The following is a 56239-nucleotide window of genomic DNA, read 5'->3' on the forward strand; positions in this document are numbered from 1 at the left end:
CGGCGGCGGTACTCTCGGCCATCCGTGGGGCAACGCGGCGGGCGCCGCAGCCAACCGCGTTGCTCTGGAAGCTTGCGTCGAAGCCCGCAACCAGGGCCGTCAGCTCGAGAAAGAAGGCAAGGAGATTCTGACATCTGCGGCCAAGGACAGCCCCGAGCTCAAGGCTGCATTGGAAACCTGGAAGGAAATCAAGTTCGAGTTCGATACGGTTGACAAACTCGACGTGGCGCACAAGTAATCGCCCGGACAGTCCGACTGATTTGAAACGATACCGTTGACGAACCGAACGTCGCTAGAAGGCAGTCCTCTCCGAAACGGGAGGGGACTGCGCGAGCGATAAATGAACGAGGATTGGAACAACCATGAGCGAAATGCAAGATTACAAATCCAGCCTGGCCGATGTTTCGAGCCGCAAATTCGAAACCTTCTCCTATCTGCCGTCGATGGACGCCGCCCAGATTCGGAAACAAGTGGAATACATCGTCAGCAAGGGCTGGAATCCGGCCATCGAGCATACCGAACCGGAGAACGCCTTCGACCACTACTGGTATATGTGGAAGTTGCCGATGTTCGGCGAAACCGATGTGGACCGTATTCTGGCGGAAGCGGAGGCCTGTCATAAGGCGCATCCGAACAACCATGTGCGGTTGGTCGGCTACGACAACTTCAAGCAGTCGCAAGGCGCTGCCATGGTGATTTACCGGGGGCCGATCAAAGCCTAGGCGCAGCCAGGCTTAGGTTCGAAAGCCCCGTTCTGTCAATGCAGGCCGGGGCTTTTTTTCAGACGGCGATTCTCTTCTACTTGTTGAATTAAGGTATGAATTCAACCGAGCGGCTCACTCAAACCCTTACGCTCAAGGACGGGCGCAAGCTTGGCTTCGCCGAAGTCGGCGATTTCTCCGGAACCCCGGTCGTTTACTGCCACGGGTTTCCGGCGTCCCGGCTGGAGAGCGTGCTCATCGCGCAGGCGGCCGAACGTCAGCAGGCGCGCATTATCGCCCCGGATCGCCCCGGCTATGGGCTATCGGATTGGAAGTCCGAGCGGACTATCGCGGACTGGGCGGACGATGTCGCGCAATTGGCTGATCACCTCGGTATCGAACGATTCTCGGTGCTGGGTACGTCCGGCGGGGGGCCTTACGGACTCGCGCTGGCCGCGCAGTTGCCGGACCGGGTAAAGGCGGTCGGCATCGTCTGCGGTCTCGGACAGTTGCACGGCACGGAAGCGATGCAGGCGATGCGCTGGCCGGCGCGCTTCGGATTCGGTGCGGCCCGCAAAGCGCACTGGCTGCTGCATTTGATTTACGGGAATGTACTCGGACCCTTGATTTACCGAGAGCCGGAAACGGCACTGTCGCTTTTGACCGTAGGCAGTCCGGCTTCCGACCGGACGACCTTGAGACGCCCCGAAGTTCGATCGGCCTTGTGCGCTTCGGTCCGGGAAGCTTTGCGTCCGGGTACGAAGGGTGCCCTACAGGAGATGGTTTTGTATGCCCACGATTGGGGATTCGACCTTGCCCGGATCCGGATGCCGATTACGTTCTGGCATGGCGAAGCGGATGTGACCGTGCCCTTATCCCACACCCTAGCGCTCGCCGAATCATTCCCGCAGGCGAAAGTTCACACCTTTCCGGGCGAGGGCCATTTCTCGCTGCCGATAGACCGTGCGGACGAAATTATCGAAACGCTGATCGAGTCGATAAAACGTTGAAGTCCGTGAAGAGGATCAAGCGATGACTATTTCCGAACAGTATTTTATTGAAGAACAACCTTATTACCGGCCAGTCGCCAACGAGGTCGAGCTATTCGCGGCCGCCTATGCCGCGCGGATGCCGGTCATGCTGAAAGGCCCGACCGGTTGCGGCAAGACGCGTTTCGTCGAGTTCATGGCGTGGAAGTTGAAACGGCCGTTGATCACCGTCGCTTGCAACGAGGACATGACGGCCTCGGACCTGGTCGGACGTTTCCTGCTCGACGCCACCGGCACGCGGTGGCAGGACGGGCCATTGACCACGGCGGCCCGGATCGGCGCGATTTGTTACCTGGACGAAGTCGTCGAAGCGCGCCAGGACACGACGGTGGTCATCCACCCCTTGACCGATCATCGCCGCACGTTGCCGCTCGATAAAAAAGGCGAGCTGGTACATGCGCATTCCGATTTCCAGCTGGTCATTTCCTACAATCCGGGCTATCAAAACCTTTTGAAGGATTTGAAGCAGTCCACCAAACAACGCTTCGGCGCCCTGGATTTCAATTACCCGAAGACCGAAGTGGAAACCGAGGTGATATCCCACGAAACCGGCGTCGAGGCGAAGACCGCTGAGAAGCTGGTACAGATTGCCCATCGCGCCCGCAATCTCAAGGGGCATGGCTTGGACGAGGGCATTTCGACGCGTCTCCTGGTGTATGCAGGGCAGTTGATCGCCCGGGGCGTGGAACCGAGGGCGGCGTGTCAGATGACCTTGGTGCGTCCCTTGACCGACGATCCCGATATGCGGGATACCTTGGATGCGGCGGTCGCGACCTTTTTCTAAGAGGGTGCGTGAGAAGCTACTGCGCGCCCCGATAGCGGCGTTGCAAAGGTGTAGGACAAATCCGGCGGGAGGGGATTTGGGCGCGAAGCGTCGCAGAGCGGTGAAACACAGGACGTGTTTCATCACTCCTCATGTACTCCATGTACACTCCGGGTCCTGTGCGCCGGGCTCCCCTTCGACTAAGCTCAGGACAGGCTTGCTCTCGGGCCGCTCGCGACGCTTCGCACACACCCTCTAAACAAGGTCAAAGTGGGAGAACAAGACAAGACGAGGCGAGCCATGAGCATCAACCTGGAAGACTATCGCGAGTACTTGGAGCGGGTCGAGCCGCATATCAAGGACACGCTGGAGGCCAGCTTCCACGAAGCGGGCCGGGTCATGTCGCCGGGCGGCTTGCGCAATTATATCGAGGGCGCCCGCGCGCTTTCGGAACTCGGGCGCGGATCCGGGCTGGTTATGTCCTATATTCAGGAAATGCCCCTGGTTGCCAAGGCGGTGGGGGACGAAGTCATCCCCGATGTGGTGGCCTCGGTGATGAAGCTGGCCTCCATGGTCAGCGGAGGCGTGATCGCCGCGCTGTTCGACAGCTTGCCCACGGCGGCCAACCGGCTCGGCGATGCCGATTTGCTGCGGCAGTATCTGGCCTTGATTCATCAGCTTTCGGCGAAAGCGCCGCGCGGATTGCGTCCGATGCTTCAGCATCTGGATCAACTGTTCGATAGATTGACCTTGGGCGGGCTGCGCCGCTGGGCGCTCTGGGGCGCGCAGGCGCATGGGCGCGATTTCGAAAACCTGGCCAAATACTTCAGCCTACAAACCGCTGACAGTATGGCGGTTTTACAGAAAGAGCGGCGCGGCACGCTGTTCGTCGATACCCAGCGTAAGCTGAACTTTTACCTGCGCGCATTATGGGGCCGCGATTTTTATATGCGTCCGACGGCCGGAGACTACGAAAGCCGCCAAAGTCTCAAGCCATTCATCGATTTTCCGGTCATTTACCTGCCGGATGCCTTCGACGACTACGGCGGCATTTCGGGGAAAGAGTTATACCGCGCAGCCAGCGCCCACGCCGCCGCGCATTTAGCCTACACCGAGAAGGCGATTTCCGCGGAAGCGCTGAATCCGGTGCAGATGTTCATGATCGGGCTGATGGAAGACGCGCGTGTCGAGCATCTAGCCATTCAGCAGTTTCCTGGTCTTCAGCAACTTTGGCTTCCGCTGCACGAGGCAGCCGCCGAAGGTCGAGAAGGCCGCGATCCCGCTCTTTTGTTCTTGGAGCGATTGGCTCATGCGCTCCTCGATCGGCAGCTCAAGACCGATGATGTGCTGATCCGGGAGACCGTGGGCGCATTTTGGGAGGCATTCTCGGTTCATCCCTATGACAACCAAATCAGCTGGGACTTGGGCGTAACGCTCTACAATAAGATCAAGGACCGTATGGCCATCCCGCCGTTGCGGATCCTGGAGGGCATCGGCATCTCGTATCGAGACGACAACCGGTTCATTTGGACGTTCGCCGAGCAGCTCTGGGAACAGGCGGAATACGCACCGGCCAGCGAGCGCCAGGTCCGCAGGAAGGTTTCGGTCATGGAGATGGTCAACGAGGTGGACTGCGAACTGGCGGGGGACGATGCCCAGGAGGTCTGGACCCTGGAGACGCCGTTCCATTTGGATCAGGAAGGCTGCACCATCAATGAACTGGAAGGCAAGGAGCCGGTCAGCGATCCTTATCATTACCCCGAGTGGGACTACCAGGTACAGTTGCACCGCCCCAATTGGGCGACCGTTTTGGAAAAACGGCAGCCCAGGGGGGAGCAGGAACTGATCGAGCAGATCCTGGTGGAGTACAAGCCCGTCGCCAGCCGCCTCAAGCACATTATCGATGCCTTGCAGCCGCGGGGTTTGGTCCGCCAGCGGCGGCAGGAGGACGGCGACGAGATCGATCTCAACGCCGCCATTCGCGCCATGGTCGACATCCGCATGGGTGAGATGCCGGACCCGCGCATCAGTATCCGCTACATCCGGAAGACGCGGGATTTGGCGGTGCTGGTGCTTCTCGATCTATCGGCATCGACCAACGAGATCCTGCCCGGATCGGACCGGGCGGTCATCCAGCTTGCGCGTGAGGCGACCACCTTGCTGGCTTGGGCCATCGACGGCATCGGCGATCCTTTCGCCATTCATGGGTTCGCTTCGGACGGGCGGCACGATGTGCAGTACTACCGTTTCAAGGATTTCGATCAAGCCTTCGACGATCAGGCGAAAGCGCGGCTGGCGGGCATGCAGGGTGGGCTCTCGACGCGGATGGGGGCGGCGCTTCGTCATGCCGGAAAGTTTCTGCTCAGACAGCCGCAGCAGAAAAAATTGCTGCTCTTGGTGTCGGACGGCGAGCCGGCGGATATCGACGAGCGCGATCCGCAATATCTGCGGTTCGACACCAAGAAAGCGGTGGAGGAACTGGCGACCGCGGGTGTGACGAGCTATTGCCTCACTCTAGACCCCGAAGCGGACGAATATGTATCCAGAATCTTCGGCCCGAATCGCTACACTGTCGTCGATCATGTGCAGCGATTGCCGGAGCGCTTGCCGGCCTTGTTCGTGAGTTTGACCGGCTGATGTACACTATCCGAATAAGATCGACCGGAGCCGTGCCAGCCTGGATTCCGCCAGAGTCCCCGGTCTCCCGGGAGCCAGGAGACCGATCCTAATCCCACTGATCCAGGGGGCACAGATCAATTTCCCGACTGACCTCGAGGATCTGTTCCCTTAACCATTGATGAGCAGGATCTTTATCTCTCAATGGGTGCCAAGCCACGACGAAGTCATAGGCCGGCAGACCGAAGGGGACCTGGACGAGTTTCAATGGCGAGGACTTGATACAAGCTTCAGCGATTCGCCGGGGTAACGAAAGCAAAAGGTCCGTCGTTGCGACGGTAAAAGGAGCCGAGAGAAAATTCGGCACGACCACGGCGACTCGTCTCTCCAAACCCTGTTTCATTAGCCAGCGTTCGACAATCTGTGCATTCAGATCGCAAGAGGAGATCAGCAACTGATTCCTTTGTAGGTATTCCTCCAGAGTGATTTCATCTTCAACACCAGCATAGTCACGGCGGGCGATGCAAACTATAGTGTCATCGAAAAGCCGCACCCAATTCAAATGCGCCGGCAGCTTCAACATCGCCTGAAAGCCTAAAATCAAATCGATCTCCTGATTCTGCAACCGGGCCTCGAGCGAACCAGTGTCTGGCCGTTGCACATGAATCTCGATCCGAGGAGCGAGGTTGCACACCCGCTCGATCAGGCGGGGCAAGACAAGAAACTCGAAATAGTCCGATCCGGCCAGGATGAATCGTTCGTGGCTCGTAGCAGGATCGAATTGAGCCGGCGACTTGAGGATATGTTCCGCGTTTCGCAGGACCGAGCGGACGGGCTCGAGCAATGCCGAGGCGCGTTCCGTGGGCTTCATGCCCGTCGGTGTCCTCACTAGCAAAGGATCGTCGAACTGTTGCCGAAGCCGCTGCAGGATTTGGCTCATGGCCGACTGGGTAATAAACATCTTTTCGGCGGCCCGTGAAACGTTGAGTTCCTGCATCAACAGATCGAAGGCCAGCAGCATGGTGAAATCGAGGTGTCTCAGATTTAACATGTTTGAAAACTGCTAGTGTCGTTAAATACGACCGGCCGTTGGATACCTTAGCTTAAACCAGCTGTCCAGCCGGAATTGGACTTCAGTATTGTTCGGCAATCTTGCCGAAAGTTCCCTTGCCCTTGGATGTCTCCTTCGATCCCAGGCCCGTAGCACCGCCGCTCGGAGGCGCTTCGCCCCAGCTTTGCGGCGGACGCGGAACCTTACCATCCATGATGTCGTCAATTTGGAAACGATCAATCGTCTCGTACTTGATCAAAGCTTCCGCCATGAGATGCAACTTTTCCATGTTTTCCCGCAGCATACGCTCCGAACGCTCGTAATTGCGATCGATCACCGAGCGAATTTCTTCATCGATCAAATGAGCGGTTTCCTCGGACACCATCTTGTGCTTCGTGACGGAGCGTCCCAAAAACACTTCACCCTCTTCCTCGCTATATGCCAGCGGCCCTAAGCGCTCCGAGAGACCCCAGCGGGTAACCATGTTACGCGCCAGAGTGGTGGCGCGCTCGATATCGTTCTGAGCGCCGGTCGTCACTCGTTCCTTGCCGAAAATAATCTCTTCCGCAATACGTCCGCCGAACAAACTCGAAATCTGGCTTTCCAATTTCTGCTTACTCGCACTGTACTGGTCGCGCTCCGGCAAGAACATGGTGATTCCCAGGGCCCGGCCGCGCGGCATGATACTGACCTTGTATACGGGGTCATGCTCGGGGACTAGCCGTCCTACGATGGCATGGCCTGCCTCATGATAAGCAGTGAGTTGCTTCTCTTCGTCGCTCATGACCATGGACTTGCGTTCCACACCCATGAGGATTTTGTCCTTGGCTTTCTCGAAATCCTCCATGTCGACATTGCGCTTGTTCTTACGGGCCGCGAACAACGCCGCTTCGTTGACCAGGTTTGCCAGATCCGCGCCGGAGAAGCCGGGCGTCCCGCGCGCCAGATATTGAACCTCGACGTTGTCGGCGATCGGCACTCGCTTCATGTGAACCTTCAAGATCTGCTCGCGGCCCCGAACGTCGGGAAGCCCAACGACGACCTGACGATCGAAGCGGCCCGGCCGCAATAGCGCAGGATCCAAGACATCGGGACGGTTGGTGGCCGCGATGACAATGATGCCTTCGTTTCCTTCAAAACCGTCCATTTCGACGAGCAATTGGTTAAGGGTCTGCTCGCGCTCGTCATGACCGCCGCCCAAACCGGCACCGCGATGGCGGCCTACCGCATCGATTTCATCGATGAAGATGATGCACGGCGCATTTTTCTTCGCTGTTTCGAACATGTCACGTACGCGGGAGGCGCCCACGCCCACGAACATTTCGACGAAATCCGAACCGGAGATGGAGAAGAACGGAACCTTGGCCTCTCCGGCAATCGCCCGGGCCAATAAGGTCTTACCGGTACCCGGAGGGCCCACCATCAGAGCCCCGCGCGGGATTTTGCCACCCAGCTTCTGGAACTTGCTCGGGTCCTTGAGGAAGTCAACCATCTCCTGGACATCTTCCTTAGCCTCCTCAACGCCTGCGACGTCGGCGAACGTCACCTTGACTTGATCTTCTTCGATAAGCCGGGCTCGACTTTTACCGAAGGACATAGCCCCCCTTCCGCCCGTGCCGCCTTGCATCTGGCGCATGAAGAAAATCCACACGGCGATCAGCAGCAACATCGGGAACCACGAGATAAAGATCTGCATCAGCAGTGATTGGGATTCCGGCGGCTGAGCCTTGATCTCGACGTGATTCTTCAACAAGTCGTCCACCAGGTGGTCGTCGCCAGGACTGTAAGTGGTGAACTTCTCGCCGGTTCCGAGCATGCCTCGGATCATCTGACCATCGATATTCACGTATTTTACTTGCCCTTCCTGTACGTCCGAGATAAACCGCGAGTAAGGTACTCCCGGATCTACCGGCATGCGGGGACCAAAATGGAGGAAAAGCAGTGCCAGTGCAATGGCACTGATTATCCACGGAATCGCATTTTTCATTAATTCGTCCACTCATCGGTTTGTTATGGTGTTTACTTGTCAAATCCCGCCTGCTTATTGCTTATAAACCTCTTTATGGAAGAGGCGGAAATGATGCGGTTTGCCAGTGTTTGAGAGCCTGAATCGGGATGAGGTATCCCAAGGTTCGCTGGAGAATGTGATGGTTGTAAAGCGTGATAAAGCGGCGCAGGGCGGATTCCAAGCCCTAGATGGAAATCGAAGCAATGGCTTTGCAGGACCTCCGTTGAAGCGCTTAACCATGCCATTAGTTTGCGGACGACGCGGCGGGATGAGGCGGTGTTCGATCTCTTGCAGGGCACAGGTACGGTCGGACGATGGTCGCTGGACGACTGCTGGCTGCAATTCATGAAATGATCGACGAACGCCGAGCCGTTGTCGGCTAGGTACGTTTGAATGCGGAAGGGAGCAGCCTAGCCGACAGATTTCAAAAACACCTTGGGACTCCGGGCGGTACGGTTGACCTCGAGAGTGAGATAGACCCAGCGGGTGGTCCGGTCGATGGCAACGAACAGGTAACGTCGCGGCTCGCCTTCGATGGTTAGAAACCTCAATCGGATTGACCCAAAACCTCACGGAGCACGCCCCGAACTTCGAAGAGGGCATGGTTTCTTCCATGGGAGCTGACATTTTATTAAGGCTTCAAAGCCGATGTGCCACTTCTCGCCGGCTTTCGGCACAGGCGATCAACGGTTCCTTTGAAAGAAACATTGGTGAGATAAAGGATATAGATCACGGCCAGTACCAGCATAGTGATGGCCAAAGTTGCCAGAAGAGAAGGACCTGCTTGCGCCGTACCCACCGAAAATGGCACATGCGCATCCACTTCCTCACCCTCATTTATCAGGGTAACGTGCGCGAGATAATTTCCCGGCTCCGTAAAATTGATCGTCGCGTTGGTCGACCCAGACGAATGGATCGTCGGCGGTTGGTAATACATCCTTGTCCCGTCAGGTTCTCGTGTGATTTCAAACTCAACCGTCATCCGACGTAGTGCTTTACCTTCGTAGTCGAACACCAGGGTCGACTGTCCAACGTCCGGAATGGCCTTGCAGTACTCCGTAGTTCCCGTGAGTTGCGGCTGATAAGCCGTGAAATGCACCCAGTGAGACCCGACGGCAATCCGGCAGGAATCGGCGTCGATTCCAGAACCGCCGCCATGTGCGCGGATCACCCCGGAAAATGAAGCAAGAATTAAAACGGCCAAGGCCGAGACTATTTTGTTGAGGTATCTGTTTCCGCACATATCTTTTGCCCTCGTTAACCTGGTATTTGCCGATTATAGTCTGTGCGTCGCGGGTTACTCTGGAGCAGATTCGTTTGTATAGCCAAATAATTATTGCAAAAGTGCCCAACCAAGATAAATAAAAATATCTCGATATAAGCTGAGAGTTACTCTCAAAATATACGGTTAATTTCTTCCCGCGATGCTGCATTAAAGACTAACCTTGGACAGTTTTAAAATTAGATTTTTTGATACCGTCATTAAATTCTTTAATACCTTAATGTTGCATTTTTAGTTCGATTTCATGTCAGAATCTTCGCCGGATGATTCTTGGGTATATCCAGTTCATCCGTCAATCATTGTTTAATTTCATCAGTAAGAGGAAATATATGGCTACTATACAACAAGCGGGTGGGATCGCCGCCCAAGAGAAACCACTGCTGGATAAGCGTTGGCTCGTTTTTGGTCTTGGACTCTACCTCGTGTTTTACATGTGGGTTCGCTGGTACGAAGGGGTCTACGGCTGGTCCGCCGGTCTCGACTCGTTCGCACCGGAATTCGAGACGTACTGGATGAACTTCCTGTACACCGAAATCGTACTGGAAGTGATCACCGCCTCGATTCTGTGGGGCTATCTGTGGAAGACCCGGACTCGAGACATGGATGCCGTAACGCCGCGGGAGCAGTTATACCGCCACATGACGCATGGAATCTGGATGTGCTGCTATGCGTGGGCACTGTACTGGGGCGGCAGCTACTTCACCGAACAGGACGGCACCTGGCACCAGACGATCGTGCGCGACACCGACTTCACGCCGTCGCACATCATCGAGTTCTATCTGAGCTATCCGATCTACATCATCAGCGGGGGTGCCGCGTTCCTGTATGCGCATACCCGCCTGCCGGCATTTGCGAAGAACGGGTTTTCCCTGGCCTATTTGGTCGTCGTTGTCGGTCCGTTCATGATTCTGCCGAACGTGGGACTGAACGAATGGGGCCACACCTTCTGGTTCATGGAAGAGCTATTTGTAGCGCCCTTGCACTACGGCTTTGTGGTATTTGGCTGGACCGGGCTTGCCATTATGGGGGTTATCTCGCTGGTTGTTATGGATATCGCCCAATTGATCAAGAAAGAACTATGTCCGGAATTGGCGTGATCGGAAGCCGAATGGCCTTCTTCGGGTAAATGTTGAGCAGCCATAAACCCTGAAGTTAGAGGCCACTGTCCGAAACGGAAATCCCTGGGCAGTGGCCTTTTTTTACCCTCCGGCAGAGGACGGAGTGGAGCACGGTGCTGTAAAGACGCCCATGACCATGAGATTTATGGATCACAGAAACCCTTATTAAAGTCTCGGAGAAACCCACCATGACGAATCCCAGTTTGTTATCCAAGCTTTTGGAAAGCCGATATTCGGGCCTTCTACTCGTAGCCTTTGTCATCGGACTATACATCTTGCAGACGAAGGTCATTTCACCGTTCGTCGAGACTGTCGCGAGTTCGGATGTATTCCAGGAAGAATCAACGTTCGACGGCAAAGACCTAAGCCAAATGGCGGCCTTGCACTGCAATCATTTCGTCCAGGATCGGTTAGGCGCTTCCGACACGATTGAATTTACGGATAGCGGCCACAGAGTATGGCAACTGTCCAATGGACGCTACCTTGTTAGCTCGCACGTTGTGGAGCGTGACGCTTCGGGACAGCGGAAAAACATCGCCTTTGCGTGCAATATCCATTACACCGGCGGATCTCAGGGTGACGATACGCTTCGGATTAACTGGACTCTTGAAGGCTTGGAGCTTAATCAAACCTGATTTCCATTATTTGATATATCCAAAAACACGGAGAAAACTCATGCCAATTTATGCCGTACAGCGCCAATTGTCTGGCATTACCCCTGAACAATTGTCTGAAGCCCAAAAGGCCGCTATCACAGCGAGCGATAAACTTTCCCGAGAAGGCGTACGGGTAAGATACATACGGACTAACTTTTACCCGGCTGATTCCCGCTGCACCTGTTTATTCGAAGCCCAGGATGCGGAGTCGGTGAGGCGTGCTAATGAAGCGGCATCGCTTCCATTCAATAAGATAGAAGAAGTGCTTGACCTTAATCCTTGACTCGCGGATGGTCGAGGCGAGCGAAAGAGGCAGCCTATCGCAGCACTATCCGGTGTCCACACATCCCTATTCAGAAATCGAGGACATATCCATGAAAGACGCGATTCACTTCTCCCGTGAAGACTGGTTGCTGTGGTTGGGCATCTTCGGGTTTAGCGGGATCTTTATATTGATCATGTCAGTATTTACTATAGTCCCGATAACCCATTATATGGTACGCATAAGTATTACCATAATGATGATGTTTATTCCGGGGTATGTCACCATGAAGCTATTCTTCGATCATATGGAGCTTACCGAATACAAGGTACTCGACCGGTTTATCGTTCCGGTGATCATCTCGGCAATGACGGTGCAGCCCTCGTATTTCTTGGTTACTTATCTAAGAACCTATGGACTTAAAATCGATGAGGACGTGATCAACAGCGACTTCCTCGCCGCCCTCATCGCCATTCTGGTCACGGCCATCGCCTTCGGAATCAAGTTCCTTCAGGCCAGAATGGCCGGCTTACGGGAGCAGGCCGGTGTCTGAAATGCCACTCGCCGTTCTTGATTCGGCCCAGCCAGTGCGACAATATTCTGTACCGTTTGGAACAGAATCAGGTTTTTCTTCGGCGGGCCGGTATGAGACAACGAGAGTTCGACACCCAGAGAGCCATCGCCGGCGCGATGGACGTGTTCTGGCGCAAAGGGTACAAAGGCGCCTCAATGAGCGAACTGCTGCGCGCCATGGGCATCGGCAAGGGGAGCTTCTATGCGGCATTCGGCAGCAAGCGGAAATTGTTTCTGCTGGCGCTCAAGCATTTCCGGGACACCACGATGCTGGTGCGTCAGTCCGGCGAGCTTCTGAACCGAGCCTCGGCAGTCGAGAGTCTGCGGAGGCTGTTCGAGCGGCTGATCGAGCGGACCCTGAACCATCGCCGCACTTGCTTGTTCGGCAAGACCGCGCTGGAATTCCGCGGCAGCGATCCGGACGTAGCAGAGGTGGTGCAAGCCGGCGTGGCTCAATTGGAAGACGCCCTGTTCGACATGGTGGTGCGCGCCCAAGTCGCCGGGGAGATTACGCCGAACCGGGACCCGCGGGTTTTGGCCAAGTTCCTCGTAGCAACCTATTACGGTGTTCAGGTCCTGGGCAGCGTCGCGCCATGCCGGCAGAATTTGAAAGATGTGGTGGTCACGGCGCTAGCGATGCTCGATACGAAAACCGCCTGATAGAGGTATGGGGCGTCCCTGCTGCGGTGGCGCCGTTTTTCGGCGGATTCTGTACCGTTCGGTACAGAGCAGTGCCAAGAATCTGATGGAGTCCACGTTTCGCCCGCCCTCATTACCACTCATAAAACACCGTGGAGAAGGAGGCTGCGCAAAACCTGAATGCGAGACAGAAGCCCTTTTTTTTCACTGATGACTACAGAAAAACCTCGCCATAGGAGACTTGCTATGTCCTTCTTACCGTCCAGCCCCGGCGTAACCAACTTGCCGGATGTTTTCGCCAAATATCCGAAGCGCGGCAGCCTGATCCTGCGCCTCATCCACGAGATTATGCGGGAAGAATCCCCCCTGACCAATGGTGACCGGGAACTGCTCTTCACCTATATCTCAGGACTGAATTCCTGCGATTTCTGCTACAGCTCCCATATCCCCGCCGCGGTGGCCTTTGGGGTCAACGAATCGGTGTTCGATCAGCTTCACGCCGACATCGAGACCGCCGCGGTCGATGAGAAGCTGAAACCCATCCTCCGCTATGTAAAAAAGCTGACCCTTGCCCCAACCCGGATCACCAAGACAGACGCCGACGCCATCTTCGCCGCCGGCTGGGACGAAAAGGCCTTCGTCGATGCGGTCAGCGTGTGCTGTGTCGTCAACTACATGAACCGTTTCGTGAACGGTGTCGGGGTAAATGTCGATTCCGACACCGCTCGGTGTACCGGTGCCGAGGTATTGCCCACCATCGGCTATTCGGGATGGGCGGAAAGCCTGGAAGTGGCCTTCGCTGATGAGAGTCGGTCAGCCACGTAAGACGTTTTCCTTTTGTAATGACCGGCGGCGGAACCGGATGCCCCGACCGGCCTCACCCTCACGAAAGGTCTAAGATTATGAGTTTAGGGTTGGCAATAATTTTTCGACTATTGGTGTTGCTGTCCATCGCACTGCTGGTTGTAGGATTGGTCAAGCCTCGGTGGGTCTGGCCGTGGAAGAGCAAGGAGCCCGATCGACCGGCCATCATGATGGTCGCGGCACTCTTGTTCATGGGGGCATTCACCGGATTGGGTGAAACCGCCCAGGACGCGGTAGGCGATGATCTGGAACATCAATTGGGAGCGCAGATTTTGAGCAAAGCCGAATACCGGATAGGACCGGATACCCGACGTTGCGCAGCCGGTACCCGTCCGGGCCAAGCGGGAGCCACGGACGACGAGGAGACCCCCGACGGGATCCGTTATAACGTGCGCACTCCGGTGAATTACGACGCTACGGTTGCCCATCCCCTGCTGATGGTTTATGCACCCCACGGCAAGAATCGCAATCGCAACGAGCAATTTACCTATCTGACGCGGGACGCCACGGCGGCCGGATTCATCATCGCCTACGTGGACCATCGGCGCATGGCCCCGGAAGCCCTCATCGAGCTCGCCGGAATTCCGAGGCATATCCAGGAAAAATGGTGTGTGGACGAGAACCGGATTCTCCTGACTGGCCATTCCGATGGCGGGACTATTTCGATGGGGATCGCCTTCGTCAATGGCACCCGCGACATTCCGGCGGCTATTGTGTCGAGTGCGGTCGGAATCCGCGCGGATGATCTGGCGGATCGTTCCTGTCCCAAACCGCTGTCGGTCCTGGTCATGCACAGCTCCAAAGACACGGTTTTTCCCGGTTATGGGAAAGGTACCGTTGAATGGTGGGCAAAGTGTAACAAGTGCGACGGGCGCGCCGTAGAAGCCTTGCCGAACGGATGTGTCGCCTACTCCGGCTGTGCCAATGGGGTAAAGACCTGGTATTGCGAGAACTCCAACCCGCACTCCGTATGGCCAAGCTTAAACCGCACAGTTATCGGTTTTCTGTCGACAGCAGTCCGCTCTCAGGAATGATTCATTGGATGGAACGGGAAGATATGATCATGCCGCGCTGCAGCGGAAACTGCGCACGATCTCGATGCCTTTTCCGGTCCTTGCGAGACTAGACAGCTAGGTATTTCGAAGATGGGGAGGAGTCGGCCGATAAGCCGGGTTCTGTCGTGGACAGTCATTCATCTAGGGCGCGCGTCACCGCGCGCCTCAAGCGACCTACCCGGGAGCCGTGCGGGCCGCACGTTAGGGGTTGCCCCCAATGCCCCCCTATTTGGTCTTGCTCCAGGCGGGGTTTTCCCTGCCACTCCCGTTACCGGAAGCGCGGTGCGCTCTTACCGCACCATTTCACCCTTACCGCGTTCCCGAAGGAGGCGCGGCGGTATATTTTCTGTGGCACTTTCCGTAGGCTTTCGCCTCCCAGGCGTTACCTGGCGCCTCGCCCTGCGGAGCCCGGACTTTCCTCTCCCCATATCAATGATCTGGGCAGCGACTGTCTGGCCGACTCCCGAGGCTATTGTATTAAGACATCAGTCGAGTGGCTAGTAACATGCTTGTTACATGGCTACTTTGAACTCATTGCTAAAAGAAACCTTGGAAAAGCATGCGTTTGTTGATCTAAATCAAAACCGTATGATCTCGTTAGGCTAGTATTTTCACCACCTGAGAACGCACAGAGTTGATTTGCCTCCATCTCCTCTTTGGTCGACCAACTTGTTATAGCTTTCTCCGGGTTAGCGACATTGCGTTTTAGACCTCTTAATCCTCTGGGATGTTGTCACGGGCCGCGGCTTTGCCTAGGCCCGTTTTTTTTATGCGGATTTTTGAAATAGTCCTGTAACTAAAATTAGCGTCTCAGCGCCTATTTTTCCTTTTAGCTCAAGAACTCAGTGCGTTGAGCCACTCAGGTATTTGTGTTCTAATACCTGACGGTTTACCTAAGTCTTAGGGAAACGCCGAGCATACCTCTCGCTGCGCGCGGCTTCGATTCGGAGCGCGACGTTTTGATAAAAACCGTGGCACTCTCTCGGTGCGCCTTAAGCCGAAAACATCTTAGCACTCCCTCTGCCGTCTTCTTTGAACCTATTGCAGGAATGCGAGAGGGGTGGTTTGGCCGTTAATTTGTGCGATCCACAGGCGTATATATGCTAATCAAAACAAAGAAAGGCTTGAATCTGCCGATCACTGGGGAGCCCGAGCAAACGATACACAACGACGGCAACGTTGTTAAATCCGTAGCGTTACTGGGTTTGGATTACGTCGGGTTGAAGCCCTCCATGAATGTTTCGGAGGGGGACCGGGTCAGGCTCGGTGACGTGCTGTTTTCGGACAAACAGTATCCTAGGGTTTTGTTCACTGCGCCCGGATGTGGCGTGGTCAAGGCGATCAATCGCGGCGCCAAGCGCGTGCTTCAATCCGTGGTCATCGAGTTGGACGGCAATGACAGCGTCCAGTTTCAATCGTATGGCCAATCGGATCTCGCCGGTCTGAGTGTCGAGCAGGTAAAAGAAAACTTGCTGGCTTCCGGCTTATGGACCTCCATCCGAACCCGTCCCTACAGCAAGGTTCCCGATCCCGATACGGCACCCCATTCGATTTTCGTTACGGCGATCGATACCAATCCGCTGGCTGCGCAGCCCGATGTCATCATCCAAGAACGGGCCCAGGATTTTAAGAACGGATTGACTGTCATCTCCAAACTGACCGAAGGAAAGGTTTATCTCTGCAAGGCCCCGAATCATTCGTTGCCTTCCGTCGATACGAACAACATTGAAACGGCTGAGTTCGACGGGCCGCATCCCGCCGGTCTCGTGGGCACCCATATTCATCACCTCGATCCCGTAAGCGCTACGAAGATAGTCTGGCACCTCGATTATCAGACCGTAATGGCAATCGGCAGCTTGTTTACCACCGGCCGGCTGAACGTAGAGCGTGTCGTCTCTCTTGCCGGGCCGATGGTCAAACGCCCTCGTCTCATTCGCACCCGGCTGGGCGCCAATCTGAGCGATCTGGTGCAGGGTGAAGTCGGCTCGGATAAAGAAGCGCGGGTGATTTCCGGTTCCGTCCTAAACGGCCAAAAGGCCGAAGGATGGTCGGATTATCTCGGGCGTTATCACAATCAAGTAAGCGTAATCGAGGAAGGGCGGCAAAGAGAGTTCATGGGATGGGTAATCCCGGACCGTGGCAAGTACTCCTTCCTGAACGTGCTTTTGTCCAGTCTTCCCAAGGAACGGGGCCGTAAGTTCGCCTTTACCAGCGCCAAGTACGGCAGCGCGAGAGCCATCGTGCCGGTCGGTGTCTACGAAGAAGTGATGCCCATGGATATCTTGCCGACACAGTTGCTGCGCGCCCTGATCGTGGGCGACACCGATACGGCGCAGGCCTTGGGTTGTCTCGAACTGGACGAAGAAGACCTGGCGCTTTGCACCTTCGTCGATCCGGGCAAGCACGATTTCGGCCCGGTGCTTCGCAAGAATCTTACCCAAATTGAGAAGGAAGGCTAATGTCTCGTACTAGGCAATTCTTAGACAAGATACATCCGTACTTCGCGCATGGCGGTCGGCTGGAGAAGCTCTATCCGATCTATGAGATGGTCGACACCTTTCTCTATAGCCCTCCCGATGTGACGGCTGGCGGGGTTCACGTCCGCGACGCAGTCGATTTGAAGCGGGTCATGACCTACGTCTGGATCGCGGCTCTGCCGTGTTTGCTGATGGCGCTGTTCAACACCGGCTATCAGGCCAACTCGGCCATGGAGAGCATGGGTATCGCCTCGGCACCCGGCTGGCGCGGTGCCATCATGGACGTTTTCGGCTACAACCCGGTCAATCCGATTTCCGTTGTGATGCACGGCGCCTTGTATTTCTTCCCGATCTATATCGTCACGCTCGTGGCGGGCGGTATATGGGAAGTCTTGTTCGCCGTCGTCCGGAAGCATGATGTAAACGAAGGCTTCTTCGTATCGTCCATCCTGTTCGCGTTGACGCTGCCGCCCAATACGCCCTTGTGGCAGGTGGCCATCGGTATTTCGTTCGGCGTCGTGATCGGCAAGGAAATTTTCGGCGGCACCGGCAAGAACTTCCTGAATCCGGCGCTCACCGGCCGCGCATTTCTGTATTTCGCCTATCCGGCCTCCATGTCGGGCGACGCGGTATGGACCGCGGTAGACGGATTCAGCGGCGCGACCGCTCTGGGCTTCGGAGCCTTGGGAGGCGTCGACGCGATCACGGCGGGCGGCATCTCTTGGTGGCAGACCTTCTTCGGTTTCGAGCAAGGCTCGCTGGGCGAGACCTCGACCCTGGCCTGTCTGATCGGCGCCGCATTCCTGATCTACACGCGCATCGCCTCGTGGCGGATCATGGCCGGCGTCCTGGTCGGCATGGTCGCAACGTCCACCTTGTTCAACATCGTCGGCAGCGATTCCAATGCCATGTTCGCGATGCCCTGGTACTGGCATTTGACTCTGGGCGGCTTCGCTTTCGGCACGGTGTATATGGCCACCGATCCGGTCAGCGCGGCGCATACCAATGCCGGGCGTTGGGTTTTCGGCGCCTTGATCGGTTTCATGACCGTGCTGATCCGCGTCGTCAATCCGGCTTTCCCGGAGGGCATCATGCTGGCCATCCTGTTCGCCAACATTTTCGCGCCGCTGATCGACTACGCCGTAATTAAAGCGAATATCACGAGAAGGGTTAGACGTCATGCCTGATTCAGCAAATCCCAACACAGCGGGAACGCAGCTGTCCGATAAAATCGCCGGCTTCATCGAAAAAGCGAACGAGTACGCGCAGAAGATTCTGGTGCTGCCGAACGACAGTTTCCAGAAAACGCTCGCCGTCGCTTTCGCATTGTGCCTGGTCGGAGCGGTATTGGTATCGGGTTCGGCCGTTGCGCTCAAGCCGCTGCAGGAAAGCAATAAGTCCAAGGACGAAAAAGTCAACATTCTCGAGGTGGCGGGCCTGTTGGATGAAGGAACCAAGGTCGACGAGGCCTTCAAGAATATCGAGCCGAAAGTCGTCGACTTGGCAACGGGCGATTACGTCGATTCGATCGATCCGAAAACCTTCGATCAGCGCAAGGCAGCCAAGGATCCGGCGATGAGCGAGGCCATACCGCCGGAAAAGGATATCGCCAATATCAAGCGCAAGCCCAAATACGCCAAGGTCTACTTGGTCAAGGAGGGCGGCCAATTGAAGTCGGTGATCCTGCCGGTCAGCGGTTACGGGTTGTGGTCCACCATGTACGGTTTTATGGCGCTGCAAGCCGATGCGCAGACGGTTATCGGCCTCAATCTTTACGATCAGGCGGAAACTCCCGGCCTGGGCGGCGAAGTGGTGAATCCGAAGTGGAAAGCGCTTTGGAAGGGAAAAAAAGTCTACAACTTCACCGGCAAGGAGCTGCATGAGAGCAACCTGACCGAAAAAGGCCAGCAAATCGAGATCGGGGAAGTTGCATTGGGCCTCGTAAAAGGTTCCGTCGATCCGTCTAAACCTGGCTCGGAATATCAGGTGGACGCGCTTGCAGGCGCTACGCTCACGAGCCGCGGCGTCAGCAACCTGGTGAGCTACTGGATGAGCAGGGAAGGCTTCGGACTTTATCTGGCAAAGCTTAGATCTCAGAGGGGTTAAGCCGATGAACCTTAATGAAGAACACAAGAAAGTTCTTGTCGAACCGTTAGTCGATAACAACCCCATCACTCTGCAGGTGTTAGGGATCTGTTCCGCTCTGGCGGTGACTTCGCAGCTATCGACCGCGCTGATCATGAGCCTCGCGTTGACCTCGGTCACCGCCTGCTCGAGCGCCGGTATCGCATTCATCCGCAATCACGTTCCGAGCAGCATTCGTATCATCGCTCAAATGGTGATTATTGCCTCGCTGGTGATCGTGGTGGATCAGATTCTCAAAGCGTTCGCTTACGAAATCAGCAAGCAATTGTCGGTGTTCGTAGGTCTGATCATCACCAACTGCATCGTCATGGGACGCGCGGAAGCCTATGCGATGAAGAATCCGCCGTGGGAAAGTTTTCTCGACGGCATAGGCAATGGCCTCGGCTACAGCCTGATTCTGATCACCGTCGCCGTCATCCGCGAACTGTTCGGTTCCGGCAAACTGCTCGGCATCGACGTGCTGCCTCTTTTGAAGGACGGCGGCTGGTATGTCCCGAACGGCTTGCTGTTGCTCCCGCCGAGCGCTTTCTTCCTGATCGGATTGCTGATCTGGGCGGTGCGTACCTGGAAGCCGCAACAAGTCGAGAAGGCTGACTTCGCCATCATGCCGGCTCACGGGGAGGCACACTGATGGAAGCCTATATCAACCTATTTATTAAGTCGGTCTTTATCGAGAACATGGCGCTGGCCTTCTTCTTGGGGATGTGCACGTTCATTGCCGTCTCGAAGAAGATCGAAACCGCAGTCGGCCTCGGCATCGCCGTTGTCATCGTGCAGACGCTCACGGTTCCTGCCAACAACCTGATCTATACCTATCTGTTGAAAGAAGGCGCACTGTCCTGGGCGGGTTTGGAAAACGTCGACCTGAGCTTCATCGCTTTGATGGCGTGTATCGGCGTGATCGCGGCGATCGTGCAGATCCTGGAAATGGTGCTGGATCGCTTTTTCCCTGCACTTTATAACGCTCTCGGCATCTTCCTGCCGCTCATCACCGTGAACTGCGCTATCCTCGCCGGCAGCCTGTTCATGATCGAGCGCGATTACAACTTCAACGAAAGCGTGGTTTACGGCGTCGGCAGCGGCTTCGGCTGGGCTCTTGCGATCACCGCCATGGCGGGCGTTCGCGAGAAGCTGAAATACAGCGACGTGCCGCCGGGACTTCGCGGCCTGGGCATCACGTTCATCACGGCAGGCCTGATGGCGCTGGGCTTCATGGCGTTTTCGGGCATTCAACTGTAAGGGGCAGGGCATAAGACAATGTTGGAAATCATCCTAGGCGTATTGTTTTTCACCCTGATCGTAATTGCCCTGGTCTTCGTGATTCTCGGCGCGAAATCGAAGCTGGTCGCATCGGGCAACGTCGATATCCTGATCAATGACGAAAAGACCATCCACGTTCCCATCGGTGCCAAACTGTTGACTGCGCTTGCGGACAACAATCTGTTCGTATCCTCGGCTTGCGGCGGCGGCGGTACCTGCGCCCAGTGCCGGGTAAAAGTGCACGAAGGCGGCGGCGACATTCTGCCCACCGAACTTTCGCACATCACCAAGCGAGAGGCGGCGGATGGGGATCGTCTGGCCTGCCAGGTCACCGTCAAGCAGAACATGAAGATCCATGTTCATGACGAAGTCTTCGGCGTGAAGAAATGGGTGACCACGGTTCGCTCGAACCATAACGTCGCGACCTTTATCAAGGAGTTGGTGCTGGAACTGCCCAAGGGCGAGCATGTCAATTTCCGCGCCGGCGGCTACATCCAGATCGAGTGCCCGCCCTATCATGCGAAGTTCTCGGATTTTGATGTCGAAGAACGCTTCCGTGACGATTGGGACAAGTACAATCTGTGGCAGTACGAATCCGTCGTCAAGGAGCCGGCCATTCGCGCTTACTCCATGGCGAACTATCCGGAAGAGAGCGATATCATCATGCTCAACGTCCGTATCGCCACGCCGCCGCCGGGAGCCAATGGCATTCCGCCGGGGGTCATGTCGTCCTATATCTTCAATCTGAAGCCGGGCGACAAGGTGACGATTTCCGGGCCGTTCGGCGAGTTCTTTGCCCGCGACACCGACAACGAGATGGTCTTCATCGGCGGTGGCGCCGGTATGGCGCCGATGCGCTCGCACATCTTCGACCAGCTTCGCAGGTTGAAGAGCAAGCGGAAGATGACCTTCTGGTACGGCGCTCGTAGCTTGCGGGAAATGTTCTACGTGGACGATTTCAACAAGCTGCAGGAAGAAAATCCGAACTTCAAGTGGTTCATCGGTCTTTCCGAACCGAAACCGGAGGACAATTGGACCGGCTACGTCGGCTTCATTCATAACGTTCTGTACGAGAACTATCTGAAGAACCACCCGGCGCCGGAGGATTGTGAATACTACCTTTGCGGTCCGCCGATGATGAACACCGCCGTGATCAAAATGCTGGAAGACATCGGCGTGGAAAGGGAAAACATCATGCTGGACGATTTCGGCGGCTAGTCCGCCCGGTTCGTCCGGCCGAGAAAGCGGGAGGGGTTTTCGGGCGCCTCCCGCTTTTCTTTTTTGGAAAACGTAGTAAAGTCGACAACATTTTTTGAAGGCATACCCGTTTCGGTGTAATTCCAAACCGCTTTCAACAAGGCATTAATTTTTATAGGGTGGGTTAGGCCGCGAGGCCGTAACCCACCGAGTGACCTCGAATCGGTGGGTTACGCTCCGCTAACCCACCCTACGATGAGTGTTCACTCGAATGCCGAATGGAATAACCCGCGATGGGGGCTTGCCTTAAGATCATCCTTATTGGATTAGTCGAGGCGAACGATGACACTGTTTCTGATTACTTTTGCGGTGATAGCCGCCGTTATCTTCTTTATGGCGATAGGCGTCATGTTCGGGCGAGGCGCCATCAAAGGCACCTGTGGAGGCGTAAACAACGGCGAATGCGTTTGCGTTCAGAAATGCGAGAAGCGGCGAAAGCTCGAAGCTATGGCCGAAAACTCCTGATCAACAGGCGCTTTAATTCCCACAGTCGCCAGCGGATAGGCGCTAATACATTAACGATTTTTTCCCGCAAACAACCCATGTGCCGGATGAAGACAGTACCGTGGCGGTTTACGTTCCTCGCTTGGACACGTAAACCCTAGGTACTTCCGGCACATGTCCGCCTGCTCTTCCTTATATTGGTACGATTACGAAACCTTCGGGACCGATCCCAGGCGCGACCGTCCTGCGCAGTTCGGAGGCATTCGAACCGATCTGGAACTCAATCCGATCGGCGAACCCGTAACGCTGTTCTGCAAGCCCGCGCGTGATGTATTGCCGGTACCCGAAGCTTGTCTGATTACCGGCATAACGCCTCAGTTGGCTGCGGAGCGGGGCGTCACGGAAGCGGAATTTATCGCCAGGATTCATGATCAGTTCTTGGTGCCGGGAACCTGCGTAGCCGGCTATAACAATATTCGGTTCGACGACGAAGTCACCCGAAACTGTCTTTACCGCAACCTGTTCGATCCGTATGAACGGGAATGGCGCAACGGCAATTCCCGATGGGACATCATCGACATGCTGCGACTGACTCGGGCGCTCCGGCCCGAGGGCATCGAATGGCCCACGGACGATTCCGGCAGGCCGAGCCTACGATTGGACGCGCTGACGGTCGCTAACGGAATACAACACGAGAATGCGCACGACGCCTTGGCCGACGTCTGGGCGACCATCGCCATAGCGCGTTTGGTTCGCGAGCGCCAGCCCAAGCTTTTCAATTTCGTTTTTTCTAATCGCGGGAAGAGAGAGGCCTTCGAATTGCTGCGGTTCGGCGCAATGCAGCCGGTCTTGCACGTTTCGGAAAAATTCGCCGCAGAGCGGCACTGTATTGCCGTCGTGGTTGCGCTCGTCAAGCATCCGCGAAATCCGAACGGGATAGTTGTTTACGATCTTTCCGTCGATCCCACGCCACTCGTCACCCTGAGTGCTGAAGAGCTTCGGGAACGCCTGTTCACTCCGGTTGCGAAACTGCCGCCCGGCGTCGAGCGTGTTCCGCTGAAAACGGTCCACGTGAACAAATGCCCCGTTATCGCGCCGTTATCGGCTCTGCGTCCCGAAGATGCGGAACGGCTGCAAATCGACCTTTCTCGCTGTAACCGCCACCTCGATTTACTCAAGCGGGAATGGACCTTGGCGAAGAAGATCCAGGAAGTGATGGAATTCAACGGTGTCGAGATGGTTATGGATGATCCCGATCTCATGCTGTATGACGGATTCATCGGCGATGCCGATCGCGCGACTCTAAAATGGCTACGCGGTTTGTCTCCGGATGAATTAAGCCGCGCGCAACCAACATTTAAGGATGCACGTCTGCCGGAGCTGGTTTTCCGCTATCGTGCTCGAAACTTTTCCGAGACTTTGTCGGCGGAAGAAGCCGCCCGCTGGGAAGCGTATCGCATCCGGCGCTTGACGGTTCAGGGATGTGGCGGAAGTATAGTTCTGAGCGAATATCAAGCAAGAATCGATGCGCTGGAAACATCTCCCGGCTTATCCGCCAAGGATCTGGAAATCCTCGCGAGTCTGCGGCGTTACGCTCAGGAAATTATCTCCTAACCCATAAGCAATTTGCCTTATACTTTCGGCTTTGTTCGTTCACACCAGGAGAAAATAATGAAAAAGCTCTTGTCATTAGTCGCCGTCCTGTCGTTGCTGTGGGCGGGGTTTGCGAATGCCCACGGTCCGAGCCGTCAGAAGGTTACCGAAACAGTCGACATCAACGCCACGCCGGACGCGGTTTGGGCCCTTGTCGGCGACTGGGCGAATCCGCAGAAATGGTTGCCGCCGGTTGAAAGCACCACGGCGCAAGGCGGTACCGAGAAAGGCGCGACGCGGGAACTCAAGCTGAAAAGCGGCGGCGTGATCAAGGAAGAACTCAAGAGCTACGATGCCTCCAAAATGACCATGCAATACAAGATCACCGAAGTCGATCCCAAGGATCTGCCGGTAGCCAATTATTCGTCGAATATCAAAGTCGAACCGAACCCGGCCGGTGGTTCCAAGGTGGAATGGAACGGCGCCTTTTATCGCAGCTTCATGAATAACAATCCTCCGCCGGAGCAGAGCGATGAAGCCGCCCTCAAAGCGGTTACCGAACTATACAAGGAAGGATTGGCGAATCTGAAAGCCGTTGCCGAGAAGAAATAACGACATGTTTGGCGTTTACGATTCGGTAAATCGGGCGAAAGCGGTGGCGTACGCCACCGCTCTCCTGTTTTCCTCGGTCGGTGACGTTTCCGCCGAACCCTATGCTTATGTCACTAACCAAAAGGACAACAGCGTATCCGTGATCGATACGGCGAGCGGAACCGTCGTCAAGGCTGTCAAAGTCGGGTCGGAGCCGGCCGGCGTCGCCGTCAGCCGAAACGGCGCCAGGATTTGCGTCACCAACCCCGGCAGTAAAGACGTTACGGTTCTGGATGGACGCACCCAAAACGTGATCGCCACCTTGCCCATGGGCGAGGGACCGTTGGGCATTGCGGTCGATCCGGCCGGGACGAGGGCCTATGTGGCGGATTGGTACGGACACTATCTTTCCGTGGTCGATCTCGATAGCTCGAAAGTACTGAAGCGAATTCCGGTTGGGCATTCTCCTTCCGGTGTCGCTGTGAGTCCGGACGGAGCGAAAATTTACGTGTCGAACCGGGACGACGACACGGTTTCGCTCATCGATGCCGCCGAGCTGGAAGTCAAGAAAACGGTCACCGTCGGCAAGCACCCCTTCGGCGTCACACTGGACTCAAGAGCCAGCCGTCTGTACGTCGCCAACGTGGAAAGCAACGACGTCTCCGTGGTCGATGCGGAGAGCATGGCGCTACTGAAAACCATTCCGGTCGGCGACAGACCCTATGCGGTGGCTTTGGGCGCCGGCGGTAGTCGTCTGTTCGTGACGAACCAATACGACAACACCGTATCGGTCATCGCGGCCGACCGGGGCGAAGTCATCGCCACGATCAAGGTGGGCGAATACCCCGAAGGCATAGCCGCCCATCCCGACGGCAAGCATATCTATGTCGCCAATTGGTTCAGCAACTCCGTTTCCGTGATCAATGCGGACACCTTGCAACTGGAAAAAACCATTCCCACCGGTGACGGCAGTCGGGCCTTCGGCGAGTTTGTGGCACAGGCGGTTGAGGCGAATCCGCACTAGTTTCAGTGTCGTGTTTGACGCATGGACGCTCTGCCGTTTTCCGATTGGGACTTCGTTCCTTTTCACACCAGAACACCGAGCCGTATCCATATTACGAGCAGAACGGCATTGCTCAGGATGAATAAAAAGAAGCGGACGGGAACTTTGTTGAACGTCAGGTGCACCATGCTGTGCCCGATCCTTAATGCTACGTAGCTCCACGCGAGAGCAATGAAAACAGCGTCTGTACGCGCTGTTACCATAATTGCGAGGGCGGCGACATAGAACAAGGGTGGAAACTCTGAGAGATTTCTCAGATTGTTCCCGGTCTTCAATACCTCTTCCGGAGGTTCGGGGCCGCGGAAGAGTTCGAAGTATTCGTTTGTAAGCTCTCCCTTCAAAACCGCCCGGACTCTGACCTGTACATTCCTGAGCATGATCAGAAACGTCCAGCAGAACAGTGCTAGCATCGGATAAACAAGATCGTACGTCTGAACCGTCATCGATCAACTCCCGTAAATAGAGCCTCTTATGAACTTTTTTCGGGAGGCCGGTCATAGGGAAGTATGACCGCGAACCCAAACCCCGACCTTATCACTAGAGCCCCGTCACGATAACCACGGGAGAAGGCACGGATATGCCAGCACCTTCAAAGCGGACAATCAAGCTTGTCAGTGTCTTGGCCGTTTTAGTGCTGACCGTGCTCCTCGGCACCGTAAGAGCAGTTGACGAACGGGTTTGGTATCCGAGGTCCGTGATCGACACCACCGAGTCAGGGCAAGTTTCTTTTCCTCAGCTGCGCGACGTCGCCAAGCAACTGGATACAGGTGCAACAGATGTCTGGCTCATCGCCAAGGACGGAACCCTCTGGCGGCATGGCGGCGGCCCCTGGCCCCCCCGAATCGCCGGTCAAGTCGCAAGCCCCGGCGGACTTGCACGCGTGGATGTGGCGTACGACGGCACGGTATGGTGCATCACTTCTAGCGGCTTTTTGTGGCATCGGCGCAATGATGAAACGTGGAAGCAGGTACCGCAGAACTTGGCCGGGCCATTGGTGGACGTCACGGTGTTTAATGGAACCGTATGGGTCGCGCGCGCCGATGGGTCTGTCTGGATGACGAGGAACGGTATCGATTTCGAGGACCGAAGTGCCTTGATCGGCTTTAAGCGACTCGCCGGCAACAACCGTAGTCAAATGTGGGGTATAGCGAACTACGGTGCTCTTTGGTGGCGCGGCAACGTGGGGACGCCCGATGAAGCCTGGTTTCCTGCCGAGGGAATCGGCAGCGAAATGCAATGGGAAGATGTCTCGGTCAGCCATGATGGCACAGCCTGGCTCGTCGCTGCCGATGGGACTGTCTGGTTTACAACCGATGGAATCGGTTATCAAAAGATCCCAGGGGAAGGGTTTAGCAGCATCTCCGCTGGAAGGTATCTTGATCATTGGGCCGTAAAGGCCGACGGCACGTTATGGGCTTGGCAACCCTCCGAAGCGCCTCCTCCCGCGGCCCCACCTCCACCACCACCGCCGCAGTCACCATCTCCGCCGCCGCCGTCCCAACCGGAGCCCAACCTCGGCGTCTCGACCACCGGAGCCGGCCTGGAAACGGCCTTCCACGTAACGGGCTCGGGCTTCCTCCCCAATACACAGACGACTATCCGCGGGGTGCGCATCGGCCAAGACGAAATCTCCGAGTATTATTGGACGACGACGGCCAATGCCGATGGGGAAATTGCCGCTGATCTCCCTATCCCTTGTCTTTCCGGCATCATAATCAATTTTTCGGCAAACGATGGCCGGCCGGATCCGAACGATCTCACTAATCGTTTTTGGAGTAACACAGTCCCTGCTTCCTGCCCCTGATGAGTATGAGTCAGGCTCGAAAAAGTGGGCGCCATCGATCGGGTAAATCCTTTAAATCAATCATTAATTTGCCGCCCTAACGGGCTTAGAATCCCCCAAGGTTTGAACAGCTTAGGGTCTGTGGTTCGTCGATGATCGAAAAGCTGAATTTTCGAGTCGAGGGTTTTTCGACGCGTTTGTATGGGCGTCTACTCCCTGGCAAACCGGAAACGGCAGCCGTATCGAGACGTTAAGCGATGTGTGCGACGATAGCGTAGCGGCCCTTGTCCCGGCCGGAGCTTGGTTCGTTCATGAACTCGGCGACGAGTGGCCTGAAACCCAGCTCGCCGAGCATAGACATTACCTTCTCCGGAGGAAACGAGTCGTAGAAGAACGTCTCGCCGAACATCGTATCCGTGAACGCCGGGTGCTGGTGCTTCGACCCTCCCACGGTCAACATCAGTCGGCCTTTCGGGATAAGCATTTTGGCAATGCGGGCCAGGATAGCCGGGTGACGCTCGCGCGGAATGTGGAAGAGGGCGTCCCAACAGACAACGCCGGCGAAACGATCGTCGGTCTCGAATCCCTCGATCGTCGATTCGATCCAAGTCCCTGACGGCATGCGCGTTCTGGCGCGATCGAGTAGTTGGAATGCCTGATCGATACCGGTGACCTTATGCCCCTGGTTCAAAATGTACTCGGCCATTGGGCGTCCAGTGCCGCAACCCAGATCCAAAATATGGGAGCGTGCTGTCATACCGTCGAGAAACGTGTCCAGGTACGCCTTCTCTCGGCCATAAAAGGCATCCTGATTAGCGATGAACTTCAGCCAAGCGAATTTGCCACTCGGGTCGAGGCTTAGCGAACGCCGCGGCGCGCGCCAGCCGTTGAAGCAGGGTTTTGAGATTGAAACGCCGATTGAAGCGGTATTGGAACTCGGCCAGGTACCGCTGGGCGTATTTCTCGAATTTGAACGCGTGATAGGTGCCGGAAATGGCTGTCTTCAGGTTGCTCAACAGCGTATTTACCCAATGGAACTCCGGATGTTGCGCCGACTGCCGCCCAGAGCCCAGGATCAGGCGATGATGGCAAGCGACGACCTGGTGCAGCCTCCGAAACCCGCTCAGGCCATCGGTGAGTGCGTAGGTCGACGGGGCCAAGGCGCGTTTGGCCCAGACCGCGATAGCCTGCTGCGTGAACGGCAGGGGATCGACGCGCAGGAATAACGGACGCCCGTCGTCCGTGGTTTGTACCGCCATCACAAAGGCCAACTTGTTTTCGGAGCCACGCCCCGGTTTCCCCGGCCGCTCACCGCCCAGGTAGGCATCGTCGATCTCGACCCGCCCGGCCAGCTGCCGATCCGTTTCCCGTTCCGCCATCACCTGGATCAACTTGTGCTTCACCAGCCATGCCGTGCGATAACACACCCCGAGATGGCGCATCAGTTCCAGTGCCGAGACATTGTTCTTGGCCTGGGTCAGGAGATACATGGCCAGAAACCAGGTGGTCAGCGGCAGCTTGGTCGCTTGGAAGATCGTCCCGGCGATCAGCGTCGTTTGGCTCCGGCAGTGTCCGCATTGCCAGTATTTCCGCCCGGTCCGTTCGAACACCGTGTGGCGCGCGCCGCCGCAGACCGGACAGCGGAAACCGTCCGGCCAGCGCAGGGCCTCCAGTGCCGCTTCGCACTGCGCTTCACTGCCGTATTGCGTCAGAAACTCGGCCAACGACAAACCCTTTTGAAATTGCACCCGGTTCATAGGCATGGGACACCCCGCTTGTGATAGATGCCCATAGTCTAAGGACCCTAGCGGCTCACTATGTGAGCCTGTACTGAACTTCGTCGCTAATCAGGAAAGGCATTGCGCGCTCGGTCCCATGACTCGGCGATGGCGTTGTAGGCGTCGAGATTCATGGTTCGGACTTCAGCCAATCGCATTGTTGCGAGCGCCGCAAGGGGATCATCGTCGATTTGGTAAAGCCGAACCGCTCGTAGAATCTTTGAGCGCCGAGATTGCCGGCGTCCGTTAGGAGCGTGATTCGTGCACATCCTCGTTCGCGGGAAATCTGCAACGCATACTCAAGCAGCTTGCTGCCAACCCCGTCGCCTCTCTTGATGGGATCAACGATCATGTCTTCCAAAATCGCCACCCGAGCGCCGTTGAGACGGTATAGAGGAGACTCACCATCCCAATGATCTTGCCGTCCGCTTCTGCAAGCATGATCTCTCCAACCTGAGGGTTTGAGATGATCGTTCTTAAACCGGCCTCCTGCAGCGCGACATTGGGCGTGAATTCTTCTTCTTGCGCGAACAGGATCTCAAGGAGACGAGACAGCTGAGAGACGTCCTCGTCTGTTGCGATTCTCAGATTCAATGCCGCCTCTCCTGTAAATGCCTGACGAAGCTGTGGAAAAGTCTCATTTTCACGCCAAATTAAGTCCGCTATCGACCGATTTTTCATGCCGTGGCTTTTCGAGTTTAGTGTTTTCTACACCGTCGATATCGAAGTTCAGCCGGCGCGAAGGCGCACGTCATGATCGATGGGCGCCTCTGGTCGTGAGCCGCCGGCAGGTTCCGTTACCAGGTTTGAAGGCCGACTCGACTAATCGAGATCGGCGAACTGGCTGCGCGCCTGACTGATAAGCTTCTCCGCAGGGGATAGTACATCCTTCTTCGGACTATGGACGATGGCATCAAAGTTCTGCGCCAAGGCGGCTGCGATCATAAGCACGCACACGTCCTCACGGGGATCGCCTTCCGAGCGCAAGGTGATTAGGGTGTCGCGCTGGCCGGCCTGCGCCTGCAGGTTGGGGAATCGGGCCAGATAAGGCTCCAAAGCATCGAAACGGATATTGACTCCACTGTCTTCGCCGTTGATGGTACAGGGCAAATAGCCAGAGCTTTCGAACGGAGCGTAGGACTCATCGACGGAGAGCTGGAACTTGAGCCCCTTGATGGCCTCCTGAAGCGCTTCGCGCGTGGGCACGTCGGAGCGGTTAAGGATTACGGATTGCGATTGCGACACGTTGAATCTCCTGGCTTTTTGATTAATCAAAAGTGAATGCCCGTGCTACGTCGCGCCAGTACACAAGCAGTGAGGTGGCCCATGTGCTTACCGGTTCTCGGCTGTCATGGATTCGGGGCTCCTTAGGCTTACCAGCTGCATTGTTAGCAGGCCGAGTCGCATGGAGTCTGAGGCGCGAGATCCTTTGAGCTACCATCCCAAGAGCAGATCGATATATGCGCCTAGTCGGCGCTAGGCTTGACCAAGGCTCGGTGAAGGTAATCGGCAATGGTGCTCACCCCGTCATCGTCGAGGCCGTGATAACTTCCGGGTTTGGCCAACCTTTGTATAGGGATTCCCCACTTGGCCAATTGGTGCTGGGCCTGATCCAAGCCCACCGCGCTGGCGCCGACCTCCACATCCGCCTCAACTAATAACACCGGCGGACTGGATCGAATCATATTGCGCTCGATAGGGTCTTCATCGATGCCGCCGGCGACAGCGACGATGGCGCCCGGCGGCTTGGCCCGCGTCAGGCCGGCGCGAAGCGCGAGAGCCGCGCCTTGGGCAAAACCGACCAACGCGAGCTGGCTGTCTTCCAGCCGCCGTTTGGCGAGGACAGCGTCGAGAAACACCTGAAGACGTTCAGCGGCTTCGTCCAGCCCAGCGCCCGAGTGTTGAGCGTTGTCGGTCGGGCAAGTCCACTGGCGCCGATTGCTTTCCCCATCGCTAAGCCAGGGTGCGTTGGGCGCCAGGAATTCCGCTTTGTTCAAGGTGGGAGCCCAATCAAGCGCCAGTTCGATGATCTCATCGCCATTCGATGCCGCACCATGCAGCAGGACCACGAGGTACTTGGGTTTTCCGCAGGAAAGCGGCGGTTGACTCGGCCCGTCCAGAATGATGTCCATGCTGAGGGATCCCCAAAGAACAAATATTGATGTTTTCCATTTTCGCCATTGCCCAGATTCTTGGAAACAGGAAGGCGCGCCGGAAAATTTCGCGGGATTCACCGTGCAGAGGCTCGAACACCGCAATTTCAAGGCCTGCAGCCGTATCGAATCATTTTCGGAAACAATGAGTCGCCGGATAGGGAGCACTATCCAGCGCCTGCGACGATTCGTATAGGACGCATTGGCTTTAGCGTAGTGCGCTAAACGGAAAACCAGGTGGGAGACTGGGTGGGCCCTTTTGCGAAGACGGGGATTCCAAAGACGCCAAGACGTACTCAGCCGGGCAGGCGAATGAATTCCTGACTCGTTTGCTATGGATTCTGGTGTATGCTATGGCCTCTGAATCTAATGCCGATTCATGTCGTCGGACGAGTCACGCAACCGTTTGATTAATGAGATAAAACTAGAGACTGGTTGAAAAATGCCATTCCGATTGAGCTGTCCGAGCAATAGCTCTATTCATTCACATGCAAGATCCGAGGTTTCCATGGCTGTGCATGAACTGGTTTCAAAGATGAAGAGACTTCCCAAAACCGCGTCAATTGTGCTTGCGGGGGCGGTGTTCCTAGCGGGATGCGGGGAGTCGGACAAACCCGCTGAAATGTTCCAGGGGCTGCCGCAAAAATTCCAGGAAGAGCAGAAATTCGAAAAAGAGCAGACCCTGCGAGGTACGGTAAACGACGAGAAGGAACCCGTCATCCAAGGAAAAGTGGTGGCCACCGACGAAAAAGGCAACACCATTGCGGAAACATCCTTGGAAGGCAGCAACCGCTTTTCCATCGTCATTCCGGCCGGCACCGCATTGCCGATCCTGCTGAAAGCGTATCGTGAAGGATCGGAGCCGCTCATAGTGGCCATCGTGGACTCGTTCGAGAGCCAATACAACATCAATCCCAAGGCCACGGCCATCGCCGAAAAAGCCAAGTCGCTGGGCGGCTATACCCGGAAAAACCTGATGGCGGCCGCGATGATGAGCAGTACCGTTCCCGAGGAAGACAAGACCACCTCCGGCTTCCGCGGCGATCCGACAAAACGCTACGGCGGCTGGCATTGAGGCGATGCGGGGCACAAGCGGCCTGTCGCTGGCTGAGCACGGTCATGCGATGGCTATACATCGGCCATAAATGACAAGCGGCCCCTTCCCCTTGAGTTTCTCGAAGGTCTTGGTGCGCATCTCTTCAAGCGATCGGTCGCTTGTCGTGAATCAATCCCGTGCCATGCCCCGCTCGCCATAAGAAGCGTTCGCACATCAATCCGTACACTCCCGATCGGTATTGCATCAATCCGCCAACCTTTCGATCACGACAGGGTGCCTATCCCGGCGGCCCTCGAAACTTCGCGACAGGGCCGGGCGGATGGTCAGGCGTCGCTGCCGTTTGTGCCGGGCGTGTCTAGTTGTGAACAAAATCGACTTATTCCGAGTCTCCTTTTATACAGGCCCGAATCGGGTAATCGGGCTTTTCTGCCTCCCCCGCTCTAAACCCATGGCGGCATCGGGTTCGCTACTTAAGCGTTTCACGAGAGCCAGGGGCGTTTGTCGAAAATCGCTCCTCGTGCCGAAGCGATAACAAACGCCCGCCCCGTTCATGAGCAGGAAACTCATACTGGAATAGTGAGGAAAGACTTATGGATAGAGTCAGCCTTATCACCCGGACAATCACCCCGTTATTTCTGTCACTTGCGGGGTTTTTGCTCAGCTTGGCGGCGTTTGCCAATGATTCCCACAGAACCGGCAAATCAACAGAGGCCAACACGGCTTCCCAATTGGAGCGCGACCGAATTGTCCAAAATGCCGCGCAGATGGTTACCCAAGGACGGGAAATTTTTCGCTTCGATAGTTTTGGCGACGAGCAATTCTGGAGTGATGCGCTTCAATTGCATAAAGCCATCGAAGGGGAACGCTTCGGCGGAATCGGTAATGGACTGACACCGCAACAAGCCCTGGACTTGGGGCTAAAGGTCGACGTAGAGGCGCTGCCGGGATCAGTCGTCCAGCAACTCGAGCAGGGGGCGGTCGATTTGAGCGACGTCGCGGTTACGCTGGCCCTGATCAAGCAGGACGCCGTATTGGGCGTCAAAGGCACGTTCAATTCCGACGGTTCGCTCAAATCCGTGGGTCTCACCTGCGCCCTTTGTCACTCCACCGTGAATGACTCGCTCGCTCCGGGCGTCGGCGAGCGCTTGGACGGCTGGGCGAATCACGATCTCAACGTCGGGGCCATCATCGCCCTCGCTCCGAACCTGCAACCGATCGTCGATTTGCTGAGAATCGTTCACCCCGACATTACCGACTCCCAAGTCCGCGACGTGCTACAGAGTTGGGGACCCGGCAAGTTCGATGCGCAACTCCTCCTCGACGGCAAGGCGTTCACCCCGGAAGGCAAGCCGGCTGCCACGCTCATTCCCGACGCCTTTGGGCTCGCCGGCTACAATCAGCACGCCTGGACCGGCGACTGGGGTACGGTGACCTACTGGAATGCATTCGTGGCGGTATTGGAACTGCGCGGGGTCGGTACCTTCTTCGATCCCCGGCTGGATGACGCCGATAAGTTTCCGATCGCTGCCGCGAAAGAATTCGGCCACATATCCGTCGATCCGAAAGAGGATCAGGTTACTCCCAAGCTGCCGGCGCTCCATTTCTTTCAGCTGGCTCTGCCCGCACCCAAGCCGAAAGCCGGCGTGGACTTCGATGCTGGGGCGGCCGAACGGGGGAGCGAACTGTTCGGCGGCAAAGCCAAGTGCGGGAGTTGCCATGTCGAGCCGCTGTGGACCGAGCCGGGCTGGAATCTGCATACACCCGACGAGATGAGGATCGACGGTTTTCAGGCGAATCGTGCTCCCGGAGACGCTTACAAGACGATGAACCTGGCCGGGATTTTCGTGCGTGAACGCGGCCTTTTCATGCGTCCGGAGAACAAAGGGCGTTTTTACCACGACGGTCGGTTCAAAACCTTGCTGGACGTGGTGGACAGTTACGACGCGCGCTTCGATTTAGGACTGAGCAATCAGGAAAAACGCGATCTAGTCGAGTATCTGAAGTCGTTATGACGACGCCGGCGGGACGCCGGGCTGTGCGCATGACCTGCGGGCGGCTCCGCCGTATAAATCGGCTTTCCGGCCAATTTGTCATACGGCACGTTCATGTGCCGTCCCCTTCGGGCGCTTTGCGTGCAAATCGGCTTTCCTGCCGATTTGTCGTACCTCAGCGCATCCTACGGGCTCGTAGGATGTGCTGAACGAAGGTGAAGCGCATCATTCGCGATTGGTGCGCTGCCATCCATGTCCTCTGGACCCCGGCATTCCAATCGCATAAACGGTTCCGTGCCGGGGGGCGTTCTTCGGCTTAACGTAACGGCATTGCCTGTTAGCCCGTGTATCTCGGCTATGACGTAAAGAACTGACGCAGTCCTCCGTTTTTGTCAGGTCGAGGCATGATTGCAAGACCCGACCTCATCCATGGAAGCGGAACAAATGCCGAGCCTTGCAATCTAGCAGATTATGACGGCATGAAAATTTTTTGATGCAAGGCGCTTCTGCTCTGATCCATTTCCGCAACATGGGGCGCTTTCCCGCATTCGTTTCACTCAGGACACTAGGTCGGTCAGGAGGACTCATGAGAACCCACATGCTTTGCTTCGCGTTCGCGGCGATGATTGCATTTGCGTCCGCGGCGAACAGTGAGAACAACGGATCGAGTAACGACAATCAGCTCCCCGAGTCGCTGGAGCAGAAGGTCCGGAATCTCCGGACCGACCTGGAGGCGAAAGGCTACGAGGTCGCTCGGGGAGCCTGGAACCTGTTCAGGATCGAAGACTGCAAGTTCGCGCTCGAGACCATCGGAAACTGCCTCGGCAACAACCCGGCGGCGCCCTATCTCATCCCTTCCGTTCCGCTCTGGCCGGACGAGTTCGTGGACCAGAACATGAGGGACTTGCTCGGGCCGACGCCGGGCGACACCTGGTGGACGTACCGGCTTGACCAGCGCGAGGCGCTGGTCGTGCTGGCGCAGCTTCCGCCGCCCGGAAGGTACTTCGGGATACAGACGTACATCTTTACGCGCGAAGGGGAGATCGACACCACGGATGAAATCTACCAGTCCGTGGCCGATGATCCTTTCATGCAGAGCATCCTCTTCATGATGTCGCCGAATCCGTCCCGTGCGCTGGTGTTCTCCAGCATCGGCAACAGCAACAACAACGTCGTCATCGAGCGGCAATCCGACGCGGCGTTCAACCAGCAGCGCTTCTTCATCATCACACCGGACGCGGTGATGGAGCGTGCGCTCACCGAGGCGCTGCTGCGGGCGGGCGTACCGGATCGCAACCAGGTGTTCGTCGAGCCCGTGTCGACGGACCTCGGCCGGCTGGGGTTCGGCTCAAAGGCGGACGACCTGATGACCGTGATGCGTTATTCGCTGCCGGAAGACGAGGCGGCCGGCGATGAGTGGCGCCAGAAGCGCCCGCTCGCCATTCTCCGCGTGAGGGACACGAACACGGCGCGTCCGACCGAGCCCTACCCAAAACCTGTCCGGGACGAGAGGATCGCCAAGTCCGAGCTCGGGTTCGAGGGTAATGTCGAGAATCTGGTCGAGGCGGTCAAGCAGCACTGGGGACAGCCCGACGCCAAGGACGGGCCGTTCGAAAGCCTGCTGCTCAAGGTGGACCTTATCGGCGAGCATTGCGTCCGGCGCCCCATGAACTGCCTCGGCGATACCCAGGACGCAGACTACCAGATCAGCCCGACGGAGAGCATCGACTCGGGCGAAGTCCTCGCCGTCGCGGGCACCCTCGGCACCGCCACCGGCAACGCCACGTACACGAGTCTGGCGCCCAACCGGATCCCGGCTCTGGTGGGCGTCACGAACGTCTCGGATCCCGATCTCAAGGGGAGCGCGTCCGCCTTCTCGGAGACGGTCGGCAACACCGACAAGCTCTACGTCTACTACTTCGCACGCGACTGCGGGAACCTTCCGAATTGCCGCGAAATCACCGAGGAAATGGTCCCCCCAGGCGACGCAATCAAAATCATTCAGCGGAACTACGTCGTGCCGGGGTCGACCCGAGGTCCTGACCCCAAGCAGCTCGTGAACCCGACGCTCATCGTCTTCGACGGGGCGAAACGGCCGTCGAGCCGTTAAAGGGGCCTCTGAGCAAGCGGATTCCGTTCATGACCCTTCGACAGGCTCAGGACAGGCCTGTCGAAGGACTTAATCCGAGCTTCCTTAAGGACAACAGGATGGTCGGTCAGGAGGACTTATGAGAACCCACACGCTTTACTTCACGCTCGCGGCGATGATCGGATTTGCGTCCGCGGCGAACGGCTGGAACAACGGTTCGAGCAACGACAATCAGCTCCCCGAGTCGCTGGAGCGGAAGGTCCAGAATCTTCAAGCCGACCTCGAGGCGAAAGGCTACGAGGTCACACGCGGCTTCTGGGACCTGTTCACGATCGAGGATTGCCAGTTCACGATCGCCGTGATTGGAAACTGCCTCGGGAACAATCCGGCGTCACCGTACGTTATTCCCGCCGTTCCGCTCTGGCCGGACGAGTTCGTGGACGAACACATCAAGGATCTGCTCGGGCCGACGCCGGACGACACCTGGTGGACATACCGCCTCGATGAGCGCGAGGCGCTGGTCGTGCTGGCGCAGCTTCCGCCGCCCGCGAAATACTTCGGGATGCACACCTACGTTTTCACGCGCGAAGGGCGCATCGACCCCGCGAATATAGTCTTCCAGTCGGTCACAGACCCCTTCCTGGGGGAACTGCTCTTCGCCCCGTCGCCGAACCCTTCCCGCTCGGTGATGTCCGCGACCTTCGGCAACAGCATTAATAACGTCGTCATCGAGCGGCAGTCCGGCGCGGCCTTTAACCAGCAGCGCTTCTTCATCGTCACGCCGGACGCGGTGATGGAGCGGGAAGTGACCGAGGCGCTCCTGCGGGCGGGCGTCCCCGATCGCAATCAGGTGTTTACTACCCCCGTGTCAACGGAGATTTTCCGAGCAGGGCTCGGGCCCGAGGCGGACGACCTGTGGATCACGATCCGCTATACGCGTCCGGAGGACGAGGAGGCGGGTGATGAGTGGCGTCGGCAGCTTCCCCTGGCCGTGCTCCGGGTGAGGGACACGAACACGGCGCGTCCGACCGAACCCTATCCCAAACCCGATTACGATGAGCGGACCGCCCGCTCCGAGCTGGGGCTCCAAAGTGACTTTGCGGCTCTGATCGAGGCGGTCAAGAAGCACTGGGGGCAGACTTCCGCCCCCGAACAGCCGTTCCAGGCTCTGGAACTGACCGTGGATCTCGTCGGGCAACACTGCCTCGAACGCCCCATGAACTGCCTCGGCGATAACCAGGACGAAGACTGGCGGCTCAGTCCTCGTTCGAGCATCGATTCGGGCCAGGTGCTGGCCGTCGTGGGGACTCTCAAAACGGCTACGGGAAACGCGACGTACTCGGCCATCGCACTCAATCGTTCGTCGGTTCTCCAGGGCATCGGGAACGTTTTCGACGAAGATCTCGCGGGGAGCGCGTCGGCGTTTTCTGGAACGGTCGACAACACCGACCGGTTTTACGTCCAGTACTTCGCGCGCGACTGCTCGGGGCTCTCCCACTGCTTTGAAATCACGGAGGAGATGATTCCGAAAGGCGAGACAGTCGCGTTCATCGAGCGGAACTACGTTGTTCCGGGTACGGCCCGCGGCGCCGATTCCAGGCAGACGCTGACACCATTGGTCATCATCTTCGATGGCAAGGCACGGCCGTCGAGCCGCTGAGGAAGTGTGCCGCTGCGAGCGCCCGCGGAAACGCAGAAAGGCCCCGTGGACGCTTGTGGCTGCAAGATGCCCATACACGGAGGTAAACCATGCGTCCCAACGACCTCAAGGAAGCTCTGATTAAGTCCTTCGACAGGCTCAGGACAGGCTTGTCGAGCCACGAACGGAATCCACTTGATCAGAGCTTCCTCAAGCACCGAGGCATCGTCGCCGCGGCATTCGCCGCCTTGTTGCTCGTATCCTCGCCCGGCGTCCGGGCACTCACGATCGCCCTCAGCGACGACGACGGCTGGGATGCTATCGGGATCCAAGCCGCCAAGCGGGCGCTGGCGGCCGCCGGTCACACCGTGATCCTCGCCGGCCCGCTCAATGAGCAAAGCGGCAGCAGTGCGGCGATCAACCTGACTGACCTCCGGATTACCAAGCGACGCGACGACGAGGGCGCGCTCGAGTATTCCGTTGCGATCGGCGACGGGGCGGAAGGAGCCGAACCGGCGACCAGCGCGCTCGTTGCCATCGACATCGCCCGGCAAAGCACCGGCCGGTTGCCCGACTTGCTGGTGTCCGGCATCAACGTGGGCGCCAATATCGGCGCCGCCACCCAGTTTTCGGGTACGGTCGGTGCCGCCATTGCCGCGCTATCCCCCATGCTCAACGGCGCTGTCCCCGCCATCGCGATCAGCACCGATCCGTTGTGCGGCGAGTCCACACCGGATTGCAAGACAGCGAACGAGGCCCATTTCGCGCAGGTGGCGGACTTTCTCGTTGCCGTCATTGCCCGCCTCGAACGCAAGGCCGGCTCTCTGGAGGGCGAAAAGGGCCTGCTGCCACGGGGGATAGGTCTCAACATCAACTACCCGCCGTTACCCGAGCCCGCCGGCGTCGTCGTTACACGGCAGGGTCGCACGGTCACCTTTGCGGACGATCTGGTGGTGAGCTATGGCGCCGATACGGTCACCATCAACATCGGCTGTCGTGAGCCCTGCGCCGATGTACCGGTCGGAACCACGCTCCGGGGCGGGATCACGAAGATTGTCCCCGACGAAACGCCCGAGGTGCCCGGCGCCGACACCACGTGGTATACGCGAGGGTACATCACCATCGTGCCGATCACGCCCGACTATACGGCTGACGCGCCGAGTGCCTTCTCTCTCGGGATAGATATCAAGGCTGGCCTTGGCAGGCGATAGACGGTGATTTCAACGGGCTCAGCATTTGTAGGTCGGCAATCCTTTGCCGACGAAAACGTTGGCCCAACTGTGCACCGTCGGGAAGGGCGGCTTCGGCGCTCCAATCGCAAACGGTCATCCCAGGACGGCCGTTTGCGATTGGAAGGGGCGTCCTGGCGCTCCCAGGACGGCCGTTTGCGATTGGAAGGGTCGCGACTAAAGCGACCGTTTGCGATTGGAAAGGATTCCCGACCTACTCGCGAGTGCCCGTACAGCAGGTATGAAAATGGTCTAGACGGTGATCCCGACGAGAACGGTTCTTTAAATGTTGGAATGTGAAGACTGACCGCGATAGATGCCTATCCCACATCTTTGGCTTGCCTGCCGAATTGGGCAGCTTTGGGATGTGTAAAATGACCCTAGTTGACACACATCGGAATAAGGCATGCGAACCAATATCGTCATCGATGACGAGCTAATGAACGAAGCTCTGAAATCCACCGGCCTTAAAACCAAACGGGAGGTGGTAGAGCTTGGATTCACGACACTCGTCCGCTTGAAAAACAGGAACAGATCAAAGCGTTCAAAGGAAAGCTCAAATGGGAAGGCGACCTTGACGCCATGAGAACCGACGGATGATCGTGGTCGATTCCAGCGTCTGGATCGATTACTTCAACGGCAGCGACACGCCCCAAACCGCCATACTCGACGAACTGCTCGGCGTGGAACCGCTGGCCATCGGCGGCTTGATTCTAACCGAGGTCTTGCAGGGCTTCCGCAAAGATGGCGATTTCCGAACGGCTAAGCGGCTGCTGATGTCGCTAACCGTTTATGAGTTGCTCGGCACCGAACAGGTACTCAAAAAACGGGGCATCACCATTCGCAAAACCGCCGACGTCATCATCGCTACATTTTGCATAGATAAACGGACACGCCCTGCTGTTTTCCGATCGAGATTTCGTTTCGTTTGTCGAGCACTTGGGATTGCGAACGGTCGGGAGATACGGGGCCGAATAGCTGGGGCGTATTGAAGTCGGAAGCAAATAACAAAAGCCTAACCCTTTCACTGCCCGAACGATGGGTTGGATACCTTTTCAACTATGGTTGGCTTCGGCATGGAGCTTAAGCCCGAGGGCGCTAATGACCTTGAGGATGGTATCGAAACCTGGGCTACGTTCGCCGGAGAGAGCCTTGTAGAGGCTTTCCCGAGAAAGTCCCGCATCCCGAGCAACTTGCGCCATACCTTTGGCGCGGGCGATGTCGCCAAGGGCCTTTGCGATGAAGGCGGCGTCTCCGTTCGCTTCTTGCAGACAAGCTTCAAGGTAGGCGGCCATTTCCTCTGGGGTTCTGAGGTGTTCAGCAACGTCATAGCGAGTGGTAGTAGTCTTGGCCATAGCAATTACTCCGAAAGATTACGAGCGAGACGCAATGCGGCCTTGATGTCCTTGGCTTGGGTGCTCTTATCACCACCGGCCAAGAGAATGATGAGCTCTCGCCCCCGCTTTTTGAAATAGACCCGGTAACCGGGACCGTAGTTAATCCGCAACTCCGACACACCTTCGCCGACGGGCTCAACGTCGCCAGAGTTACCGGCGGCGAGCCGTTCAATTCTGGCTTGAACACGCGCTCTCGCTTGGATGTCTCGCAGGCCATCGAGCCACTGAGCGAAGACGTCTGTCTTGCGGATTTCGATCATGGGCTAACCGTAGCCGCTCGGCTACATAATGTCAATGGCGCGAGGACACCGCTGCAAGATGCCCAACGTCTAGCTAAGCGGCGCACCGGACAACAGAACCTGAGCAAAGCGCCGGAGCCGAATGTAAAGCAATACCTGTAAACGGCCAGCGTCCCGGCGGGTCGCGCTTTAATGCAAATTAAGCGCTTTGCGGTAAGACGTTCAATAAGAAGATGGCGGCCGCTAGGCGACCGAAGACGTGAACGAGGAGCCCCCGAGAGGAGTGGACCTCGCTGGCCGCATCGATACCGGTTTTCTCCTGAATCCAGTTAAGGAAGCTCTGATTAAGTCCGTCGACAGGCCTGTCCTGAGCTAAGTCGAAGGGCATGAACGGAATCCACTTGTTCAGAGCTTCCTACAGTGAACGCCTGGATGAGTGCCGATCTCCGACATAGTGTAAGCGCCGGATAGATAGGCCCGCGCCAATGCCTCATTCCTGTCCGGATAGCGTTGCCGATAGTCGTCAAGGGGCAGGGCGATAAACCGCCGATGCGCTTTGGAGCCCGGAGTTCTTCGGGCTTTTGTTCTGCCGGTATCGCTCGACGAACGCATTATCGCCCAATAGCAATTGATGGTGGGTCTGATCCAGTGGACTGGGCAGCCCTCTGCCGTCCATTACGAATCGACGGCAGGACTTGATCGCGCTCTTGCGTTCCCGCCCAAACTGGCTGAGCAGCCAACCCGTATCAAGTAGGTGTCCTTCTGAACCAATATCGCCTTATAGCGCCCCTGAAGTCGGTGTCCGACCATCCCATAGTGCTGAAATGTTGGAATGTGAGATCTGACCCCGGTGTGCCCTCCTTCAACGGCATCGACACGCCCCAAACTGCCATACTCGACGAACTGCTCGGCGTGGAACCGCTGGCGATCGGCGACTTGATCCAACCGAGGTCTTGCAAGGATTTCGCCAGGATGGCATTTCCGAACGGCTAAACGGTTGCTGATGTCGCTAACCGTTTATGACTTGCTCGGCACCGAACAGGCGCACAAAAACGTGGAGAATTATCGGGCACTCAGAAAACGGGGCATCACCACCCGCAAAACCGCCGACGTCATCATCGCTACATTCCGCATCGAAAAGGGACACGCCCAGCTGTTTTCCGATCGGGACTTCATTCCGTTTGTCGAGCACCTGGGATTGCGAACCGTCGGGGGATACGGGGTGGAATAGTCGGGGCGTGTTGGAATCGAAAGTAAACAACAAAAGCCTGACCCCTTCGCTCGGCTGGCTGGACAGGCAATCACGGGGCGACATCTTTACCAGCGCCATCACCCAGGCCGAAATCGAATTGGGCATAACCTTGCTGCCCAAAGGCAGACGCCGGGATGCGCTCGCAAATGCGGCACATGCAATGTTTACCGAAGACTTTGCAGGAGCCGTCCTCCCTTTTGACGAACGCGCCGCCGGACATTACGCGACACTTGTGGCACATCGTACCCGCATCGGTCGCCCAATTACGGTTGAAGACGCGCAAATCGCGGCAATTGCCGTGAACCACAGTTTGGTATTGGCAACCAGAAACCTGAAAGACTTCCAGGAAATAACGGAAATTAAGTTGATCGATCCCTGGCAACCAGAAGCATCGTAGCGGGTTAGCTCGTGTAGGGCGCATTAGGTTTAGCGTAATGCACCGAATGGAGATTCCCATGCGGCGGAATACGCAAGTACGCTATTCCGCCCTACACGGGCCATACGGACTTCGTACCTTAGCGCATCCTATGGGCCTGTGATCTCTGATTTGGCGTATTCTCTCAACCCAACGTCAATGAGCCACAAGTCAATTTCGGCGTCAGTTACATGTTTGTTTTTTCTCATTGCATTAATAACAGTACCCACCTCAAAACTATTTTTGATTTCGTAGTTTTCTCCGCAAGCTCGAATGACTCTTTCAACCTGTTCTCTCGAGAAGTCTGATGCATACCTCGTGACCGTGGATGAAAAACTATTTGCCTGATCAAAAGACCCGGATTCCACGTACAGATTTACGATTCTGTCTCCTACTGGCTTTGGCAAGTCAAAGAACAAGGTGTTACTTAATTCTGCTCGATTTGCTTTTTGAATTCGTTTGTTAGCAGATGAAGATAAGCCGGTATGAGTAAGCAAGAAATCTAGTTCTTCGAGCTTTTCTTTAGGCAGGTTTTCGACGTAGGCATCTAACTTTTGCCTTATATCTTGGGATAAAAACCTCCAGCTTTCAGGTAGTCTACGGAGCGTACTAAATATTCTATAAAGCTGTGAATCATCAAGGGCTTTAATCAGATTTGAGAGCTTGTCTTCTAACGTGGCATAATAGATTTCTTTGTGCACCATCTCAACAGCATTGAGTGCTGAAGAGATACGTAGCTCTTCCTTATAGTCACTCACTTCATTTAATAGCTTTTTCAAAAGAACTATGACAAAATTTCTTACTAGACTTTCTCTTGCTTTGAAAAGCGGGCTATTTTCGAAAGCAGTAACTGCTTTATTTACATCCGTCGGAAAGTACTCGGACCTAACCTCGTTAATTAAGCTCTCAAGAGCATACTTGCCTTGCGCGGGAGGAAACTGAAGCAAGTATTCAACCGCAGAGCGAATATGCATTCTCACTAACTCTGCCGATGGATTGAATATCTCACCGTCCGACGTCATCGAAGGGTGGGCGCAGCGGTTTCTGTCCTGCTGTAATCGGTCTAGATCAATAAATTCGACATGCGATATTAGTTCAAGCTTATCTCTCGCTATTGCCAATATGTCTCTTTCGAATTTTAAGGACTTCGCTATGTCACCTGCTTTTCTCGCCTTTTCAAATTCTTCGAGTTGTTTTTCCGCTTCTTTGTCGCCTGCAAGAGATAGTTCTTTCAGTTTGTCAATAATGTCAAAGGATACGGCTATCCATGTGGAAACAATAGCAGATCTAAATGCACCAGATTTATAACACGAAACAGATTCTTTGATGTAGCTTTTGGCTCTTTCATCCCTACATTTAAGAATAAGCTCATCTAAATCTGATAACGGCGATGCCACTTATTACTCCTTGTTGGTTAACTACGAATAGAAAATCTAAAATGTCAAAAAGCTTTGGGCCTCTGAGGTATATAAGCTTGAAGGCTACTCGCGAATAGTTTGCAAATGAGTCAAATAAGCCCTTCGAATGCACCCGAAATAGAATAGCAGATGCACCCTGCTTTACTCGGATGACAGGGAGGTAGGCGGGGCGACACGGTCAGCTCTTGTCTGTCGCTTCCAATCGAACCATCCTGTTTCGTCAAAAAGACCTTAACCGGACGACTTGTCCGTACTCAGGCCGATCTTCTTGAGAAGTTCGTCAACAGAAACCGCTCCGCTGGTCTCGATCATCAGCGCATCGCGCTGCTCTTCTTCGGTTAATTCATCATGCGCCGCAAGCTGACGGTCTAGTACCGACAGATCGGCTTCAGAGGGGTCGCGGCCCAGCAGGGCGCGGGATTCGATGCGGCTTTTTAAGGTAGCTATCGGTGCCTGGCAGTCGAGGATCAGGAATGATGCGCCGAGCCGTTCGGCCAGTATTCGTTGGCTTTCACGCTGCTCGTGTTTTAGGAACGTGGCGTCGACGATGACGGAGAGGCCGGATTTCAGGATCTCTTCGGCGGTATCCAGCAGATAGCTATAGGTTCTGCGCGTCATGTCGGCGGTGTAGATGCCGGCGTCGAGGGTCGATGCGGTGTTGGCGTGTTCAGCGAAGCCGGCCAGGCGTTTTCGTTCCAAATCGGAGCGCAGGCGTATGGCCGGGAGGCGTTCGGCGAGTTGGCCCGCGATGTGGGATTTGCCGCTGCCGGAAAAACCGTGGGTGATGAGCAATGCCGGTTTTTGAGGCCGGATGAGGCCGGATGCGTAATCGAGATAGCGCCGGTACAGGTCCAATAACTCCTGCTGCTTCGCGGTGTCGCCGGTAGAGGCGCGGGTCAGTTGGGCGATCTTGGCCCGAACCATGGCGCGGTAGACGCGGTAATAATGGAAGAGCGAGAGACCACGGTAGTCTCCGGTAACTTCCAGGTAGCGGTTTAGAAGCCGGAAAGCCAAATCCCGCTTGCCTTTGACTTCCAGATCCATGACCAAAAAGGCCAGCTCGCTCATGACATCGATCCAGCGCAAGTCTTCGCTGAATTCGATGCAGTCGAACGGCGTGGGCTCGTCGCCGATGAGCACGATGTTGCCGAGGTGGAGGTCGCCGTGGCATTCGCGAACGAAGCCGGCGGCTTTTCGGGCGAGCATGGTCTCCCGGCAGCGCGAATACGCCTCGGAGGTCCAGGCGCGCACGGCTTCCAGCTTGGCGACGTCGACCGGATCGTCCTGCAAGGGCTCGATGTGGGTGAAATTATGTTCGGCGGCGTCGTAGATGTGTTCCGGGAGTCCGTGGGCGTCTTCGATGGTGCTGCGATTTACGCTCGCGTGGAATCGGGCCAGCGTCTCGGCCAGTTTGTCCATGTGTTCGGCCGACAGGCGATCGTCCTGACACAGACGATCGAATAGTGCCGCTTCGTCGAAGCGGCGCATCTTGATGGCGAATTCGATGGGGGTGCCGCTGCCGCCGATTCGCGGATTTCGGGGATCTCCGGCGATGGGGACGACGGCCAGATACAAGTCCGGCGCGAGCCGGCGATTGAGGCGGAGTTCCTCTTCGCAAAACCGGCGGCGCTTGTCCAGGGTGGTGAAGTCGAGGAAGCCGAAATCCACCGGCTTCTTGATTTTGTAGGCGTGTGGAGCGGTCAGCAAAACCCAGGAGATATGGGTCTCCCGGATTTCGATGGCTTCCGTGGGATGATCGTAGGCGGCGGGGTTCCGCAGCGCCGAGATCAGTTCGGGATAGCGGGCGTCATCCATGCGGTTCCATCCGTAAACGGCCGTTGATCACTCTGAGTTGCCGTTCGCCCTGAAGGAGCGCTTCCAGTTCCGCTCCGGCCATCGCCTTGCGCCAGCCCTGAAGCAGTTTCGATTGCTCCGGGTCATCCATCAGTTGTTCCAGGTCCTTGCGGCCTGCGAGTACAGCCGGGTTCAGGGTGTGCTGGGCGGCCCGAAGACGCACTACGGCGGTCAATACGTCGAGCAGCGCTTCCTGTTCGGGCGTCTTTTTGGCCTGCCGCGGCCTGAGAGAAACCGCCGGCGGCGGACGATGTTTCGCCTCGTCGATGATCCGGCACAATTGGCTGCCGTAACGCTTGAGCGTCCGTTCCTCCAGTCCCCGGATCAGCTTGAACTTGTCGGCATTCGTCGGCTGAAGCCGTGCGAGATCGAACAAAACCTCGTCCTTGACCAGCCAACTGCGTGGAATATCCTGCTGGCGCGCGTTGTCCTCGCGCCAGGCCGCGAGCGCCTGCAGCACGGCGAGCTGGGACGCATTCAGCTGATAATGTCCGCTGATACGCTGCCAGGCTTGATCGGACGCATTCTCGTAAAGCTTCGGATCGAGCAGGGCGCCGAAATCGCCTTCCGGCCAGTCCAGGCGGCCCAAGGCTTCCAGTCGCTGGCACAGTTTCAGGTAAGCGGTTCCGAGATGGATGACGTCGTCGGCCGCATAGCGCAATTGCGCATCGGCCAGGGGCCGGAGCGACCAGTCGGTGCGCGCATGTCCTTTGCCCAAGGTTATTCCGAGCAGTTCCGAAATCAGTCCGGCATAGCTGATTTGTTCGGGCAAGCCGATCAGGGGAGCCGCGATCTGGGTATCGAAGATCGGTGTCGGCAAACGTCCCCACAAATGAAAGAAGATTTCCAAATCCTGTCGCCCGGCATGAAAAACCTTGGTGATGGCCGGATCGAACAGTAAATCCGCTACCGGCTCCAAGGATTCGAGCGCGAGCGGATCGATGCAGGCGACCTTGTCGGCGGTCGCGATCTGGAGCAGGCAGAATTTGGGAAAGTAGGTTTTCTCGCGCAGGAACTCGGTGTCCACGGCGAGCCATGGAGAGTTCTTGACGGCGCGGCAGAAATCTTGGAGTTGGCTGGGCGAATCGATATAGCTGATTTGGGAGAGAGGCGTCATGTCGAAGAGAGTGCTTTTTCGAGTCATAAAGTTATTATATGGCTTAGGGACGAAGAATACGCTCCCGCCGACGATCCGAGGTGGCGCATGAAGGTATTGGTGAGTGTAAAGCGCGTGGTGGATTACAACGTGCGCATCCAGGTGAAGCCGGACGGCTCGGGCGTCATGCTGGATGGGGTGAAGATGAGCATGAATCCCTTCGACGAGATCGCCCTGGAAGAGGCGATTCGCCTTAAGGAGGCCGGCAAGGCGACGCAAATCGTGGCCGTTTCGATCGGGCCGCAGGCGGTCCAGGAGCAGCTGCGGAGCGCTTTGGCGCTCGGTGCGGACCGGGCGATTCATATACCCCTGGATGCAGCGCCTCAACCCGTCAACGCCGCGCGCGCCCTGGCCGGGCTCTCCCGGCGCGAAAATCCCGAGTTGATTCTCATGGGCAAGCAGGCCATCGACGACGACTGCAACCAAACCCCGCAGATGCTGGCGGCCCTGCTCGGCTGGCCCCAGGCCACCTTCGCCTCCAAAATCGAATTGGCCGATAAAACCGCTACCGTCGCCCGCGAGGTGGATGCCGGGCTCGAATATCTGTCCGTCGACCTTCCCGCGGTGATTTCCGCCGATCTTCGCCTCAATATTCCCCGTTATCCCAAGTTGCCGGATATCATGAAGGCGCGCCGCCTGCCGATCGAAACGGTTACGCCGGAAGACCTGGGCGTCGAGTTCGTACCGGAGGCCAGGCTGCTCAAAGTCGCGCCGCCACCAAAGCGCCAGGCCGGCCGGAAAGTGGCTTCGGTCGACGAGCTGGTAGCGGCGCTGCGCGAGCGAGGGCTGTTGTCATGAGCAAGGTATTGGTTATTGCCGAGCACGACGGCGAAACCTTGAATCTTTCGACTTCGAGAACCGTGGCCTGCGCGCTGGCTCTCGGTCCGGAGACGATCGATGTGGCGGTGTTCGCCGAGGCGGAGAACAAACCGGCTGAAGCCGCGGCCCGGCTGAATGGCGTGACACGGGTGTTGCTGGTCGAACATGCCGCCAACCGGAACCCCGTGGCGGCGGTTCTGGCGCCGCAAGTTTCCGCGCTGGCCAAGGACTACACCCATGTGCTGGCGCCGGCGACCACCTTCGGCAAGGATGTTCTGCCACGCGCGGCGGCGCTGCTCGGTGTTCCGCAAGTGAGCGACATCATGCGGGTGCTCGGCCGAAATGTCTTCGAGCGGCCGATTTATGCGGGCAATGCGCTGGAAACGATCGAAACGCCGCCGGGCATCGTCGTCGCGACCGTGCGTACGGCTTCGTTCAAGGCGGTTGCCGAGACAGGATCGGCGCCTGTGGAAAAAATCAGCCTCGATTTCGACTGCCCGACCCACACGCGTTTTCTCCGGGTCGAAGGTTCGTCCGGCGGCGGGCGTCCCGATCTCCAGTCGGCCCGCGTGGTGGTGTCCGGCGGGCGCGGCCTGGCAAGCAAGGAAAACTTCGACTTGATCTACGCCCTGGCGGATCGGCTGGGCGCTGCGGTCGGCGCTTCCCGCGCGGCGGTGGACGCCGGATTCGTTCCGAACGACTTGCAGGTGGGGCAGACCGGCAAGATCATCGCGCCGGAGCTTTATCTCGCCTTCGGTATTTCGGGCGCGATACAGCATCTGGCGGGAATCAAGGATGCGGGGACCATCGTCGCCGTCAATAAGGACCCCGATGCGCCAATCTTCGAAGTGGCGGATATCGGCCTGGTGGGAGACTTGTTCGAGGTGCTGCCGGCATTGGTCGATGCTCTGCCCAAGGATAAATCGTGAATCGGGAGAGTCTGGAGTTCGATGTCGTCATCGTAGGGGCCGGCCCCGCGGGACTGTCCGCCGCCTGCCGATTGATGCAGCTGGCCAATGAAGCCGGAAAGTCGCTCCGGGTCTGCGTCGTCGAAAAGGGTGCGGAGGTCGGCGCCCACATCATTTCCGGCGCCGTGTTCGAGCCGACCGCCCTGAACGAACTTTTCCCGGACTGGAAAGGGCAGGGCGCGCCCGTCACCGTGGGCGTCGAACACGATGAATTGCATTACCTCCTTAGCGAAAAGCGCTCGTTCAAAGCGCCCGGCTTTCTGATGCCGAAGCCGATGCGTAACGAGGGCAATTACGTGATCAGCCTGGGCCGCTTGTGCCGATGGCTGGCGGAAAAAGCCGAGGCCCTTGGCGCCGAGATATTCACGGGGTTCGCCGCGGCCGATGTGCTTTATGACGACGCGGGCGCAGTAGCCGGCGTCGTCACGGGCGACATGGGCATTGCCAGGGACGGTTCGAAGAAGCCGAACTATCAGCCGGGCGTGGAGCTGCGAGCGCCCTACACGATTTTTGCCGAAGGCTGCCGCGGGCATTTGGGCAAGCGGCTGATGGAGCGCTTCGAATTGCGGCGGGACGTCGATCCGCAGCATTACGGCATCGGCATCAAGGAAATCTGGCGCATCGATCCGTCGCGTCATCGGCCCGGATGGGTCGTTCACACCTTAGGCTGGCCTTTGGACAACGAAACCGAAGGTGGCGGCTTCGTTTACCACGGCGAGGACGGATTGGTTTCGCTCGGTTTGATTGTGGCCTTGAATTACCGTAATCCTTATTTGAATCCTTTCAGCGAAATGCAGCGCTGGAAGCACCATCCGGTGGTGCGCCGGTTCCTCGAAGGCGGAACCCGGATCGGCTACGGCGCCCGCGCGGTGAACAAGGGCGGCTGGCAGTCGGTGCCGAAGCTGTCTTTTCCGGGCGGCGTGATGGCGGGTTGCGATGCCGGTTTTCTCAACCCGGTGAAGATCAAGGGCAATCATACCGCCATGAAGACCGGCATGCTGGCGGCGGAGGCGGTGTTCGAGGCGCTGGAAACGGGCGGAATTCCGGATATGGGCGGCCGTTATCGCCAATCGTGGGTCGATCAGGAGCTGTTCCGGGGCCGGAACATCGGTCCCGCGTTGGCGAAATTCGGAACGCTTGTTGGAAGCGCGTTCATTTGGATCGATCAGAATGTTTTCCGGGGAAAGCTGCCGTTTACCCTGCACAATCGCGTTCCGGATCACGCCTCGTTGGATCGAGCCGCGGACAGTCGTAAGATCGATTATTCGAAGCCCGACGGCGTGCTGAGCTTCGATAGACTATCCTCGGTCTATCTATCCAACACCAATCACGAGGAAGACCAGCCCTGCCATCTCGTTCTGACCGATCCGGCCATCCCGATCGAGCGGAATCTGCCGCTGTACGACGAGCCGGCGCAGCGTTATTGCCCGGCGGCGGTTTATGAAATCGTGGAGGCGCCGGGACAGCCGGCCCGATTCCAGATCAACGCGCAGAACTGCGTTCACTGCAAAGTGTGCGACATCAAGGATCCGGCACAGAACATCAACTGGGTGCCTCCAGAAGGGGGCGGGGGACCGAACTACGTAAACATGTGAAAGCAAGGTCGTTCTGTGTGTCGAAGTCGGGAGAGTTATAGGGTAGCAGGACGCTGTTGAATAAAATCTTGGTACCGGTTGTTCTCCAAGCCTGGCTAAATCGCGAACACACGCTTCTGATCGAAAGTTGCAAATATGTCCGGGTGGCGGATACTCAGCTGTTAAACTAGATTACCGGGAAGTAAAGTTTGATTGACTTTCGCTCCAAATCTTGGCAAATGTCAGAAAGTTTTACAAGTGTGCCAAAATTGTTGCGCATGCGATCAAAAGTTGCCAAGAAATCAATTTATTAGGGTGATCGGCGCGTAAGTTGCATTAGAGTTTTTAACAATCGGAAATTTGCACTAACAATGGCTAAAGATATGCTTCATGAAGAACAGTCTGAGTTGCGGTCATCAACGCAGCAAAAGGAAATTGATCAAACGCGGCGCAATTTGACGAGAATTGGTCTGACCACGCCTGTCCTGATGAGCTTTTCTGGTTATTCGCCGTTGGCTAATGCTTGTGCCACTCCATCCCGGCATGCATCTGGAAACACCAGTCCCCAAACAGAGGAGCCGGTTTATTCCTGCAATGGAAAACCGCCTTCCTATTTGGTGATGTGTGCTTCGTTCGGTTCATGGCCTCTAGGTGGATTGGATGCACCGCAACTGCAGATACAAGACGGCAGTGGAAATCCGATCGGCTGTACCGGGGGCGGTGTCCCTTCGTTTGACACATTTTTTTCATCGGACTCGAATCCTCCCGCTTCAAAGATATCCAGTTTTGGTACAACCGTGGATGTGTATGTTGGCGCCACTACTACTTTTATACCAGTTTTACCAACAAACGGTGCCGGGACTGTAGATCAAACTCGGCTTGCGTCTGTATGGGAACTTTTGGCGTTTCCGGAAAAGCAGCCCGATCCGCAAGCCGCCCAGTTCGCCCAATTCATTATTGCGGCGATTTATAACGCAAATGCCGATTCGAAGTATCCAGTTTCGGTAGATCAAGCAAAAGAGATGTTTGCGAAAGGTCCTTTAACGGAGTATCAGCCCACGAATGGTGTTAAATGGGGAGTAGCGGAAATCATTTTTTATCTACAAAGCACCATGGGGTTTGTCTAAAAATTAGCTGGCTTTGGTATAAATTGCTTTTGATCTTCATGACCTTACGCGTGGTCACTCTTTGTTCGGCGGCCCGCCTGAAGATATCGCCGCTTTGGCAGGACGAATGCGTGGTATTTGATGCAGCCAGTTGTAATACTTACGCAGTGCCGAAATTGAGTGCTCAGATTCTAGAAATGCTGCAGGCTGAGAAGGAGCTTAAGACTTCAACCATTCTTGCCGGAATAAACGCAAAAGGTGATCTCGACGAACAGGAGTTGATTCGAGTTCTTGACATCACATTAGAAGAATTTCAGCGTCTTGGCCTAATTGAAATAATTGCCAGTTGAGCTCTTTTAACTCCTTCGACGAGACCCTGTCCGCGCAATTTTCGGACAAGGGCGTAACTCTAGAACTTGCTCCGTTTGTTGTCCGAATCTATACCGATATTCCTAGCGTTTTAGCCGGCTTACAGCTTTACTACAGCGAGTACCCGGTACCAGGTTCAAGCGCTTTTGCAGATTTCCACGTATCGTTGCGGCGACCTCGATCGGCGTATCGCTGGTTCCGCCCTCAGGTCAGCTTTGAATTCGACGGCACGGTTCCATTTAAGCCTTTGCCTTACGAGCAAGCTTATCCCATGTTCGAATGGGGGCTTAATTGGTGTATAGCGAACCATTGCCATCGGTTTCTGATGATTCATGCAGCGGTCGTTGAGCGGGAGGGATGTGCGGCAATTTTGGCGGCTCCCCCGGGTTCGGGCAAGAGTACACTCTGCGCCGCTTTGGTCAGTCGCGGATGGAGGCTGCTTTCCGATGAATTGGCTCTTATCGATCCGGCAACGCTTCGGATAGCGCCTATTCCCCGCCCGATCGGGCTCAAGAATGATTCGATCGAAATTATCCGCCATTTCAATCCTTCAGCAGTGATTGGGCCGGTAGTAAAAGATACCCGCAAAGGGACAGTAACTCACATGAAAGCGCCGGTCGGCAGCATTCTCCGTTCTCGCGAAACGGCTTGTCCTGCGTGGGTCATCTTTCCTCGTTACGAGCGCGATGCTGCCGTTCGGTTGCGGCCTCACTCCAAGGCTCGGACAGTCGTGCGTCTCGCCGAAAACTCATTTAATTACACCTTACTGGGTGCAATAGGCTTTGATGCTTTGATAGGCACAGTCGATCAGGCTGAATGTTATGAATTTACCTATAGTAAGCTGGATGATGCCATCTCGATATTTGCTGATTTGAAGGCGCCTCCGCTATGTCAGGCCCGATGAATGTCGCCGCCGCCAAGGCGCTGACACGCACCGAGACTCTAATCGATTGTTCTCTCGGCGACTGGGACATCGTTATCCGCCAGTGCAGGGCGGCAAAGGTACTCGCCAAGTTAGCGGCCCGACTCGAAGACCATGGCTTGCTCGATCTAATCCCGGAGGCTCCCCGCAGACATCTGATCTCTGCGCACCTGGTTGCACGCCGGCAAAACCAGGCCGTGGAAATTGAGGTCGAGCAAATCCGAAAGGCCCTGGCTAGAATTCTGGCTCCAATCGTCCTGCTCAAGGGGGCGGCCTACGCAATGGCCGGCCTACCGGCAGCACGGGGGCGTGTGTTTGCTGACATCGACATACTGGTGCCGCGCGAGCGATTGGCCGATGTCGAAGCGGCGCTGATGCTGCATGGCTGGATAAGCACGCATCATGATGCTTATGACCAGCGCTACTATCGCCAATGGATGCACGAAATCCCACCGATGCAGCACATTAAGCGTGGTACGGTTATCGATGTACACCATGCTATTACACCGATTACTTCCAGGATTCGGGCCGATTCGAAAAAAATGCTCGCTGCGGCAGCGCCGTTGCCGGGACATGACAGGCTGTTTGTGCTTGCGCCCGAAGATATGGTGCTGCACAGTGCTACTCATCTTTTTTTGGAAGGCGAACTGGATTCGGGATTTAGAGACCTCGCCGATATCGATACCCTGCTTACGCACTTCGCTGCCGCTGACGACAGCTTTTGGGAGCGTCTGATGGAACGAGCCGTGGAGGTCGGTCTTGCCAGGCCTTTGTTTTACGCTTTCCGTTATACGGAGAAGATCCTGGGGACGCGAATTCCGCCGCGGATTCAGGCCAAGGCTGCGGTGGGATCGCCGGCGCGGCCATTGCTCAGCCTGATGGATGCGCTGTTCTTACGGGCGCTTCGGCCGAAGCATTCCACAGTCGCCGACCGTTTCACGGGGATTGCCCGGTGGATGCTTTATGTTCGGGGCCATTGGCTGCGCATGCCTTTGCCTCTGCTCGTTTATCATCTCGCTCGTAAGGCATTGGCGGTTGAACAGTCCGGGTGAAACGAGGGCTCGATGCGAGCTTGCTGGTGCTCCGGAGGCATCCTAAGTACATTCCATACACTTTTGCGGAATCTCGACAAATTAGTTCGATTGGCGGATTTCTCCTGCAGTGGTGCGTATGCCGCAAGACTTCCCTGAATGTACTTAGAGCGTTTTTCATCCCGGTGTACGGCTTCGTGTCGGGCGGGAAGAACGTAGGTCGGCAATCCCTTGCCGACTTATCGGCTCGGCAAGGGATTTTGTCGGAAGGGTCGCGACTAAAGCGACCGTTTGCGATTGGAAGGGTCGCGACTAAAGCGACCGTTTGCGATTGGAAGGGTCGCGACTAAAGCGACCGTTTGCGATTGGAAGGGTCGCGACTAAAGCGACCGTTTGCGATTGGAAGGGTCGCGACTAAAGCGACCGTTTGCGATTGGAAGGGTCGCGACTAAAGCGACCGTTTGCGATTGGGAAGGGATTGCCGACCTACCTATCGGGCTCTCTGACACCGAATCGGAAAATGCTCTAAAGGCGGGAGACGTAGTCGACTACCAACCCGAAAAATACCGCCGCGCCGAACCAATGATTGTTCAGAAATGCTTTGAAGCAGCCGGCGGGATCGCGCTCCCGGATCAGATACTGTTGGTAGGCGGCCAGCCCGGCGGCGACCAAGAGACCGAGAAAATAGGCTATTCCAAGCCCGGATTGCCTTCCCACCGAATAAAGAATCAGCAGCACGAAGACCTGAAGCATTCCGATCAGCACCCGATCCATGTCGCCGAACAGAATGGCGGTGGATTTGACGCCGATCTTGAGATCGTCCTCCCGATCCACCATGGCGTACATCGTGTCGTAAACCAAAGCCCACAGGATGGTGGCGAAGTAAAGTTCCCAGCCGACCCACGGAATGCCGCCCGTCTGGGCCGCGAAAGTCATGGGCACCGCCCAGCCGAAGGCGAGTCCCAGATAGGCTTGCGGAAGATAGGTGTAGCGCTTCATGAACGGATAGGACGCGGCGAGAAAAGCGCCGGGGACCGACAGCGCGATTGTGAGCGGGTTGGTGAGTAGAACCAGGCCGAACGATACCAGGCACAGCACGACGAACAGCCAAAGCGCTTCCTTGGGTGTCACCAGTCCGGCGGCGATCGGACGTAATTTGGTGCGTTTGACGTGGGGGTCGAAGTCGCGGTCGGCGTAGTCATTGATCACGCAGCCCGCCGCCCGCATCAGCACGACGCCGGTGACGATGACGAAGCTCACCAGGACGTCGGGTTTGCCGTTTCCGGCAATCAATAGCGCCCACAGGGCCGGCCAAAGCAGAAGGAAGATGCCGATGGGCTTGTCCAGACGCATCAATCGCCAGTAAAGCTCGAGACGACGGCTGGACAGCCGGAAGGTCGGTTGGTCGATCATAGGCTTGCTTCTCGCTTCAACAGAGAAGGTAGAAAAAACTCGGCTACTAACAGGTTTCCGTGCGCGACGGCGTACAGCGAGCGCCGACCCCAGATTCGGTCGGACGATTCGGCGAAGTCAAGAGCTTTGGAACGTTCCGGTAGCCATTTCGCCCTTTCGACGACGGCCAATTCCAGCCCCAGCCGCTTCAGGTTCGGGTCGGAGAAAAGAATCTCTCCCAGCGGGCGGTTGCCCAAAGAAGCCAGATGGCGCTGAGCGCCGCGGAGAATACTTGCCGGTATGATGCTGCGCGCCACGACCAGGGGCTGTTCGCCGCATTGAAGAGCCACCTCGCGTACCAACGCGACCCGCGAAGGTCTAAGTCTCAGCGCTCTCGATTCGTCGGCAAACGGCCTCAGCCAGTCCTGCTGCAGCACCCGGAGGCGAAAATCGCCGCCGCAAAGGCCGCGAACCCGGCGGGTCAGCGAGCCGGCTTCGAAAAGCCATGGATGGAGCCCTTCGGGGATCTGGCTGCGCTGACTGCTTCCAAGTTGAAACCAGTCCGGTGCTCGGCGGAAAAGTTGGCTGCGTGTCGTCAATGGTCGGTCTCGAGAATAAACCGCGAATTTTAGCAGAGCGCGTGAGTTTTCCTGACCGGCCGGATACATTCATCTGCAAGGAATTGCCTAGCTGCGCCTCTGTTCCGGCGGTTCGGTCGGAGCGGCCGCTTCGGTCGGACAAATCGCTATCTCTATCTCTTCCTTGAACCGCGCATGTGGAGAACATTGTCCACGAAGGTTCCGTCGTCGACTTCCTTCATGAATCGCTCGGCAACATCGACGATCGCTTTGCCAACGTAAGCGTACTGTCTCGAAAACGGCGGCCAGAAATCCCCCAGGCCGATCGCGTCGTTAATGACCAAAACCTGTCCATCGCACGATGCGCCGGCACCGATTCCCACTGTGGGCACCTTGATCGACTGCGTGATGGTCTTCGCCAGGGTTGCCGGTATGTGCTCCAGAACCACCAAGAACGCGCCCGCTTCCGCGATGTCGATCGCTTCGCTCAAGATGCGTTCCGCGTCGCTTTTCTTGCCTCCGACCTGTCGGAAGTCGGAAGCCGTCTGGGGCGTCAATCCGGT

59 protein-coding genes and 1 other RNA gene (2 of these 60 cut by a window edge) are annotated in these 56239 nt (G+C 56.7%); 40 read left to right on the forward strand and 20 right to left on the reverse strand.

Going from position 1 to position 56239, the window contains the following annotated elements; genetic code table 11:
• From ACWJJK_RS05555 to ACWJJK_RS05575, 5 genes are all read left to right on the forward strand, one after another.
• Positions 1–238, forward strand: the end of a protein-coding gene (locus ACWJJK_RS05555) for a form I ribulose bisphosphate carboxylase large subunit (protein WP_077728793.1). Its footprint begins 1184 nt before the window's first position; the window shows 238 of its 1422 coding nt (coding positions 1185–1422); its start codon lies beyond the left edge, outside the window; its stop codon occupies positions 236–238.
• A 124-nt stretch (positions 239–362) separates the two neighbouring features.
• Entirely contained in the window at positions 363–722 is a 360-nt protein-coding gene (locus ACWJJK_RS05560; protein ID WP_454128727.1) for a ribulose bisphosphate carboxylase small subunit, read from the forward strand.
• 95 nt (positions 723–817) lie between these two features.
• Positions 818–1711 carry an alpha/beta fold hydrolase gene (locus ACWJJK_RS05565; protein WP_454128728.1) on the forward strand — a complete coding sequence of 298 codons (894 nt, stop codon included), beginning with the start codon at positions 818–820 and terminating at the stop codon, positions 1709–1711.
• A 22-nt stretch (positions 1712–1733) separates the two neighbouring features.
• Positions 1734–2534, forward strand: a complete 801-nt coding sequence (locus ACWJJK_RS05570; protein WP_454128729.1) for a CbbQ/NirQ/NorQ domain-containing protein — start codon at positions 1734–1736, stop codon at positions 2532–2534.
• 279 nt (positions 2535–2813) lie between these two features.
• Positions 2814–5150, forward strand: coding sequence for a VWA domain-containing protein (locus ACWJJK_RS05575; RefSeq protein ID WP_454128730.1), 2337 nt, complete (start codon positions 2814–2816; stop codon positions 5148–5150).
• 88 nt (positions 5151–5238) lie between these two features.
• Here ACWJJK_RS05575 and ACWJJK_RS05580 read toward each other — a convergent pair whose 3' ends face one another.
• From ACWJJK_RS05580 to ACWJJK_RS05595, 4 genes are all read right to left on the reverse strand, one after another.
• Complete coding sequence (locus tag ACWJJK_RS05580) at positions 5239–6180, reverse strand: LysR family transcriptional regulator (RefSeq protein WP_347257774.1); 942 nt, start codon at positions 6178–6180, stop codon at positions 5239–5241.
• A gap of 82 nt (positions 6181–6262) precedes the next feature.
• Positions 6263–8167: an ATP-dependent zinc metalloprotease FtsH gene (gene ftsH, locus ACWJJK_RS05585; protein WP_156880361.1), complete on the reverse strand. Its 1905-nt coding sequence runs from the start codon at positions 8165–8167 to the stop codon at positions 6263–6265.
• Between the two features lie 431 nt (positions 8168–8598).
• Positions 8599–8739 (reverse strand): hypothetical protein, encoded by a 141-nt coding sequence (locus ACWJJK_RS05590; RefSeq protein WP_347257775.1) that lies wholly within the window; start codon positions 8737–8739, stop codon positions 8599–8601.
• Between the two features lie 80 nt (positions 8740–8819).
• Positions 8820–9431, reverse strand: a complete 612-nt coding sequence (locus ACWJJK_RS05595; RefSeq protein WP_051331398.1) for a PKD domain-containing protein — start codon at positions 9429–9431, stop codon at positions 8820–8822.
• Positions 9432–9799: 368 nt separating this feature from the next.
• Here ACWJJK_RS05595 and amoC point away from each other — a divergent pair, with 368 nt between their 5' ends.
• The 7 genes from amoC (at position 9800) to ACWJJK_RS05630 (ending at position 14616) form a co-directional block, all read left to right on the forward strand.
• The gene (gene amoC, locus ACWJJK_RS05600) at positions 9800–10567 is read left to right on the forward strand and encodes a bacterial ammonia monooxygenase, subunit AmoC (RefSeq protein WP_347257776.1); all 768 of its coding nucleotides are present in this window, start codon (positions 9800–9802) and stop codon (positions 10565–10567) included.
• 296 nt (positions 10568–10863) lie between these two features.
• Positions 10864–11223 carry a hypothetical protein gene (locus tag ACWJJK_RS05605; RefSeq protein ID WP_347257777.1) on the forward strand — a complete coding sequence of 120 codons (360 nt, stop codon included), beginning with the start codon at positions 10864–10866 and terminating at the stop codon, positions 11221–11223.
• Positions 11224–11263: 40 nt separating this feature from the next.
• Positions 11264–11527 (forward strand): nickel-binding protein, encoded by a 264-nt coding sequence (locus ACWJJK_RS05610; protein ID WP_156880368.1) that lies wholly within the window; start codon positions 11264–11266, stop codon positions 11525–11527.
• A 91-nt stretch (positions 11528–11618) separates the two neighbouring features.
• Entirely contained in the window at positions 11619–12059 is a 441-nt protein-coding gene (locus ACWJJK_RS05615) for a hypothetical protein (protein WP_347257778.1), read from the forward strand.
• Positions 12060–12151: 92 nt separating this feature from the next.
• A complete protein-coding gene (locus ACWJJK_RS05620; protein ID WP_347257779.1) occupies positions 12152–12739 on the forward strand; it encodes a TetR/AcrR family transcriptional regulator in 588 nt (195 codons plus the stop codon).
• A gap of 225 nt (positions 12740–12964) precedes the next feature.
• On the forward strand, positions 12965–13543 hold the full coding sequence (locus ACWJJK_RS05625) for a carboxymuconolactone decarboxylase family protein (RefSeq protein ID WP_347257780.1): 579 nt from the start codon (positions 12965–12967) through the stop codon (positions 13541–13543).
• A gap of 89 nt (positions 13544–13632) precedes the next feature.
• On the forward strand, positions 13633–14616 hold the full coding sequence (locus tag ACWJJK_RS05630; protein WP_347257781.1) for a hypothetical protein: 984 nt from the start codon (positions 13633–13635) through the stop codon (positions 14614–14616).
• A 114-nt stretch (positions 14617–14730) separates the two neighbouring features.
• Here the strand turns inward: ACWJJK_RS05630 and rnpB are convergent.
• An RNA gene (gene rnpB / locus ACWJJK_RS05635) (RNase P RNA component class A) lies at positions 14731–15101 on the reverse strand.
• A 636-nt stretch (positions 15102–15737) separates the two neighbouring features.
• Between rnpB and ACWJJK_RS05640 the strand changes: the two genes are divergently transcribed.
• From ACWJJK_RS05640 to ACWJJK_RS05685, 10 genes are all read left to right on the forward strand, one after another.
• Positions 15738–17096, forward strand: coding sequence for a Na(+)-translocating NADH-quinone reductase subunit A (locus ACWJJK_RS05640; protein ID WP_454128731.1), 1359 nt, complete (start codon positions 15738–15740; stop codon positions 17094–17096).
• Entirely contained in the window at positions 17096–18301 is a 1206-nt protein-coding gene (locus ACWJJK_RS05645) for an NADH:ubiquinone reductase (Na(+)-transporting) subunit B (protein WP_454128732.1), read from the forward strand. Before ACWJJK_RS05640 ends, ACWJJK_RS05645 begins: the two co-directional genes overlap by 1 nt.
• The gene (locus ACWJJK_RS05650) at positions 18294–19220 is read left to right on the forward strand and encodes a Na(+)-translocating NADH-quinone reductase subunit C (protein WP_133717742.1); all 927 of its coding nucleotides are present in this window, start codon (positions 18294–18296) and stop codon (positions 19218–19220) included. Before ACWJJK_RS05645 ends, ACWJJK_RS05650 begins: the two co-directional genes overlap by 8 nt.
• A 4-nt stretch (positions 19221–19224) precedes the next feature.
• On the forward strand, positions 19225–19890 hold the full coding sequence (locus ACWJJK_RS05655; protein ID WP_086134335.1) for an NADH:ubiquinone reductase (Na(+)-transporting) subunit D: 666 nt from the start codon (positions 19225–19227) through the stop codon (positions 19888–19890).
• Positions 19890–20498: an NADH:ubiquinone reductase (Na(+)-transporting) subunit E gene (gene nqrE, locus ACWJJK_RS05660; protein ID WP_077728810.1), complete on the forward strand. Its 609-nt coding sequence runs from the start codon at positions 19890–19892 to the stop codon at positions 20496–20498. The genes ACWJJK_RS05655 and nqrE overlap by 1 nt, the downstream gene beginning before the upstream one ends.
• An 18-nt stretch (positions 20499–20516) precedes the next feature.
• Entirely contained in the window at positions 20517–21737 is a 1221-nt protein-coding gene (nqrF, locus tag ACWJJK_RS05665; protein ID WP_454128733.1) for an NADH:ubiquinone reductase (Na(+)-transporting) subunit F, read from the forward strand.
• A 321-nt stretch (positions 21738–22058) separates the two neighbouring features.
• A complete protein-coding gene (locus ACWJJK_RS05670; protein ID WP_077728812.1) occupies positions 22059–22241 on the forward strand; it encodes a DUF539 domain-containing protein in 183 nt (60 codons plus the stop codon).
• 153 nt (positions 22242–22394) lie between these two features.
• Positions 22395–23834: an exodeoxyribonuclease I gene (sbcB, locus tag ACWJJK_RS05675; RefSeq protein WP_454128734.1), complete on the forward strand. Its 1440-nt coding sequence runs from the start codon at positions 22395–22397 to the stop codon at positions 23832–23834.
• Positions 23835–23891: 57 nt separating this feature from the next.
• Positions 23892–24425 (forward strand): SRPBCC family protein, encoded by a 534-nt coding sequence (locus ACWJJK_RS05680; protein ID WP_077728814.1) that lies wholly within the window; start codon positions 23892–23894, stop codon positions 24423–24425.
• A 4-nt stretch (positions 24426–24429) separates the two neighbouring features.
• A complete protein-coding gene (locus tag ACWJJK_RS05685; RefSeq protein ID WP_077728815.1) occupies positions 24430–25428 on the forward strand; it encodes a YVTN family beta-propeller repeat protein in 999 nt (332 codons plus the stop codon).
• A gap of 62 nt (positions 25429–25490) precedes the next feature.
• On the opposite strand, the gene ACWJJK_RS05690 is transcribed toward ACWJJK_RS05685, so the two are convergent.
• Complete coding sequence (locus tag ACWJJK_RS05690) at positions 25491–25910, reverse strand: MAPEG family protein (RefSeq protein ID WP_454128735.1); 420 nt, start codon at positions 25908–25910, stop codon at positions 25491–25493.
• Positions 25911–26044: 134 nt separating this feature from the next.
• Between ACWJJK_RS05690 and ACWJJK_RS05695 the strand changes: the two genes are divergently transcribed.
• A complete protein-coding gene (locus tag ACWJJK_RS05695; RefSeq protein ID WP_454128736.1) occupies positions 26045–27271 on the forward strand; it encodes a tectonin domain-containing protein in 1227 nt (408 codons plus the stop codon).
• A gap of 229 nt (positions 27272–27500) precedes the next feature.
• On the opposite strand, the gene ACWJJK_RS05700 is transcribed toward ACWJJK_RS05695, so the two are convergent.
• From ACWJJK_RS05700 to ACWJJK_RS05725, 6 genes are all read right to left on the reverse strand, one after another.
• A complete protein-coding gene (locus tag ACWJJK_RS05700) occupies positions 27501–28007 on the reverse strand; it encodes a class I SAM-dependent methyltransferase (protein ID WP_454128737.1) in 507 nt (168 codons plus the stop codon).
• 55 nt (positions 28008–28062) lie between these two features.
• Positions 28063–29013 (reverse strand): IS1595 family transposase, encoded by a 951-nt coding sequence (locus ACWJJK_RS05705; RefSeq protein WP_086134595.1) that lies wholly within the window; start codon positions 29011–29013, stop codon positions 28063–28065.
• Positions 29014–29158: 145 nt separating this feature from the next.
• Positions 29159–29380, reverse strand: a complete 222-nt coding sequence (locus tag ACWJJK_RS05710) for a GNAT family N-acetyltransferase (RefSeq protein WP_454129033.1) — start codon at positions 29378–29380, stop codon at positions 29159–29161.
• Positions 29377–29709, reverse strand: coding sequence for a hypothetical protein (locus tag ACWJJK_RS05715; protein ID WP_454128738.1), 333 nt, complete (start codon positions 29707–29709; stop codon positions 29377–29379). The genes ACWJJK_RS05710 and ACWJJK_RS05715 overlap by 4 nt, the downstream gene beginning before the upstream one ends.
• A 141-nt stretch (positions 29710–29850) precedes the next feature.
• Positions 29851–30273 carry a hypothetical protein gene (locus ACWJJK_RS05720; RefSeq protein WP_156880374.1) on the reverse strand — a complete coding sequence of 141 codons (423 nt, stop codon included), beginning with the start codon at positions 30271–30273 and terminating at the stop codon, positions 29851–29853.
• 221 nt (positions 30274–30494) lie between these two features.
• A complete protein-coding gene (locus ACWJJK_RS05725; protein WP_454128739.1) occupies positions 30495–31160 on the reverse strand; it encodes an alpha/beta hydrolase in 666 nt (221 codons plus the stop codon).
• 529 nt (positions 31161–31689) lie between these two features.
• On the opposite strand from ACWJJK_RS05725, the gene ACWJJK_RS05730 reads away from it, so the two are divergent.
• From ACWJJK_RS05730 to vapC, 7 genes are all read left to right on the forward strand, one after another.
• Positions 31690–32256, forward strand: coding sequence for a hypothetical protein (locus ACWJJK_RS05730; protein ID WP_454128740.1), 567 nt, complete (start codon positions 31690–31692; stop codon positions 32254–32256).
• A gap of 572 nt (positions 32257–32828) precedes the next feature.
• Positions 32829–34250, forward strand: coding sequence for a cytochrome c family protein (locus tag ACWJJK_RS05735; protein WP_086134343.1), 1422 nt, complete (start codon positions 32829–32831; stop codon positions 34248–34250).
• A gap of 565 nt (positions 34251–34815) precedes the next feature.
• Positions 34816–36339, forward strand: a complete 1524-nt coding sequence (locus ACWJJK_RS05740; protein ID WP_139841086.1) for a hypothetical protein — start codon at positions 34816–34818, stop codon at positions 36337–36339.
• Between the two features lie 118 nt (positions 36340–36457).
• The gene (locus ACWJJK_RS05745) at positions 36458–37978 is read left to right on the forward strand and encodes a hypothetical protein (protein ID WP_077728823.1); all 1521 of its coding nucleotides are present in this window, start codon (positions 36458–36460) and stop codon (positions 37976–37978) included.
• 89 nt (positions 37979–38067) lie between these two features.
• Entirely contained in the window at positions 38068–39168 is a 1101-nt protein-coding gene (surE, locus tag ACWJJK_RS05750; RefSeq protein WP_156880378.1) for a 5'/3'-nucleotidase SurE, read from the forward strand.
• Between the two features lie 424 nt (positions 39169–39592).
• Positions 39593–39772 carry a type II toxin-antitoxin system VapB family antitoxin gene (locus ACWJJK_RS05755; RefSeq protein ID WP_454128741.1) on the forward strand — a complete coding sequence of 60 codons (180 nt, stop codon included), beginning with the start codon at positions 39593–39595 and terminating at the stop codon, positions 39770–39772.
• Positions 39773–39782: 10 nt separating this feature from the next.
• Positions 39783–40178: a type II toxin-antitoxin system VapC family toxin gene (vapC, locus tag ACWJJK_RS05760; protein WP_240506980.1), complete on the forward strand. Its 396-nt coding sequence runs from the start codon at positions 39783–39785 to the stop codon at positions 40176–40178.
• Between the two features lie 63 nt (positions 40179–40241).
• On the opposite strand, the gene ACWJJK_RS05765 is transcribed toward vapC, so the two are convergent.
• A complete protein-coding gene (locus tag ACWJJK_RS05765) occupies positions 40242–40541 on the reverse strand; it encodes an addiction module antidote protein (protein WP_077728825.1) in 300 nt (99 codons plus the stop codon).
• A 5-nt stretch (positions 40542–40546) separates the two neighbouring features.
• Complete coding sequence (locus ACWJJK_RS05770; protein ID WP_077728826.1) at positions 40547–40843, reverse strand: type II toxin-antitoxin system RelE/ParE family toxin; 297 nt, start codon at positions 40841–40843, stop codon at positions 40547–40549.
• Between the two features lie 813 nt (positions 40844–41656).
• On the opposite strand from ACWJJK_RS05770, the gene ACWJJK_RS05775 reads away from it, so the two are divergent.
• Genes ACWJJK_RS05775 through ACWJJK_RS05785 form a run of 3 tightly spaced genes read left to right on the forward strand, consistent with a single transcriptional unit; the run spans position 41657 to position 42471 of the window.
• On the forward strand, positions 41657–41815 hold the full coding sequence (locus ACWJJK_RS05775; protein ID WP_240506981.1) for a PIN domain-containing protein: 159 nt from the start codon (positions 41657–41659) through the stop codon (positions 41813–41815).
• 10 nt (positions 41816–41825) lie between these two features.
• Positions 41826–42053 carry a PIN domain-containing protein gene (locus ACWJJK_RS05780; RefSeq protein ID WP_119631954.1) on the forward strand — a complete coding sequence of 76 codons (228 nt, stop codon included), beginning with the start codon at positions 41826–41828 and terminating at the stop codon, positions 42051–42053.
• Between the two features lie 7 nt (positions 42054–42060).
• Positions 42061–42471: a PIN domain-containing protein gene (locus ACWJJK_RS05785; protein ID WP_454128742.1), complete on the forward strand. Its 411-nt coding sequence runs from the start codon at positions 42061–42063 to the stop codon at positions 42469–42471.
• Between the two features lie 128 nt (positions 42472–42599).
• Here the strand turns inward: ACWJJK_RS05785 and ACWJJK_RS05790 are convergent, their stop codons facing one another.
• The 3 genes from ACWJJK_RS05790 to rnd all read right to left on the reverse strand — a co-directional run bounded on the left by ACWJJK_RS05790 (position 42600) and on the right by rnd (position 46905).
• Complete coding sequence (locus ACWJJK_RS05790; RefSeq protein WP_454128743.1) at positions 42600–43886, reverse strand: hypothetical protein; 1287 nt, start codon at positions 43884–43886, stop codon at positions 42600–42602.
• A 252-nt stretch (positions 43887–44138) separates the two neighbouring features.
• Entirely contained in the window at positions 44139–45722 is a 1584-nt protein-coding gene (locus tag ACWJJK_RS05795; RefSeq protein WP_156880382.1) for a bifunctional aminoglycoside phosphotransferase/ATP-binding protein, read from the reverse strand.
• On the reverse strand, positions 45715–46905 hold the full coding sequence (gene rnd, locus ACWJJK_RS05800) for a ribonuclease D (protein ID WP_240502406.1): 1191 nt from the start codon (positions 46903–46905) through the stop codon (positions 45715–45717). Before rnd ends, ACWJJK_RS05795 begins: the two co-directional genes overlap by 8 nt.
• A 60-nt stretch (positions 46906–46965) precedes the next feature.
• On the opposite strand from rnd, the gene ACWJJK_RS05805 reads away from it, so the two are divergent.
• The 7 genes from ACWJJK_RS05805 to ACWJJK_RS05835 all read left to right on the forward strand — a co-directional run bounded on the left by ACWJJK_RS05805 (position 46966) and on the right by ACWJJK_RS05835 (position 53727).
• Positions 46966–47715 carry an electron transfer flavoprotein subunit beta/FixA family protein gene (locus tag ACWJJK_RS05805; protein ID WP_156880384.1) on the forward strand — a complete coding sequence of 250 codons (750 nt, stop codon included), beginning with the start codon at positions 46966–46968 and terminating at the stop codon, positions 47713–47715.
• Entirely contained in the window at positions 47712–48665 is a 954-nt protein-coding gene (locus tag ACWJJK_RS05810) for an FAD-binding protein (protein ID WP_156880386.1), read from the forward strand. Before ACWJJK_RS05805 ends, ACWJJK_RS05810 begins: the two co-directional genes overlap by 4 nt.
• Positions 48662–50299: an electron transfer flavoprotein-ubiquinone oxidoreductase gene (locus tag ACWJJK_RS05815; RefSeq protein ID WP_454128744.1), complete on the forward strand. Its 1638-nt coding sequence runs from the start codon at positions 48662–48664 to the stop codon at positions 50297–50299. The genes ACWJJK_RS05810 and ACWJJK_RS05815 overlap by 4 nt, the downstream gene beginning before the upstream one ends.
• 350 nt (positions 50300–50649) lie before the next feature.
• Complete coding sequence (locus ACWJJK_RS05820) at positions 50650–51405, forward strand: hypothetical protein (RefSeq protein ID WP_156880388.1); 756 nt, start codon at positions 50650–50652, stop codon at positions 51403–51405.
• A 38-nt stretch (positions 51406–51443) separates the two neighbouring features.
• Positions 51444–51734: an HPr-rel-A system PqqD family peptide chaperone gene (locus ACWJJK_RS05825; RefSeq protein WP_347257805.1), complete on the forward strand. Its 291-nt coding sequence runs from the start codon at positions 51444–51446 to the stop codon at positions 51732–51734.
• On the forward strand, positions 51731–52657 hold the full coding sequence (locus tag ACWJJK_RS05830) for an HprK-related kinase A (protein ID WP_454128745.1): 927 nt from the start codon (positions 51731–51733) through the stop codon (positions 52655–52657). Before ACWJJK_RS05825 ends, ACWJJK_RS05830 begins: the two co-directional genes overlap by 4 nt.
• Positions 52642–53727, forward strand: coding sequence for a nucleotidyltransferase domain-containing protein (locus tag ACWJJK_RS05835; RefSeq protein WP_454128746.1), 1086 nt, complete (start codon positions 52642–52644; stop codon positions 53725–53727). The genes ACWJJK_RS05830 and ACWJJK_RS05835 overlap by 16 nt, the downstream gene beginning before the upstream one ends.
• Before the next feature lie 504 nt (positions 53728–54231).
• On the opposite strand, the gene ubiA is transcribed toward ACWJJK_RS05835, so the two are convergent.
• From ubiA to panB, 3 genes are all read right to left on the reverse strand, one after another.
• Entirely contained in the window at positions 54232–55119 is an 888-nt protein-coding gene (ubiA, locus tag ACWJJK_RS05840) for a 4-hydroxybenzoate octaprenyltransferase (protein ID WP_077728841.1), read from the reverse strand.
• Complete coding sequence (locus ACWJJK_RS05845) at positions 55116–55697, reverse strand: chorismate--pyruvate lyase family protein (RefSeq protein ID WP_240502407.1); 582 nt, start codon at positions 55695–55697, stop codon at positions 55116–55118. The genes ubiA and ACWJJK_RS05845 overlap by 4 nt, the downstream gene beginning before the upstream one ends.
• 152 nt (positions 55698–55849) lie before the next feature.
• A protein-coding gene (gene panB / locus ACWJJK_RS05850) for a 3-methyl-2-oxobutanoate hydroxymethyltransferase (RefSeq protein ID WP_077728843.1) crosses the window boundary here: on the reverse strand, positions 55850–56239 show its 3' end. The gene runs 396 nt beyond the window's last position; 390 of the gene's 786 nt are visible here — the last part of the coding sequence; the start codon falls outside the window, past its right edge; its stop codon occupies positions 55850–55852.

The sequence above is a fragment of the Methylocaldum gracile genome, from assembly GCF_053646815.1.

Excerpts from the sequence above, each read along its gene's own strand:
- ACWJJK_RS05560 (WP_454128727.1), top strand. The coding sequence starts at position 363 with ATGAGCGAAATGCAAGATTACAAATCCAGCCTGGCCGATGTTTCGAGC.
- ACWJJK_RS05565 (WP_454128728.1), top strand. The coding sequence starts at position 818 with ATGAATTCAACCGAGCGGCTCACTCAAACCCTTACGCTCAAGGACGGG.
- ACWJJK_RS05570 (WP_454128729.1), top strand. The coding sequence starts at position 1,734 with ATGACTATTTCCGAACAGTATTTTATTGAAGAACAACCTTATTACCGG.
- ACWJJK_RS05575 (WP_454128730.1), top strand. The coding sequence starts at position 2,814 with ATGAGCATCAACCTGGAAGACTATCGCGAGTACTTGGAGCGGGTCGAG.
- ACWJJK_RS05580 (WP_347257774.1), bottom strand. The coding sequence starts at position 6,180 with ATGTTAAATCTGAGACACCTCGATTTCACCATGCTGCTGGCCTTCGAT.
- ftsH (WP_156880361.1), bottom strand. The coding sequence starts at position 8,167 with ATGAAAAATGCGATTCCGTGGATAATCAGTGCCATTGCACTGGCACTG.
- ACWJJK_RS05595 (WP_051331398.1), bottom strand. The coding sequence starts at position 9,431 with ATGTGCGGAAACAGATACCTCAACAAAATAGTCTCGGCCTTGGCCGTT.
- amoC (WP_347257776.1), top strand. The coding sequence starts at position 9,800 with ATGGCTACTATACAACAAGCGGGTGGGATCGCCGCCCAAGAGAAACCA.
- ACWJJK_RS05610 (WP_156880368.1), top strand. The coding sequence starts at position 11,264 with ATGCCAATTTATGCCGTACAGCGCCAATTGTCTGGCATTACCCCTGAA.
- ACWJJK_RS05615 (WP_347257778.1), top strand. The coding sequence starts at position 11,619 with ATGAAAGACGCGATTCACTTCTCCCGTGAAGACTGGTTGCTGTGGTTG.
- ACWJJK_RS05620 (WP_347257779.1), top strand. The coding sequence starts at position 12,152 with ATGAGACAACGAGAGTTCGACACCCAGAGAGCCATCGCCGGCGCGATG.
- ACWJJK_RS05625 (WP_347257780.1), top strand. The coding sequence starts at position 12,965 with ATGTCCTTCTTACCGTCCAGCCCCGGCGTAACCAACTTGCCGGATGTT.
- ACWJJK_RS05640 (WP_454128731.1), top strand. The coding sequence starts at position 15,738 with ATGCTAATCAAAACAAAGAAAGGCTTGAATCTGCCGATCACTGGGGAG.
- ACWJJK_RS05645 (WP_454128732.1), top strand. The coding sequence starts at position 17,096 with ATGTCTCGTACTAGGCAATTCTTAGACAAGATACATCCGTACTTCGCG.
- ACWJJK_RS05650 (WP_133717742.1), top strand. The coding sequence starts at position 18,294 with ATGCCTGATTCAGCAAATCCCAACACAGCGGGAACGCAGCTGTCCGAT.
- ACWJJK_RS05655 (WP_086134335.1), top strand. The coding sequence starts at position 19,225 with ATGAACCTTAATGAAGAACACAAGAAAGTTCTTGTCGAACCGTTAGTC.
- nqrE (WP_077728810.1), top strand. The coding sequence starts at position 19,890 with ATGGAAGCCTATATCAACCTATTTATTAAGTCGGTCTTTATCGAGAAC.
- nqrF (WP_454128733.1), top strand. The coding sequence starts at position 20,517 with ATGTTGGAAATCATCCTAGGCGTATTGTTTTTCACCCTGATCGTAATT.
- ACWJJK_RS05670 (WP_077728812.1), top strand. The coding sequence starts at position 22,059 with ATGACACTGTTTCTGATTACTTTTGCGGTGATAGCCGCCGTTATCTTC.
- sbcB (WP_454128734.1), top strand. The coding sequence starts at position 22,395 with ATGTCCGCCTGCTCTTCCTTATATTGGTACGATTACGAAACCTTCGGG.
- ACWJJK_RS05680 (WP_077728814.1), top strand. The coding sequence starts at position 23,892 with ATGAAAAAGCTCTTGTCATTAGTCGCCGTCCTGTCGTTGCTGTGGGCG.
- ACWJJK_RS05685 (WP_077728815.1), top strand. The coding sequence starts at position 24,430 with ATGTTTGGCGTTTACGATTCGGTAAATCGGGCGAAAGCGGTGGCGTAC.
- ACWJJK_RS05690 (WP_454128735.1), bottom strand. The coding sequence starts at position 25,910 with ATGACGGTTCAGACGTACGATCTTGTTTATCCGATGCTAGCACTGTTC.
- ACWJJK_RS05695 (WP_454128736.1), top strand. The coding sequence starts at position 26,045 with ATGCCAGCACCTTCAAAGCGGACAATCAAGCTTGTCAGTGTCTTGGCC.
- ACWJJK_RS05700 (WP_454128737.1), bottom strand. The coding sequence starts at position 28,007 with ATGACAGCACGCTCCCATATTTTGGATCTGGGTTGCGGCACTGGACGC.
- ACWJJK_RS05705 (WP_086134595.1), bottom strand. The coding sequence starts at position 29,013 with ATGCCTATGAACCGGGTGCAATTTCAAAAGGGTTTGTCGTTGGCCGAG.
- ACWJJK_RS05710 (WP_454129033.1), bottom strand. The coding sequence starts at position 29,380 with ATGATCGTTGATCCCATCAAGAGAGGCGACGGGGTTGGCAGCAAGCTG.
- ACWJJK_RS05715 (WP_454128738.1), bottom strand. The coding sequence starts at position 29,709 with ATGAAAAATCGGTCGATAGCGGACTTAATTTGGCGTGAAAATGAGACT.
- ACWJJK_RS05725 (WP_454128739.1), bottom strand. The coding sequence starts at position 31,160 with ATGGACATCATTCTGGACGGGCCGAGTCAACCGCCGCTTTCCTGCGGA.
- ACWJJK_RS05730 (WP_454128740.1), top strand. The coding sequence starts at position 31,690 with ATGGCTGTGCATGAACTGGTTTCAAAGATGAAGAGACTTCCCAAAACC.
- ACWJJK_RS05735 (WP_086134343.1), top strand. The coding sequence starts at position 32,829 with ATGGATAGAGTCAGCCTTATCACCCGGACAATCACCCCGTTATTTCTG.
- ACWJJK_RS05740 (WP_139841086.1), top strand. The coding sequence starts at position 34,816 with ATGAGAACCCACATGCTTTGCTTCGCGTTCGCGGCGATGATTGCATTT.
- ACWJJK_RS05745 (WP_077728823.1), top strand. The coding sequence starts at position 36,458 with ATGAGAACCCACACGCTTTACTTCACGCTCGCGGCGATGATCGGATTT.
- surE (WP_156880378.1), top strand. The coding sequence starts at position 38,068 with ATGCGTCCCAACGACCTCAAGGAAGCTCTGATTAAGTCCTTCGACAGG.
- ACWJJK_RS05755 (WP_454128741.1), top strand. The coding sequence starts at position 39,593 with ATGCGAACCAATATCGTCATCGATGACGAGCTAATGAACGAAGCTCTG.
- vapC (WP_240506980.1), top strand. The coding sequence starts at position 39,783 with ATGATCGTGGTCGATTCCAGCGTCTGGATCGATTACTTCAACGGCAGC.
- ACWJJK_RS05765 (WP_077728825.1), bottom strand. The coding sequence starts at position 40,541 with ATGGCCAAGACTACTACCACTCGCTATGACGTTGCTGAACACCTCAGA.
- ACWJJK_RS05770 (WP_077728826.1), bottom strand. The coding sequence starts at position 40,843 with ATGATCGAAATCCGCAAGACAGACGTCTTCGCTCAGTGGCTCGATGGC.
- ACWJJK_RS05780 (WP_119631954.1), top strand. The coding sequence starts at position 41,826 with ATGTCGCTAACCGTTTATGACTTGCTCGGCACCGAACAGGCGCACAAA.
- ACWJJK_RS05795 (WP_156880382.1), bottom strand. The coding sequence starts at position 45,722 with ATGGATGACGCCCGCTATCCCGAACTGATCTCGGCGCTGCGGAACCCC.
- rnd (WP_240502406.1), bottom strand. The coding sequence starts at position 46,905 with ATGACTCGAAAAAGCACTCTCTTCGACATGACGCCTCTCTCCCAAATC.
- ACWJJK_RS05805 (WP_156880384.1), top strand. The coding sequence starts at position 46,966 with ATGAAGGTATTGGTGAGTGTAAAGCGCGTGGTGGATTACAACGTGCGC.
- ACWJJK_RS05810 (WP_156880386.1), top strand. The coding sequence starts at position 47,712 with ATGAGCAAGGTATTGGTTATTGCCGAGCACGACGGCGAAACCTTGAAT.
- ACWJJK_RS05820 (WP_156880388.1), top strand. The coding sequence starts at position 50,650 with ATGGCTAAAGATATGCTTCATGAAGAACAGTCTGAGTTGCGGTCATCA.
- ACWJJK_RS05825 (WP_347257805.1), top strand. The coding sequence starts at position 51,444 with ATGACCTTACGCGTGGTCACTCTTTGTTCGGCGGCCCGCCTGAAGATA.
- ACWJJK_RS05835 (WP_454128746.1), top strand. The coding sequence starts at position 52,642 with ATGTCAGGCCCGATGAATGTCGCCGCCGCCAAGGCGCTGACACGCACC.
- ubiA (WP_077728841.1), bottom strand. The coding sequence starts at position 55,119 with ATGATCGACCAACCGACCTTCCGGCTGTCCAGCCGTCGTCTCGAGCTT.